The 55279-nt window shown below is 61.8% G+C and carries 53 protein-coding genes and 11 pseudogenes (1 of these 64 cut by a window edge); 28 read left to right on the top strand and 36 right to left on the bottom strand.

Annotated features, from left to right (window positions below; all coding sequences use genetic code 11):
• From RHIZ70P_RS20380 to RHIZ70P_RS20335, 9 genes and pseudogenes are all read left to right on the top strand, one after another.
• Positions 1-741: the 3' portion of a multicopper oxidase family protein gene (locus tag RHIZ70P_RS20380; RefSeq protein WP_115672290.1), read on the top strand. The gene continues 618 nt to the left of window position 1, outside the view; 741 of the gene's 1359 nt are visible here — the last part of the coding sequence; the start codon falls outside the window, past its left edge; its stop codon occupies positions 739-741.
• A 31-nt stretch (positions 742-772) separates the two neighbouring features.
• Complete coding sequence (locus tag RHIZ70P_RS20375; RefSeq protein WP_115672289.1) at positions 773-1255, top strand: cupredoxin domain-containing protein; 483 nt, start codon at positions 773-775, stop codon at positions 1253-1255.
• A gap of 18 nt (positions 1256-1273) precedes the next feature.
• Positions 1274-1558: a copper-binding protein gene (locus RHIZ70P_RS20370; protein WP_115672288.1), complete on the top strand. Its 285-nt coding sequence runs from the start codon at positions 1274-1276 to the stop codon at positions 1556-1558.
• A gap of 721 nt (positions 1559-2279) precedes the next feature.
• Entirely contained in the window at positions 2280-2573 is a 294-nt protein-coding gene (locus tag RHIZ70P_RS23335) for a PilZ domain-containing protein (protein WP_115672287.1), read from the top strand.
• Positions 2574-2810: 237 nt separating this feature from the next.
• Entirely contained in the window at positions 2811-3509 is a 699-nt protein-coding gene (queC, locus tag RHIZ70P_RS20355; protein ID WP_115672286.1) for a 7-cyano-7-deazaguanine synthase QueC, read from the top strand.
• Positions 3509-3865, top strand: a complete 357-nt coding sequence (gene queD / locus RHIZ70P_RS20350) for a 6-carboxytetrahydropterin synthase QueD (protein WP_115672285.1) — start codon at positions 3509-3511, stop codon at positions 3863-3865. Before queC ends, queD begins: the two co-directional genes overlap by 1 nt.
• Positions 3862-4602: a 7-carboxy-7-deazaguanine synthase QueE gene (gene queE / locus RHIZ70P_RS20345; protein WP_115672284.1), complete on the top strand. Its 741-nt coding sequence runs from the start codon at positions 3862-3864 to the stop codon at positions 4600-4602. The genes queD and queE overlap by 4 nt, the downstream gene beginning before the upstream one ends.
• Before the next feature lie 23 nt (positions 4603-4625).
• Positions 4626-4794, top strand: a pseudogene (locus tag RHIZ70P_RS23330) (NADPH-dependent 7-cyano-7-deazaguanine reductase QueF); the annotation flags it as partial.
• Positions 4795-5173: 379 nt separating this feature from the next.
• Positions 5174-6138, top strand: a pseudogene (locus tag RHIZ70P_RS20335) (hypothetical protein).
• Positions 6139-6305: 167 nt separating this feature from the next.
• On the opposite strand, the gene RHIZ70P_RS20330 reads toward RHIZ70P_RS20335, so the two are convergent.
• Both RHIZ70P_RS20330 and RHIZ70P_RS20325 read right to left on the bottom strand, forming a co-directional pair.
• Entirely contained in the window at positions 6306-6452 is a 147-nt protein-coding gene (locus RHIZ70P_RS20330) for a hypothetical protein (RefSeq protein WP_115672283.1), read from the bottom strand.
• 230 nt (positions 6453-6682) lie between these two features.
• Positions 6683-7666: pseudogene (locus RHIZ70P_RS20325) on the bottom strand (IS5 family transposase); the annotation flags it as partial.
• 175 nt (positions 7667-7841) lie between these two features.
• Here RHIZ70P_RS20325 and RHIZ70P_RS23515 point away from each other — a divergent pair.
• Positions 7842-8087: a hypothetical protein gene (locus tag RHIZ70P_RS23515; protein ID WP_419178320.1), complete on the top strand. Its 246-nt coding sequence runs from the start codon at positions 7842-7844 to the stop codon at positions 8085-8087.
• The gene (locus RHIZ70P_RS20320; protein ID WP_419178319.1) at positions 8006-8692 is read left to right on the top strand and encodes a transposase; all 687 of its coding nucleotides are present in this window, start codon (positions 8006-8008) and stop codon (positions 8690-8692) included. The genes RHIZ70P_RS23515 and RHIZ70P_RS20320 overlap by 82 nt, the downstream gene beginning before the upstream one ends.
• Positions 8693-8836: 144 nt before the next feature.
• Here the strand turns inward: RHIZ70P_RS20320 and phnN are convergent, their stop codons facing one another.
• The 13 genes and pseudogenes from phnN to RHIZ70P_RS23510 form a co-directional block, all read right to left on the bottom strand.
• A complete protein-coding gene (gene phnN / locus RHIZ70P_RS20310) occupies positions 8837-9400 on the bottom strand; it encodes a phosphonate metabolism protein/1,5-bisphosphokinase (PRPP-forming) PhnN (protein WP_115672281.1) in 564 nt (187 codons plus the stop codon).
• Positions 9397-10545 (bottom strand): alpha-D-ribose 1-methylphosphonate 5-triphosphate diphosphatase, encoded by a 1149-nt coding sequence (locus RHIZ70P_RS20305; protein ID WP_115672280.1) that lies wholly within the window; start codon positions 10543-10545, stop codon positions 9397-9399. Before RHIZ70P_RS20305 ends, phnN begins: the two co-directional genes overlap by 4 nt.
• Positions 10542-11246, bottom strand: a complete 705-nt coding sequence (gene phnL / locus RHIZ70P_RS20300) for a phosphonate C-P lyase system protein PhnL (RefSeq protein WP_210209765.1) — start codon at positions 11244-11246, stop codon at positions 10542-10544. Before phnL ends, RHIZ70P_RS20305 begins: the two co-directional genes overlap by 4 nt.
• A gap of 7 nt (positions 11247-11253) precedes the next feature.
• Positions 11254-12084 carry an ATP-binding cassette domain-containing protein gene (locus tag RHIZ70P_RS20295; RefSeq protein WP_115672279.1) on the bottom strand — a complete coding sequence of 277 codons (831 nt, stop codon included), beginning with the start codon at positions 12082-12084 and terminating at the stop codon, positions 11254-11256.
• The gene (locus tag RHIZ70P_RS20290) at positions 12081-12980 is read right to left on the bottom strand and encodes an alpha-D-ribose 1-methylphosphonate 5-phosphate C-P-lyase PhnJ (protein WP_235842291.1); all 900 of its coding nucleotides are present in this window, start codon (positions 12978-12980) and stop codon (positions 12081-12083) included. Before RHIZ70P_RS20290 ends, RHIZ70P_RS20295 begins: the two co-directional genes overlap by 4 nt.
• Complete coding sequence (locus RHIZ70P_RS20285) at positions 12967-14073, bottom strand: carbon-phosphorus lyase complex subunit PhnI (protein ID WP_115672278.1); 1107 nt, start codon at positions 14071-14073, stop codon at positions 12967-12969. The genes RHIZ70P_RS20290 and RHIZ70P_RS20285 overlap by 14 nt, the downstream gene beginning before the upstream one ends.
• 3 nt (positions 14074-14076) lie before the next feature.
• Complete coding sequence (phnH, locus tag RHIZ70P_RS20280) at positions 14077-14634, bottom strand: phosphonate C-P lyase system protein PhnH (protein ID WP_115672277.1); 558 nt, start codon at positions 14632-14634, stop codon at positions 14077-14079.
• Complete coding sequence (gene phnG, locus RHIZ70P_RS20275; protein ID WP_181904084.1) at positions 14631-15080, bottom strand: phosphonate C-P lyase system protein PhnG; 450 nt, start codon at positions 15078-15080, stop codon at positions 14631-14633. The genes phnH and phnG overlap by 4 nt, the downstream gene beginning before the upstream one ends.
• 10 nt (positions 15081-15090) lie before the next feature.
• Complete coding sequence (phnE, locus tag RHIZ70P_RS20270; protein WP_210209764.1) at positions 15091-16125, bottom strand: phosphonate ABC transporter, permease protein PhnE; 1035 nt, start codon at positions 16123-16125, stop codon at positions 15091-15093.
• Positions 16118-16951 carry a phosphonate ABC transporter ATP-binding protein gene (gene phnC, locus RHIZ70P_RS20265; protein ID WP_210209763.1) on the bottom strand — a complete coding sequence of 278 codons (834 nt, stop codon included), beginning with the start codon at positions 16949-16951 and terminating at the stop codon, positions 16118-16120. Before phnC ends, phnE begins: the two co-directional genes overlap by 8 nt.
• Positions 16951-17877 (bottom strand): phosphate/phosphite/phosphonate ABC transporter substrate-binding protein, encoded by a 927-nt coding sequence (locus tag RHIZ70P_RS20260; protein WP_115672275.1) that lies wholly within the window; start codon positions 17875-17877, stop codon positions 16951-16953. Before RHIZ70P_RS20260 ends, phnC begins: the two co-directional genes overlap by 1 nt.
• Positions 17878-17933: 56 nt before the next feature.
• The gene (gene phnF, locus RHIZ70P_RS20255) at positions 17934-18686 is read right to left on the bottom strand and encodes a phosphonate metabolism transcriptional regulator PhnF (RefSeq protein ID WP_181904083.1); all 753 of its coding nucleotides are present in this window, start codon (positions 18684-18686) and stop codon (positions 17934-17936) included.
• 158 nt (positions 18687-18844) lie between these two features.
• Positions 18845-18946, bottom strand: a pseudogene (locus RHIZ70P_RS23510) (integrase); the annotation flags it as partial.
• On the opposite strand from RHIZ70P_RS23510, the pseudogene RHIZ70P_RS23325 reads away from it, so the two are divergent.
• Positions 18945-19073 (top strand): annotated as a pseudogene (locus tag RHIZ70P_RS23325) (IS481 family transposase); the annotation flags it as partial. The pseudogenes RHIZ70P_RS23510 and RHIZ70P_RS23325 overlap by 2 nt on opposite strands.
• Positions 19074-19199: 126 nt before the next feature.
• Here the strand turns inward: RHIZ70P_RS23325 and RHIZ70P_RS20245 are convergent.
• Positions 19200-19682: pseudogene (locus tag RHIZ70P_RS20245) on the bottom strand (transposase); the annotation flags it as partial.
• Between the two features lie 149 nt (positions 19683-19831).
• Between RHIZ70P_RS20245 and RHIZ70P_RS20240 the strand changes: the two are divergent.
• From RHIZ70P_RS20240 to RHIZ70P_RS20225, 5 genes and pseudogenes are all read left to right on the top strand, one after another.
• Complete coding sequence (locus RHIZ70P_RS20240) at positions 19832-20800, top strand: enoyl-CoA hydratase/isomerase family protein (protein ID WP_115672273.1); 969 nt, start codon at positions 19832-19834, stop codon at positions 20798-20800.
• A gap of 61 nt (positions 20801-20861) precedes the next feature.
• Positions 20862-22142, top strand: a pseudogene (locus RHIZ70P_RS20235) (acyl-CoA dehydrogenase family protein); the annotation flags it as partial.
• A 4-nt stretch (positions 22143-22146) separates the two neighbouring features.
• Positions 22147-22623 carry an acyl-CoA dehydrogenase C-terminal domain-containing protein gene (locus RHIZ70P_RS23465; RefSeq protein WP_328588199.1) on the top strand — a complete coding sequence of 159 codons (477 nt, stop codon included), beginning with the start codon at positions 22147-22149 and terminating at the stop codon, positions 22621-22623.
• Between the two features lie 24 nt (positions 22624-22647).
• The gene (locus tag RHIZ70P_RS20230) at positions 22648-24297 is read left to right on the top strand and encodes a long-chain-fatty-acid--CoA ligase (protein WP_115672272.1); all 1650 of its coding nucleotides are present in this window, start codon (positions 22648-22650) and stop codon (positions 24295-24297) included.
• 237 nt (positions 24298-24534) lie between these two features.
• Positions 24535-26073 (top strand): IS3 family transposase, encoded by a 1539-nt coding sequence (locus RHIZ70P_RS20225; protein WP_115672271.1) that lies wholly within the window; start codon positions 24535-24537, stop codon positions 26071-26073.
• Positions 26074-26087: 14 nt separating this feature from the next.
• Here RHIZ70P_RS20225 and RHIZ70P_RS20220 read toward each other — a convergent pair whose 3' ends face one another.
• From RHIZ70P_RS20220 to RHIZ70P_RS20205, 4 genes are read right to left on the bottom strand one after another with little or no spacing between them, the layout of a single operon-like run.
• Positions 26088-26615 (bottom strand): AMP-binding protein, encoded by a 528-nt coding sequence (locus tag RHIZ70P_RS20220; RefSeq protein WP_115672270.1) that lies wholly within the window; start codon positions 26613-26615, stop codon positions 26088-26090.
• Positions 26616-26640: 25 nt separating this feature from the next.
• A complete protein-coding gene (locus RHIZ70P_RS20215) occupies positions 26641-27345 on the bottom strand; it encodes an ABC transporter ATP-binding protein (RefSeq protein ID WP_115672269.1) in 705 nt (234 codons plus the stop codon).
• Positions 27338-28108, bottom strand: a complete 771-nt coding sequence (locus RHIZ70P_RS20210) for an ABC transporter ATP-binding protein (RefSeq protein WP_115672268.1) — start codon at positions 28106-28108, stop codon at positions 27338-27340. Before RHIZ70P_RS20210 ends, RHIZ70P_RS20215 begins: the two co-directional genes overlap by 8 nt.
• Positions 28092-28766 carry a branched-chain amino acid ABC transporter permease gene (locus RHIZ70P_RS20205; RefSeq protein ID WP_181904082.1) on the bottom strand — a complete coding sequence of 225 codons (675 nt, stop codon included), beginning with the start codon at positions 28764-28766 and terminating at the stop codon, positions 28092-28094. The genes RHIZ70P_RS20210 and RHIZ70P_RS20205 overlap by 17 nt, the downstream gene beginning before the upstream one ends.
• A gap of 137 nt (positions 28767-28903) precedes the next feature.
• Here RHIZ70P_RS20205 and RHIZ70P_RS20200 point away from each other — a divergent pair.
• Positions 28904-29527: pseudogene (locus tag RHIZ70P_RS20200) on the top strand (IS110 family transposase); the annotation flags it as partial.
• 292 nt (positions 29528-29819) lie between these two features.
• On the opposite strand, the pseudogene RHIZ70P_RS20195 reads toward RHIZ70P_RS20200, so the two are convergent.
• From RHIZ70P_RS20195 to RHIZ70P_RS20185, 3 genes and pseudogenes are all read right to left on the bottom strand, one after another.
• Positions 29820-30073 (bottom strand): annotated as a pseudogene (locus tag RHIZ70P_RS20195) (Lrp/AsnC ligand binding domain-containing protein); the annotation flags it as partial.
• Between the two features lie 150 nt (positions 30074-30223).
• Positions 30224-30635, bottom strand: a pseudogene (locus RHIZ70P_RS20190) (DDE-type integrase/transposase/recombinase); the annotation flags it as partial.
• 224 nt (positions 30636-30859) lie between these two features.
• Positions 30860-32734: a sigma-54-dependent Fis family transcriptional regulator gene (locus tag RHIZ70P_RS20185; protein ID WP_115672266.1), complete on the bottom strand. Its 1875-nt coding sequence runs from the start codon at positions 32732-32734 to the stop codon at positions 30860-30862.
• A gap of 289 nt (positions 32735-33023) precedes the next feature.
• On the opposite strand from RHIZ70P_RS20185, the gene RHIZ70P_RS20180 reads away from it, so the two are divergent.
• From RHIZ70P_RS20180 to RHIZ70P_RS20155, 6 genes are all read left to right on the top strand, one after another.
• A complete protein-coding gene (locus tag RHIZ70P_RS20180) occupies positions 33024-34067 on the top strand; it encodes an NAD(P)-dependent alcohol dehydrogenase (RefSeq protein ID WP_115672265.1) in 1044 nt (347 codons plus the stop codon).
• Positions 34068-34117: 50 nt separating this feature from the next.
• Positions 34118-35647: an extracellular solute-binding protein gene (locus RHIZ70P_RS20175; protein WP_115672264.1), complete on the top strand. Its 1530-nt coding sequence runs from the start codon at positions 34118-34120 to the stop codon at positions 35645-35647.
• Between the two features lie 123 nt (positions 35648-35770).
• Positions 35771-36646, top strand: coding sequence for a carbohydrate ABC transporter permease (locus RHIZ70P_RS20170; RefSeq protein ID WP_115672263.1), 876 nt, complete (start codon positions 35771-35773; stop codon positions 36644-36646).
• A 3-nt stretch (positions 36647-36649) separates the two neighbouring features.
• Positions 36650-37495, top strand: a complete 846-nt coding sequence (locus RHIZ70P_RS20165; RefSeq protein WP_115672262.1) for a carbohydrate ABC transporter permease — start codon at positions 36650-36652, stop codon at positions 37493-37495.
• An 8-nt stretch (positions 37496-37503) separates the two neighbouring features.
• Entirely contained in the window at positions 37504-38592 is a 1089-nt protein-coding gene (locus RHIZ70P_RS20160) for an ABC transporter ATP-binding protein (RefSeq protein WP_181904081.1), read from the top strand.
• A gap of 4 nt (positions 38593-38596) precedes the next feature.
• A complete protein-coding gene (locus RHIZ70P_RS20155; protein ID WP_115672260.1) occupies positions 38597-39673 on the top strand; it encodes an ABC transporter ATP-binding protein in 1077 nt (358 codons plus the stop codon).
• 189 nt (positions 39674-39862) lie between these two features.
• On the opposite strand, the gene RHIZ70P_RS20145 is transcribed toward RHIZ70P_RS20155, so the two are convergent.
• The gene (locus RHIZ70P_RS20145; protein WP_115672258.1) at positions 39863-40318 is read right to left on the bottom strand and encodes a response regulator; all 456 of its coding nucleotides are present in this window, start codon (positions 40316-40318) and stop codon (positions 39863-39865) included.
• Positions 40319-40498: 180 nt separating this feature from the next.
• Entirely contained in the window at positions 40499-40840 is a 342-nt protein-coding gene (locus RHIZ70P_RS20140) for an ArsR/SmtB family transcription factor (RefSeq protein WP_115672257.1), read from the bottom strand.
• Between the two features lie 327 nt (positions 40841-41167).
• Here RHIZ70P_RS20140 and RHIZ70P_RS20135 point away from each other — a divergent pair, with 327 nt between their 5' ends.
• The gene (locus RHIZ70P_RS20135) at positions 41168-41374 is read left to right on the top strand and encodes a hypothetical protein (protein WP_147294031.1); all 207 of its coding nucleotides are present in this window, start codon (positions 41168-41170) and stop codon (positions 41372-41374) included.
• A gap of 56 nt (positions 41375-41430) precedes the next feature.
• On the opposite strand, the gene RHIZ70P_RS20130 is transcribed toward RHIZ70P_RS20135, so the two are convergent.
• The gene (locus RHIZ70P_RS20130) at positions 41431-41661 is read right to left on the bottom strand and encodes a sensor histidine kinase (RefSeq protein WP_235842296.1); all 231 of its coding nucleotides are present in this window, start codon (positions 41659-41661) and stop codon (positions 41431-41433) included.
• Between the two features lie 3 nt (positions 41662-41664).
• Here RHIZ70P_RS20130 and RHIZ70P_RS23320 point away from each other — a divergent pair.
• A pseudogene (locus RHIZ70P_RS23320) lies at positions 41665-41948 on the top strand (cytochrome d ubiquinol oxidase subunit II); the annotation flags it as partial.
• 195 nt (positions 41949-42143) lie between these two features.
• Here RHIZ70P_RS23320 and RHIZ70P_RS20120 read toward each other — a convergent pair.
• Genes RHIZ70P_RS20120 through dsbD form a run of 5 tightly spaced genes read right to left on the bottom strand, consistent with a single transcriptional unit; the run spans position 42144 to position 46572 of the window.
• Positions 42144-42599, bottom strand: a complete 456-nt coding sequence (locus RHIZ70P_RS20120) for a thioredoxin family protein (RefSeq protein ID WP_115672254.1) — start codon at positions 42597-42599, stop codon at positions 42144-42146.
• Between the two features lie 4 nt (positions 42600-42603).
• Positions 42604-43215 (bottom strand): DsbA family protein, encoded by a 612-nt coding sequence (locus RHIZ70P_RS20115; protein WP_115672253.1) that lies wholly within the window; start codon positions 43213-43215, stop codon positions 42604-42606.
• Positions 43215-43922 carry a L,D-transpeptidase gene (locus tag RHIZ70P_RS20110; RefSeq protein WP_235842290.1) on the bottom strand — a complete coding sequence of 236 codons (708 nt, stop codon included), beginning with the start codon at positions 43920-43922 and terminating at the stop codon, positions 43215-43217. The genes RHIZ70P_RS20115 and RHIZ70P_RS20110 overlap by 1 nt, the downstream gene beginning before the upstream one ends.
• Positions 43922-44743, bottom strand: a complete 822-nt coding sequence (locus RHIZ70P_RS20105; protein WP_115672251.1) for a TlpA disulfide reductase family protein — start codon at positions 44741-44743, stop codon at positions 43922-43924. Before RHIZ70P_RS20105 ends, RHIZ70P_RS20110 begins: the two co-directional genes overlap by 1 nt.
• Positions 44740-46572: a protein-disulfide reductase DsbD gene (gene dsbD, locus RHIZ70P_RS20100; RefSeq protein ID WP_115672250.1), complete on the bottom strand. Its 1833-nt coding sequence runs from the start codon at positions 46570-46572 to the stop codon at positions 44740-44742. Before dsbD ends, RHIZ70P_RS20105 begins: the two co-directional genes overlap by 4 nt.
• Before the next feature lie 110 nt (positions 46573-46682).
• On the opposite strand from dsbD, the gene RHIZ70P_RS20095 reads away from it, so the two are divergent.
• Together RHIZ70P_RS20095 and RHIZ70P_RS20090 are read left to right on the top strand one after the other, a co-directional pair.
• Positions 46683-47342 carry a response regulator transcription factor gene (locus RHIZ70P_RS20095; RefSeq protein WP_115672249.1) on the top strand — a complete coding sequence of 220 codons (660 nt, stop codon included), beginning with the start codon at positions 46683-46685 and terminating at the stop codon, positions 47340-47342.
• Complete coding sequence (locus RHIZ70P_RS20090) at positions 47339-48700, top strand: ATP-binding protein (protein ID WP_235842289.1); 1362 nt, start codon at positions 47339-47341, stop codon at positions 48698-48700. The genes RHIZ70P_RS20095 and RHIZ70P_RS20090 overlap by 4 nt, the downstream gene beginning before the upstream one ends.
• A gap of 17 nt (positions 48701-48717) precedes the next feature.
• Here RHIZ70P_RS20090 and RHIZ70P_RS20085 read toward each other — a convergent pair whose 3' ends face one another.
• The 5 genes from RHIZ70P_RS20085 to RHIZ70P_RS20065 are packed head-to-tail and all read right to left on the bottom strand — an operon-like array spanning position 48718 to position 55222.
• Entirely contained in the window at positions 48718-50796 is a 2079-nt protein-coding gene (locus RHIZ70P_RS20085; RefSeq protein WP_115672247.1) for a heavy metal translocating P-type ATPase, read from the bottom strand.
• 2 nt (positions 50797-50798) lie between these two features.
• On the bottom strand, positions 50799-51845 hold the full coding sequence (locus RHIZ70P_RS23315; RefSeq protein ID WP_181904080.1) for a c-type cytochrome: 1047 nt from the start codon (positions 51843-51845) through the stop codon (positions 50799-50801).
• On the bottom strand, positions 51832-53076 hold the full coding sequence (locus tag RHIZ70P_RS20075; RefSeq protein WP_115672245.1) for a c-type cytochrome: 1245 nt from the start codon (positions 53074-53076) through the stop codon (positions 51832-51834). Before RHIZ70P_RS20075 ends, RHIZ70P_RS23315 begins: the two co-directional genes overlap by 14 nt.
• Entirely contained in the window at positions 53073-53696 is a 624-nt protein-coding gene (locus RHIZ70P_RS20070) for a cbb3-type cytochrome c oxidase subunit II (protein WP_115672244.1), read from the bottom strand. Before RHIZ70P_RS20070 ends, RHIZ70P_RS20075 begins: the two co-directional genes overlap by 4 nt.
• Positions 53693-55222: a cbb3-type cytochrome c oxidase subunit I gene (locus RHIZ70P_RS20065; RefSeq protein ID WP_115672243.1), complete on the bottom strand. Its 1530-nt coding sequence runs from the start codon at positions 55220-55222 to the stop codon at positions 53693-53695. The genes RHIZ70P_RS20070 and RHIZ70P_RS20065 overlap by 4 nt, the downstream gene beginning before the upstream one ends.
• Positions 55223-55279 lie beyond the last annotated feature (57 nt).

Genomic DNA, 55279 nt, shown 5'->3' with positions numbered 1-55279 from the left:
TTCCTACTAAGCGGCTACGACATCGATCCCGGCACCTACGTCCCGCGAGTCATGGAAATGACGGATTTCAATCTGTGGACATGGAACAGCCGGATTTTCCCCGGGATCGATCCGCTCGTCGTATCCAAGGACGATCGCGTACGTGTCCGGGTGGGCAATCTGACCATGACGAACCACCCGATCCACATGCACGGCTATGACTTCGAGGTCACCTGCACCGATGGCGGCTGGGTGCGCCCGGAAGCGCGATGGCCGGAGGTCAGCATCGACATCCCGGTCGGGGCGATGCGCGCCTACGAGTTCGACGCCAAATATCTCGGCGACTGGGCGATCCACTGCCACAAGTCGCACCACACGATGAACGCGATGGGCCATGACGTCCCAACTTTCATCGGCGTCGACAAGAAATCCGTTACTGAGAAGATCCGCAAAATTCAGCCCGAATATATGCCGATGGGCACCGCAGGCATGGCCGACATGGGCGAGATGGAGATGGAAATTCCCGAAAACACGGTGCCCATGATGACGGGATGGGGTCCACACGGGCCCATCGAGATGGGCGGCATGTTCTCGGTTGTGAAGGTCCGCGAAGGCATATCCGCGGGCGATTACGCAGATCCGGGCTGGTACGAGAACCCGCCCGGTACTCAGGCCTGGGAATGGACGGGTGAGCTTCCCGACACGACCAAGGCCAAGGACGCAAAGACCAAGATCACCGGCGATCATTCGAAGCAAGGATGATCGAAAACCTCCCCCAACGAAGGACGACCGCATGAAAACTCTACTGACAGCAATGCTGATCGCAGCAGCCCTTTCCACTACCGCGCTTGCCGCCGGTTCACATGAAGGTGGTCATGGCGAAGCCATGGCCGTCGGCGAGCCCGGCAACAAGGCGAAGGCGACGCAAACGATCCGGGTTACGATGAAGGAGACGGACGACGGCAAGATGATCTTCACGCCGAACACCTTCACGGTCCGCAAGGGTCAGACGATCGTGTTCGCCATCAAGAACGCCGGCGAACTCGACCACGAATTTGTCCTCGATCAGGAAGACAAGGTGATGGAGCACAAGGCCCTCATGGAAAAGTTCCCGGAAATGGAACATGACGACCCGAACGCGATCCGCCTGGCGGCCGGCGAATCCGGCGAGATCATCTGGAAGTTCACCAATGACGGCACGTTCAAGATCGCCTGCCTCGTTCCCGGTCACTACGACGCCGGCATGCACGGCGACGTCACCGTGGCCAAGAAGTAATGTCGAAAGGATCATGACATGAAGACGATCATAAAGCTCGCGCTCGCATCCGTGGTCGCGTTGGGCACTGCTTACGGCGCAATCGCCGCGGAGTTCACCAGGGGTACGGTGAAGAAAATCGATACCAAGGCGAAAAAGGTCACCCTCATCCACGAGGAACTGAAGTCGCTCGACATGCCGGCCATGACCATGGTGTTTCGGGTCGAAGATCCGGCCATCCTCGACAAATTGAAGCCGGGCAGCGATATCGAGTTCGTCGCCGAGAGGGTCAATGGCAAGCTGATGGTAACGCAACTGAAATAGTCGGAAACGGGGCGCGGATCGACCATCTGCGCCCCAACTTCGTGGATCCGCTGGTCTTATAGACTGGCAGCGAATTCAAGATATTGAAGGCGTGCAAACGGCCTTCCAAAGTTCGTACTTTCAGTCCTGAGCACTCTGTTGCACTGTGTCGTCGAACCCGGTTCTTCAACAAGGCATTGGCGCGACTCATCTTCGTCGATGTAACATCGACGAACACGCGACTGACTAAGCGCACCGGATGGTCGAGGAAGGGTGAGCGGTTTGTCGCCTATTCCCCCTTCGGCAAATGGGAGACGCAGATATTCATCGCCGGACTGCGGTGCCATGGCCTGACGGCCCCCTTCATCGTCGACGCGCCGATGAACAGCGGACAACTGGCTCGTAAACCGTCTCTTCAAGTCCTACGAGGATATCGTCAACCACCGCTGCTACGCGTGGAGAACACTGCAGGAGCGCCCATGGAAAATCATGTCAATCGGCCGACGCCAATGGGCCAAAGGGTTCTGATCAATGACGGTTGGTATCAGGTCAAGCGCTACCAACGGTCGACTATTGCGCCGCCACGTGGTCGGTTTTTTAGCCGCCGTTGACTTTCGCGCGCAATTCCGCGCTGGGCCTGATCCGCCAATGATGTCTGGATCAATAGCTGACATGTCCGGCGAAATGGCAGCTTTCCGGCGACGTAAATAAATCGCCAAGCATTGGATGCTAATTTGAAAGAATGGAAGACACAGTTGTACCTAAACCTCCTCGGGCTCATCGGCCACGCGTTCTGAAGCGTGCGACCATCATTGTAAGCGCTACCAATTCAGAGATCACCTGCACGGTGCGAAACATGCACGCCGAAGGCGCCGAGCTAAAAATTGACGAATATGCGGCATTGCCTGGTTCTTTTCTTCTCTATGTGCCGACGGACGGTACTGCCTATTCATGTGAACTCCGTTGGCGCCAGCGACAAAGAGTAGGCGTTCGGTTTCATGGAACCTTGCCTAAACCCAAGTGGCATTACGGGTGATTTGCGCCGGGCCGATACCCCATCTACGGAGGGGGTGATCGATCGGATTTCGGTAGCGGAGAGGATGAGCTGTCGAGCGAAACGAAGCGCATAGTTGACGAGCAATGGCATCGCAGACCGCTCGAACATGACCAAATCTTTGCAGGTTGTCTATTCACAAAGTCGGCCATATGGCGTAGTTGGGGTGCAGAGAAATCTCCGGTCGCAGCCTACCCGGTTAAAACAAGGACTCCAATTATGAAATGTTTCGTCATCTGCTCCGGCGGATTGGATTCGGTTTCGCTTGCCCACAGGGTGGCGGCCGAGTACGACATCGCTGGCCTTATCTCCTTCGACTATGGCCAGCGCCATCGGAAAGAACTGGACTTTGCCACTGCTTGTGCCGAGCGCCTCAAAGTTCCCCATGACATCGTCGATATCCGCACCGTTGGCCGCAACCTGTCCGACTCGGCGCTTACCGACGACGTGGATGTTCCTGACGGTCACTATGCCGAGGAGAGCATGAGGATCACAGTCGTGCCGAACCGCAACGCCATCATGCTAGCGATCGCCTTCGGCATTGCGGCCGCCCGCAAGGTGGATGCCGTGGCGACAGCCGTTCATGGCGGCGATCACTTTATCTATCCTGATTGCCGGCCGGGCTTCATCGACGCGTTCCAGCGCATGCAGGACCACGCGCTTGAAGGTTATGCGAACATTCGCCTCTATGCCCCCTATGTGACCGTGCCGAAGGCAGAGATTGTCAAGGACGGCGCGCGCCACGGCACACCCTTCGCGCTCACATGGTCCTGTTACAAAGGCGGAGAACACCATTGCGGGCGATGCGGCACATGCGTCGAACGGCGCGAGGCCTTCCACCTCGCGGGCGTCCCGGATCCCACGGACTACGAGGACGCCGGTTTCTGGTGTGAAGCGGTCGCACGGGGAGCGCTGTGATGTTCCGCATAACCAAGGAATTCCACTTCTCAGCCTCGCACCAGTTGAAGAGCCTGCCCGACGACCACCCCTGCGCCCGCCTACACGGGCACAACTATGTCGTGGAGGTGGAGCTCGCGGCCGAAATGCTCGATGAGCGCGGCTTCGTGCGCGACTACCACGACCTTGCTGTCTTGAAACGGTATCTCGATGAGACGTTCGACCATCGCCACCTGAACGACGTGCTCGGACACGGCACGATCACGGCGGAATGGCTAGCCCGACACCTTTTCGACTGGTGCCGGATGAATTTTCCGGAAACCGCAGCTGTACGCGTGAGCGAAACGCCGAAGACTTGGGCTGAGTACCGTCCATGAAGTCGACCGCAGTGGGGGAGGTGCTTCGCATTGCCGAAATCTTCGGCCCGACAATCCAGGGCGAGGGTCCCCTCATCGGTCAGCCAACCGTTTTCGTCAGGACGGGCGGCTGCGACTATCGCTGCATGTGGTGCGACAGCCTGCACGCGGTTGATCCGCATTATCGCCACGACTGGACGGCCATGTCGGCGGAAGCCGTGCTGGAGCGGATCAATATGCTTTCAGGCGATGTACCCTTGCTTGTCTCGCTTTCCGGCGGCAATCCAGCGATCCAGGATTTTGCCGGACTAATCCGAATCGGCCACACGGCCGGCCATCGCTTCGCGCTCGAAACGCAGGGCTCTATTTGCCGTGATTGGTTCGCCGCGCTTAACAACCTTGTGCTGAGCCCGAAGCCACCGTCGAGTGGCATGCAGACCGATTGGGCGGCGCTCGAGGACTGTCTTCGCGCGGCCGGCGACGGGCCCGAGATCGCACTCAAGATCGTCGTCTTCAACGAGGACGACTATGCCTATGCGCGAGGTGTCGGAGCGCGCTATCCACACATCTCCCTCTATCTCCAGCCCGGCAACCACACGCCGCCACCTCCGGAGGCTGAGGATGCGCCAATCGACGTTGAGGGCGTGATGGAGCGCATGCGCTGGCTCGTAAACAAGTTGGCGGAGGACCGTTGGTTCACCCCGCGCGTGTTGCCGCAGCTCCACGTCCTGCTCTGGGGCAATAAGCGAGGTGTATGATCCCATGAAAGAAGGTAGCCTTGATCGAGAAGACGGACATTTATGCCAGTCACACGCAGTTGGGCAGCGCGACTGCGTTGCCGGCAGGTACCCACACAGCGTTGTTGGGGAAGGTGGAGAACCCGCAGGCCGGAACTCACTTCGCTCTGCCCCATCACCGGCCTGCCGGACTTCGCCCATCTGGTCGCAGACTAGGCCAAGGACCTATTAAATTAGGGCCTTCCCAATTCGGCGGCGTTTTGATTCTCGCTTATGGCAGGAGGACCCGTCATGAGTGATCTGTATTTGCTGGCACCATCGCAGTTGGGCCGGATCAGACCGTATTTCCCGCTGGCTATTGCATCCGCACCGCCGAATGCAGACGGGCTTCGTTTATCCACGTCCGGCACAGGTATCTGCCATCTTGCATCAGCAACTTAAATTCCCCAATCAGCTCAGTGGCTTGCTACCTAAAGAGGGTACGGGAAGCGCCATGTTGCGTTGCATCAGGGGGTAAAACCGCGTAGCCTTCCGGCGGGCTGTGGAATGAAAGGCGTCGTGGGACACGACGCCTTTCGCACAAGGAGATCAGATGCTTGATACGCCTCCATCCAAGCCCAATGACCTCGAAGCCATTGCCCGCACGGGCGGGCCTCTCCGTCGCATGGCAGCGCGCCTGCCCACCTATCTGACGGACCTGCGGGAAAACCCGGCTGGCTGCCGATGTTCGTGCTGGCCCGGACAATGCCTTTCCGCCGGGCGCACTGGCTGACCGCCATGCGCGTTTCGCCCTCTGCCACGGCGGCCGAATCAATGTTCGGGGCGATCAGGGCGACGGACGTCGCTTCGGAACTGAGGAAAACAGGCATCTTCACCGGCCTGACATTGCCTGCGCCGATCCACGGGGAGATCGCCCGCTTCGCGCGCGAGACGCCGTGCTTCGGCAATTTCGACCGCAAACTGGAGTTCCTCGCCGGAGAGCACGCAGAGGCCGAACGGCGCTTCGGGCGCGCTATACTGAGCGGCCATCATTTCGAGCGGGTCCTGCAATGCGAGGCGGCCGTTGCCGTTCAGAAGGACCCGCTGCTCCTCGATGTCGCGCGGCATTATCTCGGCGGCGAGGCGAAATTGATCACCACGCGCACCTGGTGGAGCTTTCCGACGAAGAATGCCTCGGACGCCGAACTCAGCCGGGCGTCGTTCAAGTTCCATTTCGATCTCGACGACTGGCGGATGCTGAAGTTCTTCTTCTACCTGTCCGATGTCGATGCGGATGCGGGTCCCCATGTCTATGTCCGCGGCAGCCACATACGTCGGCGCATCAAGCACCAGCTGACGCTGCTCGTGGGTCACCCGGCGCAGGACGTTCTGGGCTATTACGGTGAAGACAGCGCGACCACGCTGACGGGAAAGGCCGGGACCGGCTTTGTCGAGGATCCCTTCGGCTTCCACATGGGAACACTGGCGAAGACTGCGCCGCGTCTCATGATGGAAGTCGGCTTCGGCGTCTCCAGGCCGTCCAGGCGCCGGTATCATGGCGAGCCGGTGATCCGGTAGCCGATAGCCGATCTCAGACCGTCTCCTCGATGGCCCGGCATCTGCCAGCGTGGGCTATCTCTGGCGCAAGGCCTGCCGGAGCGGCAGGTCCTGCGTCGGCATCGCCGCCCTCCGGACTCCAACTCCGCCTTAGCGGCAAACACGGATAGTCATCCGTCCACGCGGACCTAGGCGATGTTGCGGGCGAGCCAGCAGCCGATCGTCAGTCCGCTGATCGTGCCATCACCGTGGCGGCTGATCTGTATCGTCCACTCGCCGGGCGCTGGCGCATCCATCGAGCGACGGCATGGCAGTGCCCTGATATCCTCGGCCACCGGATAAAGGGTAAACCGGACCGTGTTTGCCGGAGGCCGTTTGGTTTAAGTTATGCTGCCATGGCTGGTTCGTCCAGCAGGCCAAGCATTGTAACTCAGCAGCGAAGGTTGACCTCTTAACTTTTCTGAGTACGCGATTGATTTACATATACAAAATTGGTGTCCACTGGGTTCACCATCGGCTCCAATCGTGACCCCACCCAGGCTGCAATGTCATGCACTCGTTGCCTTTAGGCGGGGGGTCTTGGCAGTCTGACGAGGTTATATGCTGCGATTGCGAATCCGAAGGCGGCGGCTACTTTCGGTCTGCCCTGGACTTCGACTTTGGCGAAACCGGTCTGCGCCTTGATCCAGCCGAACACCTCCTCGATGCGCTTGCGGCAGCGCAGGCTGATGCCGTAGCCGGGATGGTGCGTCGTGCGCTTGTCGATGGCAGTTTTGCGGACCTTGCCGGTCTTGGAAACACTGCCGTTGATGGCGATATGCGGCCTGACCTTGCGGGCGCGCAAGCTCCCGACAAAGTCTTCGACATCATAGGCCTTGTCGGCGGCAAGCGTGATGCGCTGGCTTTTTGCGCTTCGCCGGTCGAGCATGGCAAGGGTCGCCTCGCGCTCGGCCAGCCCGGTCGCCAGCGTCAGTTCGGCATCGACGACAAGCCCGTTGCGGTTCTCCATCAGTGCGTGGCCCATGTAGCACAGCCGGCTTTCTCGACCATTGGCCTTGCGATACAGCCGCGCACCGGGATCGGTTGTCGAGGCGTGCGTGTCGTTTGAGCGTTTCTCGCCGTGAAAGTCCCGCTCGCCATTGCGTCCCGGCTGAGGCGGATCGCCCGAACCGTCCTTGGGACGAAAACTCTTCATACTTGCCCAGGCGTCGATCAGCGTGCCGTCCACCGAAAAATGCTCGCTCGACATCAACCGCTTGACCTTGAGCAGCGACATCAGCGCGGACAGGAAATCCCGTGCCACGTCCGCTTCGAGCAGGCGGTCGCGATTGTGCGTGAAGCCGGTTGGATGCCAGACATCGGCATCCATCGAAAGCCCGACAAACCAGCGAAACAGCAGATTGTAGTTTATCTGCTCCATCAGCATCCGCTCGGAGCGGATCGAGAAGAAGGCCTGCAAAAGCGTTGCCCGAAGCAGCATCTCGGGCGGGATCGAAGGCCGGCCGACGCGCGCATAAAGCACCTCGAGCCGACCGGTGAGCGACGCTAGCACCTTGCATATTCAAACGGCATCGATTGTTGGATGATTGATGTGCTCTCCGGCGGATGGCCATCCGCCGGAGAGCAGACGGTCGGGACCGCGCGCCCCTTGGCTTGAACCGGGATGAGATTGGTCCGGCCGTCCTCGCGTTTGTCCTGAACAGATTATGGGGAGCAAGTCCCGCATGCAAGGCAAGGTTTCGTTCGAAGAAAACGCGATGCCGGCAGTCTACGTCGGCGTGGACATGTGTAAAGAGTGGCTCGACATTCATCTCCATCCGCTCGGCGAAAGCCGGCGGTTTGGCAATGACACGACCGGCATCCGCCAGTTGAAGCGGATGCTGGCCAGGTGCCGGCCGGAAAGCATCGTGATGGAGGCGACCGGCTCGACGCCCGGCTGCTGGCGCTTCTGGCGGCAAGTCTCAAGCTAGGCGCGGATACGCCGCCAGGCCCGCACATCGAGGCCCTGCAGGAACTGGTCAATGCGCGCTCGGCGGCAAAGGGCGAGATCACCGCGCTCGAGAGCCGTGCCAAGACGGCCGCAACCGCCTTCCTGCGCGGTGAGCTTTCGCGCCGCCTCAAGAACCTGGAGAGGCATGTGCAGCGCCTCGACGCAGAGATCCAACGGTGCATCGGCGAGGATCCGGAACTGGGCCGAAAGGTCGAGATCCTCACCTCCATTCCCGGCATCGGCCGCATCACGGCCTGGGCGCTGATGGCGGGTATGGACGAACTGGGCAGGTGTTCGGGCAAGCAGGCCGCCATGCTTGCCGGTCTCGCGCCGATCGCAAACGACAGCGGCGCCCGCACCGACCGCCGCTCCATCCGGGCCGGCAGGCCCGCACCACGGCGCGCCCTCTACATGGCCGCCCTGTCGGCCCGGCGCTACAATCCGGCGCTCACCTGCTTCGCCAAAAATCTCGAAGCCGCCGGAAAGCCACCCAAAGTCATCCTCGTCGCCGTCATGCGCAAACTGCTCGTCCTGGCAAACTGCCTGCTCGCTCAGGATCGCCTCTGGACTCCAAATCCGCCTTGACACCAAACACAGATACTCATCCGTCAGCGTCCGGATCGCCCGCAACGGAAAGTCCGCCGAAACACGTTCCTCAAGTCGCACGAAACTGAAAAGCTCATCCCCGTGATCCGATCGACCGCGCATCGCCGCCTGTGCCAAGGAAGGTCAGGCGCATCGCGCGGCCCCATGCCGGATCGTGACGAGAAATGCGGCAACAGCTTGGTCCGGCGCGCCATCGTTCGCGATGGTCAGATCGACCGACATGGGCGGCAACCCGCGGGTTCGGGCCAGACGCGCGGCGATGTCCCCGGCACTTTCGCGACCCCGTGCGGCAAGGCGGACGGCCAGCGTCTCGGGCCGGGCGGTAATTTCCGTGGCAACGAGCGCCGCGCCAAACGCGGCCCGCGCGGCAGGCAGCGCCGCGCGCGAGCCGTTCGCGATGATCGTCATGCCTGCGGCGAGCCAGGCGCGGACCTCGACCCCGACGCCATAGCTCAGCCCGTGGCTGTCCCAGTCCAGCGCAAAGGCCCCCGCCACGCGAAGCCGCACGAAGGCGGCGGGCGTGACAGGAATGTGTTGCTCAACCCCGCCGGGGTGCAGGGGCCGAGTGATGATGCGGCGGGCAAGGATCACATCATCGGCTGGAGAGAGCCGGGCCGTCACGCCCGCGATCACCGTGTCCTTGCCCGCGCCCGAGGGCCCGACGATAAGGAACAGCCGCCCGCTCATGCCGCTGCGGTCCTCGCCCCGAAGCCATAGACCTGCGCCCCCGCGACCCATGTCGCGGCCACCGACAACGCGCCGCCCACATCCCGGACGCGGATCAGATCGGCGCGTTTGTCCCGCGCGATCACACCCCGATCGCCAAGCCCCGTCGCGCGAGCCGGGGCACCGGCCACGAGGTCCAGCGCTTGCGGCCAGTCAAGGCCCATCTTGCCGGTCAGAACCCCGATCGCGGGCAGCATGGCCTGCGGCGCGTAATCGGAACAGAGCGCTCCTGCCACACCTGCCAAGATGGCGTCACGCGCTGACAGCGCACCCGACTGGCTGCATCCGCGCAACACGTTCGGCGCACCAAAGAGCGTGACCAGCTCTGCCGCACGACCTGCGCGCGCGGTGTCCAAATCCAGAGGAAACTCACTGATCGTGGCGCCCATCCGCGCCATGAAGGCCACACGGTCCGCCCCTTCGTCGTCATGGCTCGCCAAAGCCACACCATGCGGGCGGGCGTGCTGCGCCAGCCGTTCGACACGGGCCACGATATTGCCCGCCTCGGCCTGTTTCGCGGTGATCCGGTCAAGGATTTCGCCCTCATCCTTGGCGTAGACGCGCGACAGATAGGCCCCATAGGCGGCGACGTCCCTAAATTGGCCCTGCCCCGGCGTGTGATCCATGAACGACAGCAGCGACGCCACGCCCTCATCAATCAGCCGCGTCACGCGCGTCTCGGAGGCCGCATCGGTGAGCTCATAGCGGATATGGACGTGGTGATCGACCGCGCCCGAAAATTCATGTAGTGCGCGGGCGAGTGTCTCGGCAAACGCCACGTCGCGCACGCCCAGTTCGCCCTCAGCGAAGCTGATCCCGTGAAACGCCGTGGTGACCCCCGCCGCCGCCATGCGCCGGTCGATGGTGTTGAGTGCCACGGGCAGCGGGAAAAAGGCGTTGGGGCGGGGTTCCACCTCTTTCTCGATGGCGTCGCCGTGCAGGTCGATCAGGCCGGGCAAGAGCAGATCGCCGCCAAGGTTGATGCGCGTAGCCCCTTTGGGCGCGTCCTGCCCAAGCGCTGCGATGCGCCCGTCCTCGATCGTCAGGCTGCCGTGATGCACGCCCTCGGGCGTGACGATGCGGGCGTTTTCCAGATGCTGACTCATGCTGCATCCTCGAACGCCTTGCGTCCCACCGAGATTTTCAGATCGGCCAGCCGGTCCGCCAGCGCCATGTCGTGAAAGATACCGACCATCGCAGCCCCTTCGGCCTTGGCGGCCTCGATCATCGCGCAGACGTTTTCCCGCGCGACCGGGTCGAGGCTGGCCGTGGGCTCATCCAGCAGCATCAGACGGCCCCCTTGCGTAAAGCTGCGGGCGATGTTCACCCGCTGCCGCTCGCCACCCGAGAAGGTCGCGGGCGTGGCGTCCCAAAGCTGCTCGGGGATCGCCAGCGCCGCCAGCATCCGTGCCGCCTTCTCATGCGCGGCGTCACGCGCGACGCCCTGTTGCAAGAGCGGCCGGGCCACTACGTCAAGCGTGGAAAGACGCGGCAGGCAGTGCAGGAACTGTGTCACAAAGCCGATCTCGGCCCGGCGCAGATCGGTGATCTGCGTCTCGGGCGCAGAGGCCAGATCGATCAGATCGCCCACGGCGGTGCGATAGATCACCTGCCCCGAGGACGGCACATAGGTGCGATAGATCGCTTTCAGAAGCGAGGATTTCCCTGCCCCCGAGGGGCCCACCAAGGCGGTGAGTTGCCCTGGCTTCAGATCGAAACTGATGCCCATCGCGGCGGGCACATGTTTTGCGCGGTCATGGATATAGAACCCCTTGCCCAGATCGCGCACGGAAAGAATGGTGTCCATCAGGCCCTCACAATGCGCTGGAGACAAGTTGCTGGGTGTAGGCCGCCTGCGGATCCTCAAGGATCTGGTCGGTCAGCCCGGCTTCGATGATGCGCCCGTATTTCATCACGATCGTGCGGGTGGTCAGGTGGCGCACCACGCCCAGATCATGCGTGACCACAAGCATCGACACGCCCGTGACCTCCTGCAACTCCATGATCAGGTCGAGAATGCGCGCCTGCACCGAGAGGTCGAGCCCCGTCGTCACCTCGTCGAGGAACAGAAGCGGCGCGCCGGTCGAGAGCGCGCGGGCGATCTGCACGCGCTGCTGCATCCCGCCCGAGAAGTTGCGCGGAAGCTCGTCCATCCGCGCCGGCGGCACCTCGGTCCGGGCCAGAAGGGCGGTGGCCTTCTCGCGGATCACCCGGTAGTTGAGTTCGTCCGACATTAGCAGCCGCTCGGCGATGTTGCCCCCGGCCGAAATGTCGAAATTCAGTCCCAGCGACGGGTTCTGGTAGACCATCCCCATCCGAGTGTCGCGCAGGCGTAACTGCTGCGCCTCGTTCAGGGTGAAGAGGTCATGCGCCGTGCCCTCGTCGTAAAAACTCGTGCGGCCAGCGGTGGGCCTGTCATCAAAATAAAGCATCTTCACGAGGCTGGACTTGCCCGAGCCGGACTCGCCCATGATGCCCAGCACCTCGCCCTTGTGCAGGCGGAACGAGGCCCCGGCGACGGCCACCACCGACCCGCAGTGGCAGCAGATGTTGGTGTCATGCTCCGGCCCGGTCTCGTCCAGACAAGCGGGACAGCCGGGACCGTGGATACGGGTCAGGTTGTCAACATCGAGGATCGGTTTCATTCTGCGGCCTCCAGCCGTTCAAGGCGCATGTCGCAATGCGCGGCGTCCGAGCATTGGAAAACGCGGGCACCATCGTCATTGAGAAATTCGTCGAGGAAGCTGTCATCAGCCCCGCAGCGGCGGCAGACATGGCGTTTGCCGATCTTGCGGTCGGTGAAATCCTCGACCCGGAAGGGCACATCGTTGAAGGTGATGGGCACGGCATCCGTATGCGGCGGCACGGCGTAAATGCGCTTTTCCCGCCCCGCGCCGAAGAGATAAAGGCACTCAGCCTGATGCAGCTTCGGCACGTCCCAGCGGGGGATCGGCGAGGGGTCGATGATGTAATGCCCGTTGATCCGTGTCGGGTAGCGGTGCGAGATGGTGATCTCGTCAAAGGCCACCATATCTTCGTAAAGCTTGACCCAGAGCCGTGCGTAATCCGCCCGCCCGTGCATCCGCCGCCGCGTGGCGGCGTTGGGTTCAACCACGACCAGCGGGTCTGGGTAAGGCACCTGAAAGACGAGGATCTGATTGGCGCGCAGGGGCAGTTCGGGAATGCGGTGGCGGGTCTGGATGACGGACGCCTCTTCGGTGCGCAGGGTGCCGGTCACGCCCGGACAAGTCAGCGCGAAGAAGTTGCGGATATTGGCCGCATTCACGCTGTCGTCGGCACCCTGGTCGATGACCTTCACGCAGTCCTGCGGCCCCAGCAACGCCAGTGTCAGCTGCATCCCCCCGGTGCCGAAACCGCGCGCGATGGGCATTTCGCGGCTGGCATAGGGCACCTGGTGGCCGGGAATGCAGACTGCCTTGAAGATCGAACGGCGCAGCTCGCGCTTGGCGTCCTCGTCGAGGAAGGCAAAGCCGTATTCCGCGCCCTTACGGCTCTGGCCCATGGTATCAGCGGGGTGCATCGGTGGCCTCCTCGGCTTTGCCTTGCGCGGCGCGCAGGCGATCCATGTCGGACTGGAAGGTAACGTAATGGGGCATTTTGTAATGGGTGCAGAACCCCATGCTCTCGATCCCGTCCACATGTAGCAGCACGAATTCGGGGTCTTCGGACGGATTGGCGACGCGGCCCTTTTCCTTGGCGACGCTGATTGCGCGGTCCAGCACCGCCATGGCGATGGCCTTGACTTCGTTATGACCAAAGCAGACCCCGTAACCCAGGGTGAAGACCGGCGCGCCGTCGTCGGATTTCTCGAACATTGCGACGATCTCGCATTCGGTGACCAAAACCTCGCCTGATTCCATCGGCTTGCCCGTCACCGGGTGCGGCATCATCACCGGCACATAGCCCACGCGCAATTCGCCGACCGTGGGATGCACATCGCCATAGCCGCGCATGTTGGAATAGGCGAGCGCCAGCAGACCGCCCGTCTCGCCGCGTGCCATGGTGGCCAGTTGCGCCGAACGCGGCACGGGGAAAATCAGCGGCGCGCGGGTGATGTCGAAGGGGGGCTCGTCGCTCTGGGCCAGCGGGGCGAGTAGGCCCTCGTCGCGCAGGCTGTCGAGCACCTTGGGGAAGGTCAGAGGCGTGTCGCCCACGGGCCGGTTGCCGAGCCAGTCGCGCGCGATCTCGTCAAACCGCTCCGCGCCCTCGTCCATCAGTTCGAAACGAAACAGCCGGTGCAGGTAATCGGGCGTCGCGCCCAGCATCTGCCCGCCGGGAATGTCCTTGAACGCCGCCGAGATGCGGCGGATCACGCGCATGTTCCGTATGTCATGCGGCGCGGTCTCGCCCAGGCGCGGCTTGGTCGAGCGATAGGCACGCAGGAAGAACGCGGCCTCCAGACTGTCGCCCAGCGATTGCTTCAGCGCCAGCGAAGCAAGGCGCGGGTGATAGAGGCTGCCCTCGGAGAGCACCTTGGAATGCAGAAGCGGCATCTGACGTTCGATCTGGTCGAGCTCCAGCGGTGCGGTATCGCCCATGGCGCGCAGCGCGTCCATCAGGCGGGCTGAGCCCTTGATCGCGTCAGCCCCGCCGCGAATGGCAACATAGGCCATGGCTCAGGCTCCTTTGACTTTGGTTGTGCGGGGCAGGACAGAAAGGCGCGCAGCATCGGCCAGCACCATGTCCGCCCCCATGGGAAAATCGGCGCACCAGCGTGCGCGGGCAACCACCCAGCCGGGCGCAAGACCCTGCGGCGCAAGCCGCATCTCAGACCGGATGCCCGGCCCGGCAAGCGTCAGCGGCGCGCCACCCGTGAGGCTTTTGACCATGACCAGGATCGTGGAACCCGCTTCAGGCGCATCGAGCGAGCCAAGGCGCGGGGTGAACCCCGGTGTCTCCGTGCCATTGGCCAGGATGAACCCGGCACGCTCTGCCGTGTCAGTTCCCACGTCGAGAAAGGCAAGGTCGGTGTCCGTCAACGTTCCCGTCAGGTCTGCCAGCGTCTGCGTATTGTCGCAGAAGGTCGCGAGTGCGGCCAGTGCTGCGGGCCGACCGTCCAGCAGGTCTGACAAGTCCGCGATTTGGCCGGGACGCGCGGCCACGTCAAGGATGCGGCGGAACAGCGCCTGATGTGTTTCGGGCCGCCAGAGGCGGGGCAGGTCCAGCACGCTCATGCCTCATCCTCCGACAAAAGCTGGAAATCGACGCGGGTGCGGTCGAGCGCCAGTGCGCGCCGCGCTTGCACCTCGGTGCGCGCCGCCATGCCCGCAGCCAGCAGCGCCTCGATTTCCGGTGCCTCGGGCAGGTCGGCCATCAAGGCCGCGTCCAGAATGGCCAACCGCGTGACGAGCGCCAGATCGTCGCTCATCAGCGCGGCCCCGCCCTCGGCCGCCCCCTCGGGCACGGTCAGGCGCAGATGGACGCGGGCCATCGGAATCTCGCCCAGATGGAACGCCGCCCCGGCCACGCTGTCGCGCAGTTGCATCAACATCAGCCCTTCGCGGGGCGGGACGAGAGGCTCCACCTCGGCGCGGGCGCGTATGCGGTCAGCCAGGGCGGCGACCTTGCCGTTGTCAGCAGCGGACAATGCCGCCGCCCAGTTTTCTCTTTCTGGTCTCATCATCTGTTCCTTATCCAATCAGCCGGGCGCGCAGCCGTGCCGAAACCTGATCCAGCACGAAGACGGTGAGAAAAATCACCAGCAGGATCGTGCCGACATGGCCATATTCAAACGTGTCGTAGCGGCCCTTGAGCTCTTGCCCGATACCACCCGCGCCTACCAATCCGATGACAGCCGCCATGCGCACGTTCCGGTCGAGGATGTAGAGCGTGTAGGCTACATAGGATGGCGCCACCTGAGGCAGCACGGCCGCGCGCAGCACGCGCAGCTTGCCCGCGCCAAGGGCGGTCAGCGCCTCTTGCGGCTTGCGGTCGGCGGCCTCGATGTCTTCGGCGTAGAACTTGCCGAGGAAGCCTGCCCCGTGCAGGCCGAGCGCGAGATAACCCGCGATGGCGCCAAAGCCAAAGCCCAGCACAAGGAACATCGCTATGATCAGCTCGGGCATTGCGCGCAGGAAACTGACCGCGCCTCGGCTGGCCGAATAGGCAAAACGGTTCGGCGTATAGTTGCGCGCGCCGAAAATGGCGAACGGGATCGACAGCAGCACCGAGATGATCGTGGCCCAGATGGCGATCTCGAAGGTCTCTACCATCTTGGCGAGCACCTTGGTCAGGTAACCGAACGGACGGACGAGATATTCCTTCACCTCGACCCGCGGCTCGGCCTGCAGGGTCTCGCTGTTCATGTGGAAGGTCGTGACCTCGACGGCCTCGATCCGAGTGAACATCGGCAGCGCGTCGCGGTCGATGTCCGTGAGCCGCGCCAGTTCTTGCCGGTCTTCGATGACAAAGGGAAAGAGCGCGCCCAGCATCCGGCCAAGGCCCCGGCCGACCTGGCTGGTCTCCTGAAGTCCCACGGCGGACAGGACAGCCTCGCCGGTCAGGCCGAGCATCCTGTCGACCTCCATCCGGTTGCCCGACCAGATCAGTGCCAGCGCAACCAGCAGCACCGCCAGCGCCGCGCGCCAGTCATATGGAGCCGGCAGATGCCAGTCTTTCGCCGGGCGGGAATGATGCATCCCGATTGCAAGTTCCGCATCACGCATAAACTTGCTCCCTTGTTGCGGGTCGATCCGCAGGCGCGGTCAAACCTTCATAGAGTTTTCCCTCGGCCGCGCTGTCGAACTGGTGCGGTGGGCCGTCAAAGACCACGCGGCCCTTGCGCATCCCGATGATGCGATCTCCAAATTCGCGGGCGAGATCGGTCTGGTGCAGGCTGCAAAGCACTGTCGCCCCCTGTTCGCGGGCGGCTTCGCGCAAAAGCCCCAGCACTTCGCGGCTGATTGCGGGATCGAGGCTCGCCACCGGCTCGTCGGCAAGGATCACTTCGGGCTTGAGCAGCAGGGCCCGTGCAATGCCGACGCGCTGCTGTTGCCCGCCCGACAGCGCCGAAGCACGACGGGTAAGGTGGATTTCATCAAGCCCCACGCGGGCGACCACTTCGCAGGCACGGTCACGTAGATGATCGGGATACCAGCCCAGAAGCGCGCGCCAGGACGGAACTTCGGCCACCGCACCGGACAGCACATTCGAGGCGACACTTGCACGTTCCACCAGATTGAACTGCTGATGCACCATCGCCACCCGGCGACGGATACCGCGCAGGGTTTTCGGCGACAGAATGGTATCACCCAGCGTCGTCATACCGGAGGTCAGGTCCGTCAGCCCGTTGACCACCCGCAGGAGCGTGGATTTCCCGGATCCGGAAGGCCCAAGCACAACGCAGAATTCGCCCCTGCCAATATCGGCCGACACGCCGTCAAGCGCGGCGACCCCGTCGGCATAGACCTTGCGCAGGTCGCAGAAGGAGAGGTGCGATTGCGCCCCTCCCCCGATCATCTGCGCAGCGGAAAGGATCGCCGCGGCCGACATCAGTTGCCCGCCTTCTCGAGGATCGAGGCACGGAGGTCGCCGGACACGCCCGACAGCGTGACCAGTGCGGGTGCAAGCATGGCGTCGGTGACGGTCGCATCGTAACGGTCCACCTGCTTGCCGCCGTAGCCACGGATCATCTCGGGCGAGACGCCGGGCGCTTCGTGCACGGTGTTGAAGGCGCCGCGCAACGCGTCCTTCACCTCTTGCGGCAGCTTGGTGGACATCGCCAGCGGCGGGTTCGGGATCGGGTCCGACTTGCCGACAACGACGAAATCCTCGGCGCTGATGGTGCCCTGGTTGATTGCTTTTTCAAAGCTGTCGAACGAGGCAGCAGCCGCATCGACCTGGCCCTCCGCAAGGGCCTTGAGGCTGTTGGCATGGCTGCCGGTCATGCGGATCGCGGTCAGATCCGTCGCCGGATCAAGTCCCGCCGCGACGATCATCGCCACCGGGTAGACGAAGCTCGACGTCGAGTTCGCGTCGCCGAACGCCATCGAACGGCCCTTGAGATCGGTCACGGCAGCGATGCCGCTGTCCTTGCGGGCGTAGATGCCGGAGTAATAGGTCGACGTGCCGTGATTGACGTCCACCGCGAGCAGTTCGGCGCAGCCGCGCTGCTGGGCCGGAAGGTAGGAGGCAGCACCGAACCAAGCGATTTCCACTACATCCGAGCAGATCGCCTCGATCACCGTCGCGTAGGTCTGACCCACCTTAATATCGAAATGGATGCCGGTGGTCTGGGTCACGGCATCGAACACCGGCTTGAAGTCCGCCTTGGTGCCGTCCTCGGTGCCGCCATCGGCGGGCACGAGCATGACGCGATAGGGATTGCCCGCCGTGCCGCCAGCTTGTTGCGCGGCGGCGCCGGTGATAGTGATGAGAGTTGCGGCTGCAGCCGCAACAAAGGTCTTGAGGAGGGGCATGGTTCTTCCTTTAGGTTTGCGTTGATTGACTGGGGAGTCAGGGTTGCAGCCGCACCTCAGTCCGACCGCGGGTCTTCGGTAGGCCAGCCGGGCTCGGCCACCGAAAGCTGAATGCGATCGCCGCGAAACTGGCTGATTGCATATTCCTGCACCACGCCGCGTTCACGGCAGGCGTTCACGCCCTTGATGCGCAGCACCGGCTGCGTGCGCGGCATCCGCAGCGCCAATGCATCCTCGGGCAGCGGAAGTCGGGCGGTGATGAGGCTTTCGACCCGGTCGAGCGCGATGCCCGCGCTCTCGCGCAGATGCCGCGTCAGCGATCCGCCGGAATAGCTGCGCGCAGCCTCGGCCGCCTCGCCGGCCAGGAAATGCAGCGTCAGTGCATAGGGCAGCCCCCTCTCGCCGCGGAGCGTGCGCAGACGCAACACCGGCGCGCCCTCGGCCACCCGTAGGTGCCGCGCCACGCCGCCGTCGGCCGCGATCTCGTCGCTGTCAAGCAAGGTTACCTGCGCCGTCCGCCCGCTGGCCGCCAGCCGTTCGGTGAACCTGGTATCACGCCCAATGCCGTAGACCAGCCCGCGCGCCAGCACCCGCGTGCCGCGCCCGTGGACACGCTCCACCAGCCCTTCGGCGATCAGCTCTTCCACCGCGCGGCGCAGGGTGTGTCGGTTGACCCCGAAGCGCGCGGCCAGTTCCGACTCGGCCGGAAGCCAGTCGTCCTCGTCGAGACCGTGCCCGATCTCGGCCCGCAAGGCCGCTGCAATCTGCGCCCAGACGGCGATCCCGGACTGTCTGACAAGCTGTGGCAAAGTGCGTCTCCCGAATTCGGATATTGAGATGTCTAGACGTGTTGAATGACGTGCGTATGACAGATGGGCATTCAGCTACTCTGCAGCGCCTCGTCGGGGCGACCGAAAGACACTCCTCCACGTCCATGCGCGGTGTGACCTGATCAGGCCGGAGGGCAAGGCCACGATGGCCCTGTCGACACCAGATACCCCTGAAATGCACGCACATCCTTCAGCCCAAGCCGGTCGGGCGTTCGTCCGTCATAGCGCGAGAACTTCGGCTGGGAATACGTCCATGTCTGCATCGACGACGCCTCTCGCGTCGCTTTCACCGACATCTTTGCGAACGAAAAGGCCGAAAGCGCCGTCGCGTTTCTGAGCGCGGCCGTGGGTTATCACACCAGCCTAGCAGGCTGCTGCAAAACGGTTTCATTGGTTGTTTTGGTGGCGCATTCGGTTGCGTATTGCGTTTGATGCAGTTGCTGACATTCGTTGCTGATGTCGGCTCTGGGTCTTTGGTGGCTGGGCGGCGGCCTATGTGGTGGCTCCGGCGATCAGTCTTGGCAGTCTGACGAGGTTATAGGCTGCGATTGCGAATCCGAAGGCGGCGGCTACTTTCGGTCTGCCCTGGACTTCGACTTTGGCGAAACCGGTCTGCGCCTTGATCCAGCCGAACACCTCCTCGATGCGCTTGCGGCAGCGCAGGCTGATGCCGTAGCCGGGATGGTGCGTCGTGCGCTTGTCGATGGCAGTTTTGCGGACCTTGCCGGTCTTGGAAACACTGCCGTTGATGGCGATATGCGGCCTGACCTTGCGGGCGCGCAAGCTCCCGACAAAGTCTTCGACATCATAGGCCTTGTCGGCGGCAAGCGTGATGCGCTGGCTTTTTGCGCTTCGCCGGTCGAGCATGGCAAGGGTCGCCTCGCGCTCGGCCAGCCCGGTCGCCAGCGTCAGTTCGGCATCGACGACAAGCCCGTTGCGGTTCTCCATCAGTGCGTGGCCCATGTAGCACAGTCGGGGTACGCACGGACATTACCGATCTCAAGCGAGCGGAACTCACCATCAAGGAACAGGCAGAGCGCGATTCGCTCACCGGTCTCTACAATCGCTCTGTGCTTACCGACAGCCTACAGCGCGCCTGCACCCGTGCCCGACGCGGCGGTCACATGGGCGCGCTGGTCTCCGATTACGGACCCGCCGCTCTCTGGGATCTCGGTGACGGCGTCGCCTGCCTGGAATTCCGCACCAAGATGAACACCTTCTCCAAGGAGCTTCTGGACGCGATCGGCCAAGCGATCGCCGATGTCGGCAAGGGCTTCAAGGCCCTGGTGATCGGTTCCGACTCGCCGGTCTACAGCGCCGGCGCCGACCTGCGCGTCTTCCTCGACACCGTCGAGAAGGGTGGCGCCGAGGCGCTGGGTGCCTTCATCGATCACGGCCACCGCACGTTCAAGGCGCTGAAATACGCGCCCTTCCCGGTGGTCGGCGCCCCGTCCGGCCTGGCGTTCGGCGGCGGCTGCGAGATCCTGCTCCACTGCGACGCCATCCAGGCCCACGCCGAGCTGACGATCGGGCTGGTCGAGACCCGCATCGGCGTGATCCCCGGCTGGGGCGGCTGCAAGGAGATGCTGGTACGCAGCTATGCGGCCAAGGCCGAAATCCGCGGACCGGTCGCCCCGGCGATCGCCGCCTTCAACCTCATCGCTCCGGCCAGGTTTTCGGGGAGCGCCTTCGAGGCGCGCAAGCTCGGCTTCCTACGCGCAACCGACGGCATCACCAAGAACCGCGAACGCCTGCTCGCCGATGCCAAGGCGAAGGCCCTGTCGCTGTGCGAAGGCTATGTGCCGCCGGAACTGCTGGTCGTCGCCCTGCCCGGTCCTTCAGGCGAAGCCGCCATCCTCAACATCTTAGAAGGCGAAGCGCTGGCCGGCCGTGCCACTGCCCACGATCTCGTGGTCGGCAAGGCGCTGGCCACCGTCCTCACCGGCGGTCCGTCGGCCGATCCGCTCCGCCCGCTGAGCGAGGACGACATCATCGCCCTCGAACGCCAGGCTTTCATTTCCCTCTTTGCGGAACCTGCCACCATCGGCCGAGTGCAGCACTTGCTGGCGACCGGCAAGCCGCTGTGCAACTGAGATCGTCGACTGGCCCGCGTCTGCGGGCCAATCCTGCGACCGTAACCAAGGACAGACCCAGATGGCATCCTACACTCCCCCGATCGACGACATCGCCTTCCTGCTCAACGACGTGCTCGACTTCGACAACCTGATGCAGGCCCTGCCCGGCCATGAAGAAGTCAATGCCGAGCTCGCCGTTTCGGTGCTTGAGGAAGGCGGCAAGTTCTGCGCCGGTGTTCTCGAGCCGATCAACCGCTCCGGCGACGAGGAAGGCTGCAGGCTCGACAACGGCCTAGTGACCACGCCCAAGGGCATCGCCGACGCCTACAAGGCCTTCGTCGAAGCCGGCTGGGGCGGCCTGTCCGGTGCGGTGGAATTCGGCGGCCAGGGTTTGCCGCGGGTGATGCAGATCCTGCTCGACGAAATGCTGTCCTCCGCCAACCTCTCCTTCGGCCTGTTCCCGGGTCTCACCCGCGGCGCCGTCGAGGCGATCGAGCACCACGCCAGCGCAGAGCTGAAGGCGACCTATCTGCCGAAGATGATCTCGGGCGAATGGACGGGCGCCATGGCGCTGACCGAATCCTCGGCCGGTACCGATCTCGGCCTGCTGACGACCCGCGCCGAGCCCGTCGGCGACGGCAGCTACAAGATCAAGGGCAATAAGATCTTCATCTCGTCGGGCGATCACGATTTCGGCGGCAACGTCGTTCATCTCGTTCTGGCCCGCCTTCCGGACGCGCCGAAGGGCGTCAAGGGCATCAGCCTTTTCCTGGTGCCGAAGTTCCTGGTCAATGCCGGCGGCAGCCTCGGCGCCCGCAACGGCATGTCGGTCGGATCGCTCGAGCACAAGATGGGCATCCATGCCCAGCCGACCTGCGTCATGAATTATGACGGCGCCATCGGCTGGCTGGTCGGTGAGCCCGGCCGCGGGCTGAACGCCATGTTCACGATGATGAATGCCGAACGCCTGTTCGTCGGCATCCAGGGTCTCGGCATTGCCGAGGCGGCCAACCAGAAGGCCGTCACTTATGCCCGCGAGCGCCTACAGGGCCGTTCGGTTGACGGCACCCGCGGCCCGGTGGCGATCATCGAGCATCCTGACGTGCGCAAGATGCTCCTGACCGGCCGAGCCTTCATCGACGGCGCTCGCGCGCTTGCAATCTGGGCTGCCATGCAGATGGACATCGCCAGCCGTCATCCGGATGCCGAAGAGCGCCGCAAGGCGGACGGGTTCGTCGCCCTGCTGACCCCGGTCATCAAGGCCGCCTTCACCGATTTCGGTTTCGAGACCGCCGTCATGTCCCAGCAGGTCTTCGGCGGCCACGGCTATATCCGCGAATGGGGCATGGAACAGTTCGTGCGCGATGCCCGCATCACGCAGATCTATGAAGGCACCAACGGCGTCCAGGCCATGGACCTGGTCGGACGCAAGCTGGCCATGGAAGACGGCGCGCTGGCCAAGCGCTTCTTCGATCTCGTACGCGCCGATCTCGACGCGGCGGCGGCAAAGGCGCCCGGCATTGCCACCGCCACGCGCGACGCGCGACGCGCTGCTGCGGCTCGAAGAGGCCTCGCAGGCCCTTCTCGATGCCCGTTCGGACCTTGCGGCCGCCGGTTCGGCAGCCACCGACTATATGCGCCTGTTTGCCCTCGTCGGCTTCGGCTGGATGTGGAGCCGCATGGCGGCCGCGGCAGCCGGCAAGGGCAGCCCGCTTGCCCGCCGCAAGCAGGTGATGGCCCAGTATTTCGCTGACAGGATGCTTCCGCAGACGATCGGACTTGCGGCATCCATTGCCGGCGGCAGCAATGCGATCATGGCGCTCGAAGCCGATCTGTTCTGACAACTGTTTCACGGGAGGTATGACATGCTTGGTATGATGATGAACACGCCGCTTCTGATCTCGACGATCCTGCGGCATGCCGAAACCTATCACGGCACCACGGAAGTCGTGTCGAAGTCAGTCGAGGGGCCGATCCATCGCTACACCTATGCGGATATGGCGCGGCGCAGCCGCCAGCTCGCCAACGCGCTTGCCCGCCTCGGCCTCGAGTTCGGCGATCGCGTCGGAACGCTAGCTTGGAACGGCTATCGCCATATGGAACTCTATTATGGCGTTTCGGGCTCGGGCCTGGTGTGCCATACGATCAATCCGCGTCTGTTCCGCGAGCAGATCGCCTTCATCATCGAACATGCCGCCGACAAGGTCATCTTCGCCGATCTCACCTTCGTGCCGATCCTCGAGGCGCTTGCCGATCACCTGAAGGGCATGGAGGCCGTCGTCATCATGACCGACGAGGCCCACATGCCGAAATCGGACATCCTGCCCGGCCTCGTCTGCTACGAAACCCTGATCGCGGCGGAATCCGACGCGTTCGAATGGCCGGAGTTCGACGAAAACACGGCCTCGGGCCTTTGCTACACCTCCGGCACCACCGGCGACCCGAAGGGCGTCCTCTACTCTCACCGGTCGAGCGTTCTTCACGGCATGTCCATCTCCATGCCGGACGTGCTTTGCGTCTCGGCGGCGGATGCGGTCGTCCCCGTGGTGCCGATGTTCCACGTCAATGCCTGGGGCATTCCCTTCGCCGCACCGATGACCGGCGCCAAGCTCGTCATGCCCGGCCCCAATCTCGACGGCGCCAGCCTGCACGCGCTGTTCGAAAGCGAGGGTGTCACCTTCACCGCCGGTGTGCCCACCGTCTGGCTCGGCCTGCTCGACTGGATGGACGCCCATGGCAAGACCTTCTCCACGCTGAACCGCGTCGCCATCGGCGGCTCGGCTTCGCCGCCGATCATGATCAACCGCTTCAACCGCCTGGGCGTCAAGGTCCGCCATGCCTGGAGCATGACCGAAACCAGCCCGGTCGGTCTGGCCGCCACGCTCCTGCCCAAGCACGAAGCCCTGTCGACGGAAGACAAGCTGATGCTGGAAGCCAAGCAGGGCCGTCCGGTCTTCGGCATGGAGTTCCTGATCGAAGGGGCCGACGGCAAACCGGTCGCGCGCGACGGCAAGGCCTTCGGAGCCATGATGGTGCGCGGTCCCTGGGTCGCCGCCGGCTACTACAACATGGCCGAGAGCGCTGCCCATGACAAACCCGGCTGGTTCAACACCGGCGACGTGGTGACCATGGACGCCGACAGTTTCGTGCAAATCGTCGACCGCACCAAGGACGTCGTCAAATCCGGCGGCGAATGGATCTCGTCGATCGAGCTGGAAAACATTGCCCAGGCCCATCCGGCGGTCAAGGAGGCAGCGGTCGTCGCCAAGCCCGACCCGCGCTGGAGCGAACGGCCGGTTCTCGTCGTGGTGCTGAAGCCGGGTAACAGCTTCACCCGGCATGACATGGTCGATCTCTACTCCGGCAAGATCGCCAAATGGAGCATACCGGACGACGTCATCGTCGTCGATGAACTGCCCCATACGGCCACCGGCAAGCTGCTGAAGACGGCGATCCGCCAGATTGTGCTGGACGAATATGCCCGCACCTCGCCCGACGACAACATGGCCGGCTGAGACGGTGGTCATGACCGTCACGCCATGGCCGAAGGGCCGCCTGTATCTCGAGGATCAGGCGATCGGCCAGCGCTTCGAGAGCCGGGAACACCGGGTCGCGCTCGACGAGGTCAAGGAATTTGCGGGTCGCTACGACCCGCAGTTTTTCCACATCGATGAGGAAAGCGCTGTTGATTTCCACGCGGAACTGAGCCGGTGGGGATGCGGACGAAAACTTGGACCACCAGGAGGTAGTTCATGTATTCCCACGCTGATAGAATTCGCGCGGTCGAGCTGTATATCAAGCTCGGCAAGCGGGTTAAGGCGACGATCCGCCAATTGGGTTATCCGACCAAGAATGCGCTGAGGAACTGGTACCGCGAATACCAGCAGCATCGAGACCTGCGCGTTCGTTGTGTGGCTCGCACGCCGAAGTTTTCGGAGGCCCAGAAGCAGGCGGCGCTTGAGCACTACCGCACTCACGATCGCTGTATCTCTGCGACGATGAGGGCGTTGGGTTATCCAGGTCGTGGGACTTTGACAGCATGGGTTCGAGAGGCGTTTCCGGAGACGAGGACTTCGATGGTCGGTCGATCCTGGCGTCCGGCCTATCCCGAGGCGTTGAAGCAAGTCGCGGTCCTTGATCTTTGCAGTGGAGAGGAAAGTGCCCAGCAAGTAGCCGACCGGCTAGGTGTATGCCGGCCGACGTTGTACAGCTGGAGGAATGAGTTACTCGGTCATGAGGCTGCCTCATCCATGAAACGCCGCAACACCTCTGCGCCAGCGCCCGAGCGCGAAGAACTCGAGCGACAGCTTGAAGCCCTCCAGCGCGATGTCCGCCAATTGCAGCTCGAACATGATCTGCTGAAGAAGGCCAATGAACTGCTAAAAAAAGGCCTGGGCGTCGATCTGCAACTCCTGAGTAATCGGGAGAAGACACAGCTGGTTGACGCCCTCAAAGATACCTATCGATTGCCAGAACTGCTTGTGCAGTTGGGGATAGCGCGAAGCTCGTACTTCTACCACCGCACCCGAGTGAACTTGGAAGACAAGTATGTCACCATCCGTCGCAACCTGACGGAAATCTTCGAAAGCAACCATCGCTGCTACGGCTATCGTAGACTGCAGGCGTCGCTGGTCAGGCAGAGTGTGACAATCTCGGAAAAGGTTGTGCAGCGATTGATGAAACAGGAGCGTTTGGTCGTCGCCAGACCGCGGCGACGGCGTTTTGGCTCGTACTTGGGAGAAATCAGTCCTGCGCCTGAGAACCTGATCAACCGCGACTTCTATGCGAAAACACCGAACGAGAAATGGCTCACGGACATCACCGAATTCCAAATTCCAGCCGGCAAGGTGTATCTGTCGCCCATCATAGATTGCTTCGATGGCATGGTGATCAGTTGGTCGATTGGAACGCAACCAGATGCGGGGCTAGTCAATACGATGCTGGACGCCGCCATCGAAACAGTTACCGACGGCGAAGGCGGGACAATCGTCCATTCGGATCGTGGAGCCCATTATCGCTGGCCTGGCTGGCTTACTCGGATTAGCGATGCGAAGCTGGTACGTTCTATGTCCCGCAAGGGCTGTTCACAGGATAACGCCGCGTGCGAAGGCTTCTTCGGTCGGTTGAAAACTGAACTCTTCTATCCCCGAGACTGGAAGACCATCACAATCGAACAGTTTGTCCACGAGGTTGATGCCTACATCCGATGGCATAATGAAAAGCGCATCAAATTATCACTGGGGTCGCTCAGCCCGATCGAGTATCGAAGAAGTCTCGGCCTTAACGTATAAATCCGTCCAAGTTTTTATCCGCATCCCCAGGCCTCACCCATCTCGAACGGATCGTCGACCGCTTCGTCGCGAACCGCGACAACATGAACGAGCGAAGGCACATCGCGTTTCAGGTTTTCGCCCATCGCCGCATAGTGGAAATTGCGGAACGTGCGCGGCACGAAGAAGACCTTTGCCCCAGCATCCTCCAGAATGAAACGGAGTTCCGCCTCGCGATAGATCGGCACGATCGGCAGGCAGACGAGCCCCAGCAATGAGGCGGCGAGTGCAATCACCGCCGTCTCGTGCCAATTGGGCAACTGGAAGGCGACCACATCGCCGTGGGCGAGGCCGCTGCGGTCGAACCATCCCGCCAGCTTACGAGCCTTGCGGTCGATCTCTTCGACCGTGTAACGGCCGGCGTCGTCGACGAGGCACACCCAATCCGGCCGGTCAGCCAGAAGGGCGGCGAGCCCGTCCGCAATCATAAGGTCGCGCCACAGCCCTTTCCGGCGATAGCGTCCAGCCTCTTCCGGCAGGTGGCGATTGGGCCATGTCCTCATTTCTCGTCCTCTCTCCCCGTAGTACTCACAGCGACAGATGGCGCTCGCGGATTTCCGGGTTGCCGTCGAACTCCGCCCAGCTTCCCGAAAAGACGATCCGGCCGACGTCCAGCACAACGAGGTGATCGGTGCAGTGGCGGGCGAAGTCGACGTTCTGCTCGGCGAGCAGCAGACCCATCTTCTCCCGATGGCGGATGGCGCGAATTTCCTCGCCCATGCTGTCGACGATCAGCGGCGCTAGCCCCTCTGTCGGTTCGTCGAGAAGCAGAAAGCTCGGACTCGGAAGCACGGCACGGGCGACGGCCGCCAATTGCTGCTCACCGCCGGAGAGCTGGAAGCCCTTTCGCAGCGCGAGCTTCTTCAGAAGCGGAAAGAAATCCAGAATCTCCTCGACGCTGTAGGGCTTGCCGGTCTCGCTCTTGGCGTGGCCGGCAAGGGCGATGTTCTCGGCGACCGTGAGATGCGGGTAGATGCGTCGGTCCTCCGGCACCAGCGAAATGCCCATGCGGCAGCGCTTGAACGGCGCAAGGGCGCTTAGTTCCCGGCCGTCGAGCCGGATCGTGCCCTTCACACGCGGGCCTGCTCCCATCACGCTCTTGAGCAGGGTCGACTTGCCCATGCCGTTTCGCCCGACAATCGCCACGCCCGCACCATCGGCAAGGCTGAGCGAAATGTCATGCAGGATGTGGCTTGTCTCGTAGTAGGCCTGCAGGTTGGCGATCTCAAGCATAAGCGGCTACCTTGCCGAAATAGATCCTCCTGACGGTGGGGTCGCGGCGAACCTCCTCCGGATCACCGCTGGCGATGATCTCGCCATGGTTCAAGACGGTCAGGCGCGTGGCAAGGCCGAAGACGACCTCCATGTCGTGCTCGGTCAAAAGCAGGGTCAGGCCTTCCGACTGGCGCAGGCGATTGATCGTCTCGATCGCTGCACGCCGGTCCTCCGGTGCCATGCCGGCGGTCGGTTTGTCAAGCATGATCAGCTTGGGCCGCAGGGCCAGCGTCAGGAGCAGTTCCAGCCGCTTCTTGTCACCGTGGGACAGATTGGCGGCAAGGTCGTCCACCCGCTTAAGGAGCCCATATTCGGCAAGCCGCACGTGCGCTTCTTCCACGATCTCCTTCGCCGGCGACAGCCTCCACCAGCAGCCATGGGCAGTTTTCTTGATCCGCTCGCGGCTCTCGAGCGCCATGATCACATTGTCGAGGACAGTCTGCTCGACGAACAGCCGCGCCATCTGGAATGTGCGGCCGATGCCGCGATGGACGCGCTGCCAGGCATCAAGCGCTGACACGTCCTGCCCCTCGTAAAAGACCTGGCCACCCTTGGCGAACATCTCGCCGCTCAGCACCTTGAACAGAGTCGTCTTGCCAGCGCCGTTCGGTCCGATGATCACGTGGCTCTCGCCTTCCTTGATCGTCAGATTGATGTCGGTCAGCACCTTCAGGCTCGGATAGGCGAAGTTGACGCCGCGCACCTCAAGCAGATTGCTCATTGAGCCGCTCCTTTCCGTTCTTCGTCAGTTTGCGAGCAAGCAAGCTGAGCGTGCCGACGATCCCGCCCGGCATCGCCAGCACGACCACCAGCAGCGCACCGCCGACGATCAGTTCGCTCACGCCGACCATGGTGCGGGTAGCGTATTCCAGACCGGCGAAGACGATCGCACCGACCGCCGGCCCCCAGAAGCGCGAGGCGCCGCCGAGCAGGCAGAACAGGATCGGCAGCGCCGAATAACTCCAGTGGGCAATTGCGGGCGTGATGATCTGGCTCCAAGGCGCGACCAGCGCACCGGCAAGGGCAGTCACGCCACCGCTGATGATAACGGCGATCTCACGATAGCGCCGGACGTTGACGCCGAAGAAGCGGATACGTTCGGCATCCTGGCGCAGTGCGGCCAGCAGCCGGCCGAGTTGGCCGTGCCAAACCCACCAGAGGAGACCGAGCAGGATCCCGCAGGCGACCAGGAGGAAATAGTAGTACCGGTCGCCGATCGACAGATCGAGCGTACCGACGAAGAGGTCGATGACCGGTCTCTTGATGCCGACCAGACCGTCTTCGCGCCCGAGAGCATCGGATTTGCCGATGAGCGTGTAGACCAACTGGTCGAGCGCCAGCGTCAGGATCGCGAAATAGATGCCGCTGGCACGGCGCAAGGCCACCACATGGGGTAATCGCGGGAGCGTTGCACCCCTGGAGCCGATCATAGCCTTGGAGGGTGGCTGTTCCCCGATATGATGGAATACGGGCTCTCGACTGGACGCCGGGCCCAAACGCCCAAGGGAGAACAGCCATGACAGAATATATCGGTCTCGACGTGTCGATGAAAGAGACGGCGGTTTCGATCCGCCGGGAAGGCGAACGGGTCTGGCGCGGGAAGTGCGCCTCCGATCCCAACACTATTGCTCAGTTAATCCGCAAACGAGCGCCAGCAGTAAAGCGCGTGGTGTTCGAAACAGGCCCCCTCTCTGTATGGTTTTATCATGCGCTACGCGCCGAAGGGTTGCCAGCGATTTGCATCGATGCCCGGCATGCCAAGGCCGCGCTGGATATGGCGGCGAACAAGACGGATGCGAATGACGCAGATGGCTTGGCGCATCTTGCAGAGGTCGGGTTCTTTCGGGAAGTGCGAGTGAAAGGATTCGACAGCATGTTGAGCCGGACACTCGTGGCGGCCCGCACGCGGATGGTTCGGATCACTACGGAGCTTTCCAATCAAATTCGCGGGATCATGAAAACCTTCGGGCTTGTCGTTCCACCAGGCAAAGGAACCACGTTCGAGAAGAATGTTCGGTGCCTACTTATCGATCATGAGGACCTTGCTCATATCGTGCTGCCGATGTTGGAGGCCTGGCGCGGCATCCGCACTCGCGCTGCCGAGCTTGGTCGCCAACTGGCCGCAGATGCCCGTCAGAGCGCAAACTTGCTGTGATCATGCACACGATGCTCAAAACAGGCGAGCTATTCAACCCAAACCCGGGAGCCGCAATGTAGATCCGGATGGCGTTCAAACCCTGAACGCCTGAAGCGTCCCTGCCGGGACGTGAGCCGAGCCATTCCGTTGATGGGGTTGCATCGCTGTCTCAGCTAAGTGCGTCAACCACATTGAAGGCTCGTCCCGCGAAGCTCCATCATACGGCGCCTGATGTCGACCGCGAAGACAACCATGCACCTGGCAGCGCCGTTCCGGAAAACTCAGGCTTGACGCCTCAACTGCGATTAGACAACCCCATCAGCTCCGGATCTTCGACGAGCCGCTTCGTCTTCGCTCGTGTCGCCAGCACGTTGCGAATCGCGAAACTTGAATGGATGCGCGCGATGCCCGGCATCGCCGGAAGGATATCCTTGTGGATGCGCTCGAATTCGCCGGCATTAGCGACATCGACGCGCAGGAGATAGTCGGAGCCGCCCGTCATTAGGATGCACTCGCGATTTTCGGGTGCTTGCGCACCGCCGCCTCGAAGCACTGGATTAATCCATTTCGCCGCCATCGTGATCTGGATACGTTGAGTGTCGATTGATCCTAGCGTTCCCTCGCCTCACGGCCGGCGCGGCGCACGGGCGTGTCGCAATTTCTATCAGATTTCAGAAAATGCCGTTAAGGAACCGATTTTCAGGCTTTGTTAACCTTTTTACATCCGAAGAGGCGCGCAAGCAGATCGTCCTGGTCGTTGACGGTCCAGCCGCCCGAAATGCCGAAGCCCTTCTTCAGCCACAGTATCACCTGGAAACCCGCGAGGGTTCGTCGCGCCGTGTTGAAGGATCTAAAACCGTTGATTTTCGGGCGGGCCTTCTTCACTCGGGAATGATCACTTTCGATACCTTGTTGGAGGTGCTTTGTAACATAATACGCGGCGCTCAGCACGGAGCAGCCCTTCCTTCATCGGGCTTCGATGGTCGTGGGGGTGGTTACTCGCGCCATCCGTGTCGATCTATTGCGGAAACAACAGGGGCCCGTCTTTCTGCATCTCGCGGAAGAACCGCTTAGCGGCCTCGATATCGCGCTTTGCAGTCAACGGAAAATCGAATAGATGCCGTATTTGTCGATGGCTTATGGCCTCAGCGCACTCAAGACGAACCTTCTGATAAGGTTCCACGGTGTAGATCCCCCAAACCCTCCCCGCAGCTCGCAGAGAGCATATAGGTGGACGGCCGTTCGCCGCCCGCAGCCGGACTATCCCGCCGCTACCGTGGTCTATTTTCCACAGCCGTACTCAACCGGGGGTGCCGTGCTGATTTCACCCTGCCCTTATGGGTTTCTGGCGTATTTGTAGATGGTGTTGCGAGAGACGCCGAGTGTCCGTGCCGTAAGGCTGATATTGTTGCCGTTGCTGCGCAGCATCTCGGTGACTTCCCGGCCGATTTTGGTGCGCAGGGAATGGGTCTGGCGGCCGACGCCTTCTACTGGGTGACCGAGCAGGTCGAGCACATCGGATGGCCCAATGCGCGCACCATCGGCAGCCATCACCAGCTGAAGCAGCGCCGATCGCAGCTCGCGCATGTTGCCGCGCCAGCCGAATGCCGCCATCAGCGTTGCGGCGGCGGGATCGATCCGCGATTCTGGCGAAATCTCGGTCAGCATACTGTCGAGCACGGCGCCGAAATCGGTCCGTTCGCGCAGCGGCGGCAGCTCCAGCCGTATGACGCCGAGGCGATAGAACAGGTCCTCTCGGAAGCGCCTGGCGGCGATCGCCTCCTCGAGGTCGACATTGGTTGCGGCGACGATCTGGGTGTCGACTATTCTGACCTGACGACCGCCGACCGGGCGAACCTCGGAACTGTCGAGGAAGCGCAACAGCGCGACCTGGCTCGACAGTGGCATGTCGCCGATCTCGTCGAGGAACAGCGTGCCGCGATCGGCGGCCACGGCAAGCCCCTCCGAGCCCGCGCGCTGGGCTCCGGTGAAAGCGCCGCCGACATAGCCGAAGAGTTCGGCTTCGAGGAGATTTTCCGGCAAGGCGCCGCAATTGACCGCGACAAAGGCACCTTGCCGGCGGCTGGCCTTGTGAATGTGTCGGGCCAGCATTTCCTTGCCAGTGCCGCTTTCACCATGGATCAGGAAAGGCGGCTTGAAGCGGACGGCGCGGGCGATCTTGTCCAGTTGCTGGCGCACGACCGGATCATTTGCGACAAAATCCGGTCGCGCCAACGGCGGCATCGTACCGCCGCTGCCCTCGGTCCCGGCCGATTTTCCGGCTTGCGGCGCGCGCTTTTCGAAACTGTGGCGATTGCGCCAGTGGACGGCGTAGCGGCTGCCGAGATTGTCGCGCAGCGTCGGCTGCCGGCTGTTCGACATTTCCGCCAGCGCCAGGTCGAACGGGGTGTCGAAGATCGAGTCGAATTCCGTGCCGGGGCGCAGCGAGATGCCGCGCAGAATTTCCCGTGCGCGCTTGTTGATCGCCACCAGTTGTCCGCTGGTGTCGAAGGAAACAAGCCCGCCGCTTACGGAATTCAAGAGTTCCCAGCGCGAGTGGAATAGCACCACGATGTGCTTTTCCTGCTGGGCGAGAAACAATGAATTCTCGATATGGGTCGCGGCCATGCGCATAAGTGCAAGCGTATGCGTGTGGCGGGCGCTGCAATCGGAAGAGGCGTCGAGAACACCCGCGAGTTCGCCGTCGGAATGCAGGATCGGCGCGGCGAAACAGCTGACGTCGGAATAGGCGGCGAAAAAATGCTCCGCCCCGTGGACGATCAGCGGCTGGCGGCCAGCCGCGCAGGTTCCGAGCGCATTGGTGCCACGCAGGTTTTCCTTCCAGACGGCGCCCGGCACGATCCCCCGACCCGGTCTGCTGGACTGGAAGTCGCCATCGGCGATGGTGTCGAGCACCGTTCCCTCGGCATTGCCGAAGGCGATCAGGAAATTGCTCCCGGCTATCTGCTGATAGAGCGAATGCATTTCGGCCACGGCGAAGCGATGGGTCAGCTCATCGCGCTCGCGCAACTGCTTGAGCTCCCGCGTGCCAATCTGGATCGGTGGCGGCGTCACCCGTGGATCGAGCCCGGATTCGATGCAGCGCTGCCAGCTCTCGGCGATCTGCGGATTGACCAGATTGCCGTCGACCTGGCCACCCTGCATCAACGTGATCCTGAGCCTCTTCAGGCGCTCGGTACGTGAAAGCATCTGTCTGTTTCCCCCCGGACAGCGCCTCTCCTCAGGCTTTTCAAGGGTTTTCCCTGCTTGTCCGGATCTCAGTGGACCAATTTTCGCTCTTTCTGGCAAGTGTTCATGATTTGAACAGGTCGGCCCCGACGCCTGTTGACGGCCTGAACATCATGCGCTGCCCTGACCGCGATGCAGTAAAACTACATGCCACTGAATTCATTATATTATCTTCGCCGACCGGGCAGTTGGCACGGCAACTGCAATGAAAAAGGCGGAATGACAATGTGCCGAGTGAGGAGGCTCTGGAATGAAGGCAGCAGTTTTGCACGAATATGACGAAAAGCTCGAGAAGAGCGAATTCGTAATCTACGAGGATGTTCCCGATCCCCGTATCGAAGGACCGAACGACGTGATCGTGCGGATCGGCGGCGCGGGTGTCTGCCGTACTGACCTGCACGTCATCGAAGGTCTGTGGCGCAACAATTCCGACGTCCAGCTGCCCTATATCATGGGACACGAGAACGCCGGATGGGTCGAGGAAGTCGGGCCGGGCGTCACCCATTTCAAGCCGGGCGACGCGGTGATCTGCCATCCGCTGGTCACGTCGGGCCATTGCCTCGCCTGCCGGCGCGGCAACGACATGCATGCCGAGGAAAGCTCCTTCCCCGGCATCAATGCCAATGGCGGCTATGCCGAGTATCTGCGGACCGGTGCACGCTCGCTGATCAAGCTGCCGAAAACGCTCGCGCCGAAAGATGTGGCGCCCTACACCGACGCCGGGCTCACCGCCTACCGCGCCTGCAAGAAGGCCGCCCAGCATCTGCTGCCGGGACAATATGCCGTGGTGATCGGCGTCGGCGGCCTCGGCCATATTGGCGTCCAGGTGCTGAAATCGCTCTGTGCGGCAAAAGTGATCGCCGTCGACCGATCGAAGGAAGCGCTGGAGCTTGCCGCCAAGTGCGGCGCCGACGAACTGGTGCTCGCCAATGGCGAACAGGTCGACAAGGTGTTGGCGCTCACTGGCGGCTGGGGCGCGGAGGCGGTTATCGACTTCGTCGGCGAGGGCAGCGCCATTACCGAAGGTCTGGAAATGACGCGAAGTGACGGCGCCTACTACATCGTCGGCTATGGCGGAAAGCTCGAAATTCCCACCATCGACATGATCACTTCGGAAAAGCGCATCATCGGCAATCTCGTCGGCACCTATCCCGAACTGGTCGAACTCATGGCGCTTGCCGATCAGGGCAAGGTCCATCTTGCGACGGCGGAATACCGGCTGGCCGATGCCAACCGCGCTCTGCTCGACCTTCACCACGGCAAGATTCACGGCCGCGCGGTGCTTATTCCTTGAGGAGGAGCCGGCTTTCGCCGGCAAGGATTTTAAACCTGGGAGAGAGAAAAATGACATTGAAGACATTGCTTCTGACCGCCAGCACGCTTGCGCTGGCGGCCGCCGCGGCACCCGCCATGGCGGCGGACTACAGCCGCTTCGGCATTCCGGCCGACCTGCCGGGAACCTGCTCCTACGAGGCGATCGACGCCAAGGACTATTCCGGCCGCACGCTCAACATCATCACCCATGCCATTCCGGTGATCGGCGAGCCGACAGCGCTCCACGCCAAGCAGTTCGAGGAACTGACCGGCGCCAAGGTGAGCGTCGTGCACGTGCCGTTCGGCGACCTGTTCCAGCGCATCCTGATCCCGTTCCAGACAGGGCAGAATGCCTATGACGTGCTGTTCTACGGCTCGCTGTGGATCGGCGACCTCAACCCCTTCCTCGCCCCGGTTCCGGATGCCTATCGCGATTCGACCGGCATGAAGGACGTGACCCGCAACTATACCGACGTCGCCAAGTGGGGCGACCAGATGGTGCAATATCCGATCGATGGTGACCGGCACTATCTGAAATACCGCGCCGACATGTTCGAGAATCCGGAGATGCAGGCGAAGTTCAAGGAAGCGACCGGCCGCGACCTGACCGTGCCCGCCACCTGGGAAGAATACAACGAAGTCGCCAAGGTCTTCTCCGGCTGGGACTGGGACGGCGACGGCAATCCCAATTTCGGCTCGGCGGAAGTCGCCAAGCGCGACGACCTGATGTTCTCGGCCTTCATCAGCCGCGCGGCGCCCTATGCCAAGAACCCGAACGTCAAGGGCGGCTTCTTCTTCGACCTCGAGACCATGGAACCGCTGATCAATTCGCCCGGCTTCGTGCGAGGCCTCGAACTGTTCGTCGCAGCTTCGAAGGACTGGGCACCGGGCGGCGCCAATTTCGGCCTCGGCGACGAGATCTTCGCCTTCGGCGGTGGCCAATCGCTGATGAGCTATTCCTGGGACGACGCTTTCGTCCAGGCACAGCAGGCCGACAGCCCGATCCGCAACAAGGTGGCCGCGGCGCCTCTGCCGGGCGCCCGCGAGGTGTGGAATCGCACAACCAAGCAGTGGGACAAGTTCGAGGAGCCGAACCGCGCGCCCTATATCACCTGGGGCTGGACCTCGGCAGTGTCGGCCAAATCGAACAACCAGGACATGGCGTTCGACTACCTGTGCTTCTTCTCCAACGAAGCCAACACCCTGTCCGACCTGCAGGTCGGCCGCTTCGGCGTCAATCCGTACCGCACCAGCCATTTCGATCCGGCGCTGTGGACCGACAAGCTCGGCTGGGACGCCGATCTTGCCAAGAGCTACGTCGAAACACTGTCGGGCATGGACACCAGCCAGAACCGCGTCTTCGACCTGCGCGTTCCGGGCGTCAACCAGTTCATGACGTCGATGGCGACGGGCGTCGCCTCCGCGATCGCCGGTCAGGCGACACCGCAGGCAGCCCTCGACCAGGTGGCCAAGGAGTGGAAGGACATCGTCGACCGGATCGGCGTCGACAAGGTGCGCGAGGCATATGCCCGCGTCGTCGCGCTGGAAGACAACCAGTAACTCCTAGACCGTCGAAAGGGGCGCATCGGAAGCGGTGCGCCCCTTCTCTTGGAAAGGACATTCCGTCGCCCCGTGTCCGCCGACCGGGGGCGGATGTCGCCGTGAACCGAAGGAACGAACCGCGTGTATGGGCTGTCGCGCTACAAACTCTTCTTCCTGCTGCCGGGACTTCTCACCCTGCTGGCGATCATCCTGTTTCCGCTCATCTTCACCATCCGGGTGAGCTTTTCGGGATGGGACGCCGCAAGCCCGGGCCTAAACTTCATTGGCGGCGGCAATTACGGGCGCATCTTCAGCGATGCCCGCTTCTGGGAATCCCTCGTCCGGCTCGGCTTCATCGCCACGGCCTGCGTGCTGTTCGAATATGTCATCGCGTTTGCGCTCGCCCTGCTCGTCTGGCACCAGGTGCGATTGAGGCGTCTCACACGCGTCCTGTTTCTCATTCCGATGATGACGACGCCGGTAGTCATGGCGGTGATCTGGCGTACCATCTTCCACGAATCCCTCGGTCCGGCCAATGACCTGATGCAGTTTCTCGGCATCGGTAATATCGCCTGGCTGACAAGCGCCGGATGGGCGACGGTGGTCGTCATCCTGGTGGATGTCTGGCAATGGACGCCCTTCATGTTCCTGCTGCTGATGACCGGTCTGCTATCCCTGCCGAAGGAGCCGTTCCTGGCAGCGGCGATCGATGGCGCCGGTCCCATCCGCACCTTCTTCAACGTGACCTTTCCAGCCATGGCGCCAATTTCGGCGGGGGCGGTGATCATCCGCCTGATCGAAGCCTCGAAGATCATGGAAACGATCTACGTCGTCACCTCCGGTGGACCTGGCACGGCCACCGAAACCTCGAGCTACTACATCTTCATCCGGGGTCTGCGCGACTTCCAGATCGGCTATGCGGCGGCGCTGTCGATCACCTATCTGGTGATCATGATCGTGCTTCTGACGATCATCGCCAAGCTTCTCGCCAGATACCTCGTCAAGTCGGGAGCCTGACCCATGCCGCGCCTTTTTCGCATCTTCAAGACGGCGGCGATCCTCGGATGGAGTGCCTTCGTCATCGCACCCTTCCTCTGGGCGCTGACGACGTCGTTCAAGACCGCCAACGGGGTTACCGCCGGCCCGACCTATCTGCCCTATGTCGACTACGAGCCGTCGCTCACCGCCTGGAAGGGCCTGTTCGGATCGGGCGCCGGCAGCATCGACATCGTCGAGCCGTTCGCCGCCAGCATGATCGTCACGCTATCGGCCAGCGTCATCAGCCTGATCCTCGGAACGCTCGCCGCCTATGGCCTGTCGCGCTTCGTCTACAAGGCGGGGCCGATAGGCAACAACGACCTCACCTTCTTCTTCGTCTCGCAGCGGATCATGCCGCCGGTGGTGCTGGCCATCCCGTTCTTCCTGATGCTCGGTTTCTTCGGCCTGCTCGACACGACCCTCGGCCTGGTGATCGTCTATATCGCCCTGCTTCTGCCGATCGCCGTCTGGGTCATGGTCGACTTCTTCAACAATATTCCGCGCGAGCTAGACGAGACGGCAATGATCGACGGCTGCACGCCGATCGAGACCTTCTGGCGGGTGATCCTGCCGAATTCGCTGCCCGGCCTCGTGGTCGCCGGCATCTTCTGCATCGTCTTCGGCTGGAACGACTTCTTCTTCGCCTTCACGCTGACCTTCACCGAGACGCAGTTGCTGCCGGTGGCAATCGTCTCCCTCAATTCCTCAGTGACGCCATGGTGGAGCCTTTCCGCCTCAGCACTGGTTTCGGTGGCGCCCTTGATCGTGGTGGCCTTCCTGGTGGAGCGCTACCTCGAAAAAGGCAGCCTCGCCGGCGCACGCAAATAGGAGGCATGATGACCTACGCAATCCGCAATCTGACCGTGGCCGAGGGCAATGACATCCATCTCGACGGGCTTGACGTTGAGTTGCCGGCCTCCGGCGTCGTCACCGTGATCGGCCGCACGCTCTCCGGCAAGACCACCTTTCTCAAGGTCCTGGCCGGTCTGCAGGCGGTACGTTCCGGCAGTCTCGTGCGCGACGGAGCCGATCTCCTGAAGGTCCCGGCGTGGAAACGCCGGGTCGGCATGGTCTACCAGCAGTTCGTCAACTATCCGCACCTGAACGTGCGCGACAATATCGTCTTTCCGCTGAAGCGGGCCGGCTGCAAGTCGTCAGAAATCGAGGCGAAACTCACCTATGTGAGCGACCTGCTTGGCCTTCGCCCCTGTCTCGACCGGCGCCCGGCAGAGCTTTCCGGCGGCCAGCAGCAGCGCGTGGCGCTTGCCCGGGCGCTGGTGAAGGATACGGATTTCCTGCTGCTCGACGAGCCGCTGGTCAACCTCGACTACAAGCTGCGCGAACAATTGCGCGACGAGTTTCGCCGTATCTTCCGCGATAGCAACGACCGCCTGGTCGTCTATGCGACGACCGAGCCGGCCGAGGCGATGATCTTGCAGGGGCATGTCATCATCCTGCACGAAGGCAAAGTGATCCAGACGGGCGACTATCGTGACGTCTTCCACTATCCCGACAACACGATCGCAGCACAGGTTTTCAACGATCCGCCGATGAACCTGCTTGAAGGCGAGATCGCAGGCGGCCGCCTGATCCTCGGGCCATCGTTCAAGATGCCGCTGCCGGAGCATTTTTCCACGCTTGCACCGGGTCGCTACACATTCGGCCTCAGGGCGACGGACTTGGCACTCGGCGGCGACTTTTCGGCGACCGTGGCGCTTGCCGAGGTCAACGGCTCGCTGACGGTGCTGCATCTCGATCTCGACGGGCGCAATCTCGTACTGGAGGAGGAGGGCGTACATCTCTTTCAGCCCGGAGACAGGATCGGTTTCACCCCGGACAGCGCGCGCTTCTACGCGTTCGATGCGGTGACGGGCACGCTGGTCTCCGCCCCGCCGCGCCGAAGCGTCTCCGGCCAGAAGGACTGATTGCATGGCAAAGATCGAACTCAGGGGCCTCGCTCATGCCTACAACACCGTCGACGGCACGCCGAACTACGCGCTCCATCCGCTGGATCTCACCTGGGAGGACGGCGGCACCTATGCCCTGCTCGGTCCGTCCGGCTGCGGCAAGAGCACGATGCTGAACATCGTCTCCGGGCTGCTGACGCCGAGCGAAGGTAGGGTGCTGATCAACGGCGTCGACATGACTTCGGTTGGCGCGGTGAAGCGCAACATAGCCCAGGTCTTCCAGTTTCCGGTGGTCTATCCGTCGAAAACCGTGTTCGAAAACCTCGCTTTTCCGCTGCGCTGCCGCAACAAGCCGAAGGCGGACATTGACCGGCGGGTCAACGAGGTGGCGGGCCTGCTGAATCTCGACGGTCTGTTGCAGAAGTCGGCGCGGAAACTCACGCCCGATCTCAAACAGCTGATTTCGCTCGGTCGTGGGCTGGTGCGAGACGACGTGGCCGTCATCCTGATGGACGAGCCGCTGACGGTGATCGATCCGCAGCTGAAGTTCAGCCTCAGGCGCAAGCTGCGCGACATCAGCGCCCGGCACGGGCACACGCTCGTTTATGTCACCCATGACCAGAACGAGGCGATGACGCTGGCCGAACAGGTCGTGGTTATGGACCACGGCCGCGTCGTCCAAATGGGGAGCCCCCAGGCACTGTTCGAGGAACCGGTGCACCGTCACGTCGGCTACTTCATCGGTTCGCCGGCGATGAACTTCCTCGAGGGCGCCGTCGACAGGGGCACGGTGTCGGTCTTCGGACGCGATGTCGGAACGCTGCGTTCTGCCGAAGGCCGTTCCCTCAGTCAGGTCGTGGTCGGCATTCGCCCGGAATTCGTCACGCTGGCCGACGGTCCGGAGGCGGGGACACTGCCCGCGACGATAACGGATGTGCAGGACATGGGCTGCTTTGCGATCGTCAGCGCCGACCTCGGCAACAGCACCATAGTGAAACTCCGCACGCCCGATCGCGTTCCGGCCATCGGCGCCCCAACCTATCTTGTTTTCGAGCGCGACAAGGTGCGCTTCTACAAGGACAATTGGCTGGTGAGCTAGCTGTGAGTTCTCAGGAGGTTGTTCACTTCGGAGAATGGAGTTCGGCCTTTGAGTGCCGAGTGAGGATACAACGTCCCGATCGCCCTGCATAATCCCGGTGGCGCCACCAGCCCGCCATCGTGATCAGAGCCGGAAAACTCCAGTTTCCGGCGGTCCAAGGTTTGGTCCCAGAGCAACTCTGACAATCTCTCATTGATCGTCACGCGAAGTGTCAATCGCCCGCCGCAAAGCTTCCGCAAGCTGACGTCGCGTATAGGGCTTTGAAAGTGGCTGGAATCGCGACGCGGCGCCGATGCATTCGATATCTGCATAACCAGTCGTCAAGACGACGGGGAGGTTCGGATACTGCACCACGATTTTGCTTGCCATAGCGCGGCCGTCAATTGGGCCGGGCATCACCACATCCGAGAAAACCAAATCGAACGGACCATCCGTTTTCAGTATCTGCAACGCTTCCGTTGCGTCGGCCGCACATGTTACGGAGTAGCCGAGAGAAATGAGTGTTGCGGCGGCGAATTCACGGACTATAGGATCATCCTCGACGACCAGAACGCACTCACTGCCACCATCCAACACCCCGTTCGAGAAAGTCTCAGCAGGAATTTCCGTGAACGCCAGTCGGGGAAAATACAGGCGGCTGTTCATTAATCGCTGCTTCGGCTGTTTGGAGTGGTGCGAGAGCAGCACCGGATCCCAAAGTCAACATGGCTTTTAAAAAGCCGCGGCGCTCCTCTATCAGTTGTCGTTCGATGTCCGTATCCATCATCCTGCTCCGAATATAGTATCAACTATATTGAGGCTGGAGCGATCGCGGAATGATTCAGATCAAGGCGGAGTGAGACTCCGTTCGGCCACCGAGAGGCGCGAGTATGCCAAGGACGATTGGTCCGAGGCGCGAAACAGCGGATAGAGCGTTTCCAGCACAGACGTGGCGTCTTCCGTCAAAGAGTAAAATACGATTTGACCGTCACGCCGGGTATTTACCAGCCGAGCCCAACGCAGACGAGCAAGCTGCTGGGAGACAGCAGCTTGCGGTCTGTTTAGCAAGCATTCCAGTTCGGATACGCACTTTTCCCCATCTGTGAGAAGACAAAGGATCATCAGGCGACTCTCGTGAGATAGCATTCTAAAAGTGCTGCTGGCGTTGCGTACGTTAATGAGTAACATTTTTTCAACCTCCCGACCAACCGATCACTGTATCTTGTTCGCTTGAAATGCAGTGGGGAGTCCTTGCTGCAGATCAAACAGGGAGGAATTCAGAGTGTTATAGGCGTACCCGGCTAGCGTTCGCACCAGGCGGCTACCACGTTTACCGTCTCGATAATTGCCGTGAAGTCGCGCCTCTGAACCACCTTCTCGGCCAGACGCAGCTTCATCGCGTCGGTTTTTGTCGAAGAAGATTTCGCGAATGCTCCCGCGGTCAACTGACGGATCTGCTGCAGCGGTTGCTCTCACGGCATGGGGGATCAAGACGCATAGGCGGCCGGGCCGCCCGTGAGGCGGATGATCAGGGCGGGTGCGGCGCTGATCGAAGTGCAGCAGCCCCGGGTAGACGACGCTGGCTTCTCTGAAACTGCCCTGCGCGCCCGCTGTCAGAAAGAAGCATTGATGGCGCATCTCGATCGCCTCGTGGCGTTTGGCGGCCCTACTTTTCTTGAGCAAGCCGATCCTCAAAGCTTGCTCGACGAGCGGGCTGAATGATAGCTTTCCCGTCACGGCGGAGCGGGTGGCTGGGCGGTGTCGATAGCGGAGCACAGTTAAAGACGTAGGTTGGCGCTTAACCCTCTCCTGGGCGGTTGTTTTAAGGACAGGCTCCCACCGAGCCGCTTTGACGCGAGGTCGGCAATCGCGAGTCCCAGACTGCTTCCCATGGCGGTCTTGTTCCGACCGCGGTAAAACCTTTCGCAAACCTTGGTTAGTTCGTCTTCCGGTATTCCAGGCCCGCTGTCGTCGATTTTCACCGCGACACCATCGCTTTCAAATCTCATTCCTGCGCTTTTGCGCTTTGGCATGGGCTCACCCACGACAGGCACCTGCAGCACTTCCTTGCTGCGCTCTCGGTCTCTTCCTGCTGAGCTTCCTAGGCCTCGGGATCAGCTTCTATCTCTACATGTCCCCGGCGTCCTTACGGTCAATAAGGCCGCGGCACCGGAAAGCTCGCTGACGTTCCTGCTCGTCGGCGCAGTTGTGCTCGTGCCGATGATCCTCGCCAACACCGCGTACGCCTAACTGGGTCTTCCGCAGGAAGATCGATCCCGAAGAAGGGTACCACTAATGACCACTATCCGCAAAATAGCGTGGTTCATTGGATTGTGGTCCGCAGGCGTCGGCACCGTGACCATCATAGGTCTCGCCGTTCGTGCGTCTTAAGACAGAATCTGCCCCTCAGCGGGTCCATTCGTTCGTTGTTCGAAAGCCGCCTTGGTCACACGCCCCCGCGTCGCGCGCCTGGATCTAGTTGGGCGAAAGATCAGCGCACACTCTCCAACCGAGCAACAAGGTTATCCACGTCGAAGGCACCGAGCGAGCGTGTCCCCTGCACTTCCGCGCCGCTCTCGGTATTAGCTATGAACACCGTCGGTGGGCCGCCTACGTTCAGGTGCCTGAGCAGTTCAATGTTCTCGGCCGTCCAGCCGGTGACGTCAATCCTGAGCAGGGCGAAACCTGCCATCCGGGATTGGACACGTGGATGAACGAGGATCTTCCCGTCGATGGTCTTGCAGAACGCGCACCAGTCAGCGGCGACATCAACAAGGGCATGACGGTTGCGCATCCGTGCAAAGGTCAGAGCGTTGATGTAGTCGCGCAGCGATCGGATCGGGCCGACCACGGTCGAGGCGGCGTCCGCCTCACCTGCTGGAACGAGCATAACGGCCAGGCTCCCGACGAGAAACGCTCGCCGGGATTTCATGGAAACGTCGCGCATCAGCTTAGCTCTGTCGCGCCTTCGCGATGGCGTCAATCAGCCGCTTCTCGTCAAGCACGCCGGGATAGAGGCTCGAACCGATCACGAAGGCCGGGGTGCCCGCGAAATTGAAGGCCGTCGCCTGGGCGTAGTTACGGTCGAGCAGGCCCGATATCTTGGCGGTGTGCTTGTTAACGGCGCTTGCGAGTTCGGTCATCGAAAGACCCGCACCGATCAGCGTGCTTTCGACGTCCTCGTGCGTCAGTTTGCCCTTCGTCTTCATGAGTGCCTCGAACGTCACCTCGTATTTCCCGATCTGCGCCGCACCCAGAACGGCCTGCGCCGCAAAGATGGACGCGTCCCCGAAGATCGGCCAGTCCTTCATCAGCAGTTTGACGTTTCCGTCCTTCTCAATCACTTTCTTGACGGTCGGATGCGACGACTTGCAATAGGGGCACTGGTAGTCGAAGAATTCGACGACCGTCACGTCACCCTTCGGGTTCCCTAGGACCGGCGCATCCTTGTCGTTGAATACTTCTTCTTGCGTCAGTTGCTGCCCGAGCGCGACACGGTTTCCCAGTAGGGCGAATGTGCCAAGGGCGAGGCTTGAGGTCAGTACGGTACGGCGTGTCAGCATCAGAATTCTCCTTTTCCGGATTCTTCGGCAGTGAGGACAACCATCTTCGATCCCTCCGGAACGCGGCTGTGAAGGTCGATGATGTCCTGATTGAGCAGGCGAATGCAGCCAGACGACACCGACTTGCCGATCGACCACGCCTCATTGGTTCCGTGAACGCGATAGAGAGTATCCTTGCCGTCCTTGTAGAGATAGAGCGCGCGGGCGCCGAGCGGGTTGTCGATGCCGCCTTCCATGCCTTGCGCCAGAGGCCCATAGCGATCAGGTTCCCGTTCGATCATACTGGGCGTCGGCACCCAGCCTGGCCAACGCGCCTTGCGCTTGATGTCACCTTCGCCCTGGAATTCGAGACCCGCCTTGGCGACGCCGACGCCATAGCGCATCGCCTTGTCACCCTCCATGACCAGGTAGAGAAAGCGGGCATAAGGATCGACGACGATCGTTCCGGGCGGATAGGACGTACGATAGTTGACGAGCTGGCGGACATTGCGCGGATCCATCTTGGAAACATCGACCGCCGGGATGGTCTCGTCTCCATCCTGCACCGTGCCGTACATGGCCTGAAGCGTGGGATCGACCGCCGGCGCAGATGGCCGCGTGGCGACATCCGTAGTCTGCGCGCATGCGGCCAGCGTGATTGTGAGGCCACCGACCAGGCATATCTTCCGCAAGATGCCGATCTCCATGTTGCGAGTGGGGTATTTCATCAATCATCGTCCTTCTCTGTCGGAAGCGTCCGGGCGATGGCGGCGTTCAATGCGTCGCGCGAGATCTCTCCGAAGTGTGTTGTCGCGACGGTTCCGTCGGGTCTGAGGAAAAGAGTGGCCGGCAGTCCGGGCGCACCATAGTGCCTGGCGAGGGAGCGCATCGGATCGAGGAGGACATTTTCGATCTCTAGGCTCTCGCCCTCCAGATAGGTCCGGATCTTCACCGGCCCTTCACCCTGGTTGGCGAAGATGAAGTCCACGTCCTGGCGAGCCAGTGCGGTTTCCGCAAGAAGCGGCATCTCCCGGCGGCACGGAGGACACCAGGTCGCCCAGAGATTGACGACGGCCGGACGCCCGTTTCGCTCATCGAGCGCGACCAATTGCGTGCCGTCAAGATTGGCAAGGGCGAAGCGCGGCGGGGGCGGCCCTTCGGCCGCCTGCCAGAGGGTCGTCAGCATGAACCAGACAAAAGCGCCGGATGCCAGGCTGACCGCAGCCAGTGGCAGAGCTCGCAATGCCTCTCGCGCCAAAAACACCAGAGTGAGGGCAACGCCGATCGCCCCGCCGATCCAGGAAAAGCCGCCTTGCCACACGTAGAAGACCCGCCATGGTTCATCCATGAAGCTGTCGATGTGGACCAGGACGTGGAACGCCCGCGCAGCGATCAATCCCACCACCACCGCGGCCGTTGTCCATAGCCCCAGCCGCCCGTCATGGCGGCGCGCGAGCCAGGAGCCGACGCTGACGAACACCATGATTCCCAGTATCGCTGCCAGCCTGTCGGTCGCAAAGGCGAGCGGTCCCAAGGTCACCGCATTCATGGTTGCGAGCTTTTCGCTATCAGAGCGGAGGCCGCAAGATTGTCAACGGTCACCTCGCCCACCAACCGCGTCCCCGCCACTTCCTGCGCGTTCCGGTCGAAGAAGATCATCGTCGGTGGTCCGACCGCATTAAGCGAGGACAAGAGCTGCTGCATCGCAAGGGTTGTCGACGTCATGTCGATCGTCAACAGGCGAACGCCTGCCAACGCTGCGGAGACGCTATTTTCCGGCAATACCGATCGCTCGATCCCGCGGCAGGTGACGCACCAGTCGGCGGTGACATAGACGAGGCTCGGTTTGTCTTGGGCCTCGGCAAATGCCGACCTCAGCTCGTCGGTAGAGGCAACATGCCGGAAATCGGATTTGCTTATTTCCGTCATGTTGCCGCTACCGATACCGGAGGCGGCACGCAGCGGTTCGAGTGGCGCCAACGGATCGTTCGCGCCAAGCCCGACACCGACCAGAAGCAGCGCCCCCCAGGCGATCGAGAGGACTGCCGCCGATCGCGAAACGATCATGGCTCCAGCCGCCGTCCTCTCATTGCGGAGTTGCGCCAGGAAAATGCCAAATGTGACCGCCAGGCACGCCCATGCCAGAAGGACGATGCCCTCCGGCAGCAGCGGACTGACCATCCAGACCGCAGTCGCGATGAAGCCGAAGCCGAATCCCGATCGAATGCTCGCCATCCAGACGCCGGCGCGCGGAAGCGCCTTGCCGCCAATCGTCGCCATGGCGATCAGGGGAATGCCCTTGCCGATGCCGAGCGCGAAGAGGGCGGCGGCACCGACGACCATGTCGCCGGTGCGCGCTATGTAGAGAAGCGCCCCGGCCAGTGGCGCCGTCACGCACGGACCGATAAGGAATGCCGATGTGAACCCTAATGTCGCGGCACCGCCCAGCGAGCCGCCCCGGCGGCCGCCCGCCGACAAGCGGTTGCTGAGGGCGGCAGGCAACTGGATCTCGAAGAGACCGAAGTTGGAGAGGGCGAGCCCGAGAAAGAGGACGGCGATCACGATCGTCGCGGCGGAGGATTGCAGGGCGAACTGCAAATTCTGGCCGGACCATGCCGCCACCACGCCGAACAGGCCGAAGGCGAGTGCCAGCGCGCCGACATAGATGCTGGAAAGGACCAGTCCGCGTTTAGGAGACAGAGCCTCGCCTTCCCGCGACAGCATGGCAGCCACGATTGGATACATCGGAAAGACGCACGGGGTGAAGGCGAGCAGCATGCCAAATCCGACGAAGCCGAGCAGTAGCAATGACAGGCCACCGCGCGACAGCAGGGTGTCCACGCCCGTTGTCGTGGCTTCCTGCGCCAGCGAAAATCCGGCTGATCCGCCCGAAGGTGTGGTCCACGGGCTCGGCGAAATGGCGTCTCCCGACGAAGACCCTGAAAGCGAAGTGAGGGGGTCGGAGCCGCTGATCTGCAGCAGGGACGTGTCAATGGTTTTCGTGACCGGCGGATAGCAGAGCCCACCATCCTGACAACCCTGATAGGTAAGCTCGATTGTCTTTGCCTCGCCGGACAGTGTTGCCACGGCAGTGTCGTAATAGACCTCCGTCGAGCCGAAACCCGGGTCTTCCTTGAGCGTGCCAGGAGGCGTCTCCAGGGTAATTGGACTGCCGTCACCGCTTTTTGCAGCCAGATATTTCCTGTAGAGGTAATAGCCGGGCTCGATCTGCCAATTTATCGCAATCTCGTTTGGAGAGAGCCTTGATAAAGAGGGTCGGAAGGCTTCATCCATCTGGAGCGGTACATCCTGAGCCATAGCGAGGCCGGCAAAAAACAGACAGGATAGAAAGATCGCCAGGCGCCTCAAAAACCGCATTCGTTGTTTCCTTCATTATTTCGGACGGCTGTTCAATTCCGCACCCACCTTAAGGCAGCCTTAAGCTTGCTGGTCGAAGGCAACGAAGAACAATCTCTCACGGAGCTGTGATGCGAATTCTAGTGATAGAGGATGATGCGGTCTTGCTGGACGGGCTGAAGGTCGGCCTCGGACTGGCGGGATTTGCCATCGATACCGTGGCTACCCTTTCGGATGCCTCAGCGGCGCTTGCCAGCGATTGCTTCGACGCGATCGTGCTCGACCGGATGCTGCCCGACGGATCTGGGCTCGATCTATTGCGATCGATCCGGCGCTCCGGTGATCGAAGCCCTGTTCTTCTTCTGACGTCCAAGGATCAGGTGACGGATCGGATCGACGGACTGGACGCCGGCGCCGACGATTATCTTGGCAAGCCCTTCGATCTCGACGAACTAGCCGCCCGGCTGCGCGCCATCGGCCGAAGGGCGGAGGGTCGGGCAAAGTCTGAATTGACATGGGGTGGCATATCGCTCGATCCCGCCAGCATGACTGTCACTCGGAGTGGCACCACCATCAGCCTGTCCAGACGCGAATTCGCCATCCTCCTCACGCTGTTGGAAAATCCGACGGCCCTTCACTCGAAGCAGGCGCTCGAAGAGCGCCTCTATGGCTGGCAAGAGGAAATTGAAAGCAACACGATTGAGGTGCATATCCACAAGCTGCGCGCAAAGCTCGGCGCCTCCCTCATTGTAACGGTGCGCGGCGTCGGCTACCGCATGGGGCAGCCATGATGCGCTCGATCCGGCTCAGACTTTTTGCCATTTTGCTTGCCGCGACCGGCGCCGTCTGGTTGCTTGCCGTGCTGTGGACCTATCTCAGCACGCAGCACGAGGTCGAACGCGTCCTGGATGCGCGGCTCACGGAAGCGGCGCGAATGGTGAGTTCGCTGATTACCGACCACCATATCGATGTGGCGGCTGCGGTCGATGCCGCCAGAGCCAGCGATCTTGCGGCTAACTTCGACACGACCGCCGGGGACTACAATCGCCAGCTCTCCTGCCAGATCTGGTCGCTTCAGGGCGATCTCGTCAGCCGCTCCGAGAGTGCCCCGACCGCCTCCCTGTCGCAACACGACGTGGGCTTTGCCGAACAGATCGTAAATGGAGAGCGCTGGCGCGTCTACGCCGTAATCAATCCGGAACTCGGTGTCCGGGTACTGGTCGGTGACAGCATCGAGATCCGGGATGGACTGGTCGGCGACGTAATCAAGGGACAGTTGGTACCCGCCCTGGCAATCCTGCCCATCCTGGCGGGCCTGATCTGGCTCAGCGTCGGGCGTGGCCTCTCCCCCCTCAGTGCGATCGCCGAAGCCCTCTCCAGTCGGTCAGCAGAGGAGTTGCACGCGCTTAACGACAGCGGCGCACCGCGCGAGGTGCGTCCCCTGCTTCAATCGCTCAATGCGCTGTTTCAACGGGTGCGGGAGGCCCGCGATCGGGAAAAGACATTCATCGCCTACGCCGCGCATGAATTGAAGACGCCGCTTGCCGGCCTGAAGACGCAGGCGCAGGTCGCGCTGCGCAGCGACAGCGACGATGTGCGCGATCGTGCCCTGTTACAGATCTCGACCAGCGTCGATCGGACCAGTCGCCTGGTCCGGCAGTTGATCGATCTGGCGGTGGTCGATTCCGCCGAAGGCCGTTTGGTGCTAGAGATGCTCGACATGAGCGCCATGGTGGAGGATCTGGTTGGCGAGATGGCGGCGCTGCGAACGGCAAGAGAGATCACGGTCAACGCGGAGATCGCCCCAGATACAGCGATCCAGGTTGCCAGCAAGGCCCTCCTGCGGCTGGCTCTGCGCAACATCCTGGAGAACGCCTTCCAATACGCCCCGCCCGGCTCCCTTGTCAGGATCGCCGCTTCGTTCGGCGACGGGATCGCAAGAATTGACATCGCCGACCAGGGGTCGGGCATCGACGAGAAGGACCAGCTCCGGGTCATGGCACGCTTCCAGCGTGGCACCAGCGCAAACACGCTTGGAAGCGGTCTGGGCTTGTCAATCGTCGAAATGGCTATTTCCAAACTTGGCGGCCGTCTGTCGTTCCTGCGAAAAGACGGTTTTTGTGTTCGGGTAGAAATTCCGCCGTCGTGACATCGGCAGGCGGCGAGTCAACGCAGCCGCAAAGCGTTGGCGCAGACGGACGCGGAGCTCGCGGCCATTGCGAAGGCCGCGGTACCTGGTCCGATCGAGCCGGAAATCGCGGCGGGTATCAGGAAAGCATTATAGCCCACAGACAACAACAGGTTCTGCGTGGTGATCCTTGAGGCGACCCGAGATAGATGGATCAACGCAGGAAGACGTTCGATACCGCCTTGTTCTATGGCGACATCCGCTGTCTGTCGCGCGGCGGCATGGGCGCCTGCCACGGATATTCCGCAAGCACTGACGGCAAAGGCCAGCGCGTCATTGACACCGTCGCCGACCACCACAGTCGGGACACCCAAGTGCTGCACGAGCCTCGCTTTGTCACGTGGAGACAACTGCGCTTTGACGCGCTGGGCGGGCAACGCCAACGCCGCGCCAATTCTCGCGGTCGGCCCGTGCGCATCGCCAGAGGCGAGATGAACCTCCAGATGCATGTCTTGAAGCTGACGAACGATCCGTGGCGCCTGCGGAAGAAGATCATCTTCCATTACGATCGTGCCGATCACAGAACCGTCGCGATACACACTAACCGCTGTCCGCCCATCACTGCGCTCGCTTGCGGTCGTCACTTGGATAATCTCTCCGTCCAGGGCCCTATATTCAGCGGAACGCGTGCCACGGCGTCCACCTGAGCCGACTTCTCCGGTCAAGCCGACAATTGCCATTGCAATCGGATGGCGGATTCCGGTTTCGGCCTTCGCGGCGGCCATCAGAACCTCTTGTGCTTCGATCCCTTCGGCAGGCTCTACCGCAACGACACGAAGTTCGGGGCTCGTCACGGTGCCGGTCTTGTCCAGTACGATGATGGGTGCAGACGGTAAGGCCTCGAAAGCCCTCGGTTCGCGGATCCGAAAACCCTGGGCTGCGCCGATGACAGATAGCCTCAGGCGGACGAGTGGGACAGCGATCGCTAGGGCACATGGACAAAGACCGGCCAACAGCGTGAGCGCTGTCAACAGCGCAAGTCCCAGATCTTGCTGCCTCAGGAAAACAACCAGACCCGACGCCATAGCCACGATTGGGATCACATAAAGCAGGACCGCAGCCCAGCGTTCCGCAGGTTCTTGCTCGGCGCCTCCGGCTGCGATCTCGGAAGCAATCGCCCCTCCCAAGCGATCGACCTCCCGGTCCCCATAGGGGCAGTCGACCGTTACGAGGATCCGCTCCATCAGATTGATGCATCCGGCTTCGATCCGATTGCCCGGCCCTACGGCAATTGGCCTTGTCTCTCCCGTCAGGATGCTGCGGTCGGCGAGGCTGGTCCCGGAGATGACGGTTCCGTCGACAGACACAGCCTCACCTGCATCGATTTGGACAAGCATGCCTTTAGTGACATCCTTCGCAAGTACACGCCGTGTCACTCCGCTTTCGAATAAGGTCACCGTCTCCGGGGTCGCCTCTTCCATAGCGATCAGCGCTCTCATAGCGGCGCGACGTGTCACCGCATCTAGGAGGCGCGCCAAAAGCAGCGCGGTGACCAACATGGTTGCGGCATCGAACCACACGGCGCTTTCGTGCCGCCACAACGCGACTGCAGAGAGGGCGACCGCACCAAGTGTCGCCGTTGCAAAGAGGAGATCGGTAGACGGGTCCCTCAGCCGAAGTGATTTGGCCGCCATGCCAAACATCGGGAGGGCCGAGAACAGCAAGACCGGAAAAGAAAAGAGGGCAGAAACAACTGCGAACAGCCAAGCAGTCCGAGCCGGGAGCGCGACCGAATACTGGACAAGCGCTAATCCCATCACCCACATGCCGAAGAAAATTGCTATCGCCAGCCTTACCGACAAGGATTGCACCTGCCGGCCCAATTCCTCCTCAAGTTGGACCGGGCTATGCCGCTCGATGAGTCGGTAGCCAGAATCTCGGACAGTCCTGCCGATCGCCTGTAGATCGAGCTGGGCTTCATTCCAATCGAGCAGAACGGATGAGGTCAGGTAGTGCACCTTTGCCAAACTGATCCCCGGCATGCGGGCAAGTCGTCTCTCCATCCCTCGCGCGCACGAAGGGCAAGCCAGCCCTTCGATCGCAAACAGGCGACGCATGCTTATTGTCCTGCCGCCGGCGGTGTAAGATCCGGCACCTGCGCAACCCCGACGCCAACGCCGATCAGCTTTCCGTCGATGATCTGCCCGTAAAGCGTTTCATCTCCATCATGATTTGCCTTGCGGTTGTCCTCAACGCTGCCTTTTTGCCGCGGATCCTTCGGTCGCTCATGTGAATCGAGAAACGCCGCAACATCCCAGGCATCCTGATCAGAAAGCTTGCCCGGCTGCGACAATGGCATGTTATGTTTTATGAAGGCCGCGGCGGTATCGATCCGTGCCATCCCCGCTCCCCAGTTATAGCTGTCGCCACCCCAGAGCGGCGGGAACGTGTAGCGGCCGTTTATGTCCTTTTGACCCTGCCCATCCGGCCCATGGCAGACGGCACAGTTTTCAGCAAAAACCTGCCCTCCTCTCACCAGATCGTAACCACCAGCAGGCTTCTTGACGGATCCGAACCCCACGCCCTCGACCTTTGTGTTTGTCGGGGCGCCCGTTGCCAACCAGTAGAAATAGCTCTCGAGATCGCGGTAGATGTCGTCGCCATGGGGAGGTGCCTTGCCACTGGTCGAGGCTGGCGCGTTCATCGAGTAGTTGAAGCAACCCATCACACGGTCTTCCATCGTGTTGATCTGCTTGTTTTTCGAGCGGTACTTCGGATAAGTCACCCAGGCAGCCCACATCGGAGCGGAAAGCGGCTGACGCCCGGCATTGAGGTGGCAGTTGGAGCAGGAAAGCCCGTTGCCGACATGGGCGGCGGCCGCGGTCCCGGTATTGGTGAAGATCTCGCGCCCTCGCCTGACTGCCGCCCCGAATTCGTCATTCGGTATGTCATCGTCGCTGGGCGGCCGAAAGTTTTCGTTCTTCCCGTCCTCTGCCGCCGTTTCGATCACCCGCTCGCCCACCAGCCAGGCCGGAAGCAGGCCCAACTCGTAAGTGACCGTGCCCAAGGCAGCAAGCGCGATTCCTCCGCCGGCGGCTATAATGATCTTGCGGGCCATGCCGCCGCGCGCTGCATGTGTCGGCCCAGATCGATCATCGCTCTGCATTCGAAGTCTCCTGCCTTGATACATTGAATTCGATAGCTGGTACCGGTGCCAGCGTTGCCAGATAGTCAGAGACCGCGCGGCGATCCGCCGCGCTCAGCGCCTTCGAAATCTGCTCCATCAGCCCGAGCGGCGAGTTCTCGCGGCGCCCGCCAGCCCATGCTGCAAGCTGCGTTGCGGTGTAGGGCGCCTGCTGTGCGGCAAGGCTTGGAAATCCGGGCGCCACGCCAAAACCAGCAGCGCCATGACAGGTAAAACACGCGGGCACCCCCAGCGACCAGTCGCCTTTAAGCGCAAGCGTCTCGCCTCGCTTGAGTTCGCCTCCAAGGCTCGGTCGGGCGGTCGACGCCACACGCAATCCCGACATATATTCCGAGATCCGCTCGATATCCGCGTCCGTTAAACTTTCGGCAACGAGCTTCATCGTCTCATCTGCACGATTCCCGGTTTGAAAATCGTGCAGTTGCTTTTCGATGTACTGTGCCGGCAATCCGGCAAGCCGCGGAGTGCTTTCCTTGCCTTGCGCTAGGTACCCATGACAGGTCGCGCATGCCCACACATTCCCTCCTTCCTCAAACATCAACTGAGCAACAGTCGGGTCAATGGAAGGTACGGATCGTGTTGCGGAATATGGCGGTTGTGCCGGTAGCCCCGGCACAACCCGCGAAATATCCTGGCCACCGGCAAAACTTCGTTCGTCCATCGCTTGCGAACGAAAGCTCGCGACTGCGGTTTTCTCGACGCCCTGCTTGTCTGGACCCCAGCGATTTGCCACGAACGAGGCGACGGCTGCGACTTCAGCGTCACTGAGCGCACTTGCGAAGCTCGGCATATGAGCGTCGTACTCGGCGTTTCTCACGCGAAGCGGACCGTCTATCCCTCGCAGCATGATTGCAGCCACGGTTCTGGCACCGGTCGCTACAAATTCAGATCCGGCCAAAGGCGGCACTGCGCCCTTCACCCCCTGGCCATCGGATTGGTGACAGGTGGCGCAGTTAGCTTCGAAAAGACGGGCTCCCGGTTCAACCAACCCCTTTCCTTCCTCTGCCAGCGTCTCCTCGCGTTCCTCCTGAGCGAGGATATTGGAACGACTGCTTTGGTACAGAGCGAGCGCCCCCCATATCGCCAAAGCGATGGCAATCCAAAGGACTGGCATCGGAATCCCGCGATGTTCTTCGTAGGGTTCGAAGTCCTCCGAAGGCGGTGATGGTTTGAGCGGGTGACGCGATCTCATTTTGTTTCGGCCTCTACTGTGCTGTAGCCGTCATCTCGGAGAGAGTCTGTGGGTGCCGGATAGGTCCGGTCTAGAGATTTCAGATAGGCGACGAGGCTAATCGCATCCGCCTTTGCGACAACGACTCCAGAACCCGGGGCATATTCAACGGGTAGATCGACAATCTTGTCACCCTTTGAAGGGCTATCCTTGACCTCGAACAGGAACGGATAGGACGGCATGATTGACCAAGCGAAGATTGATCTCGGCTGATACAGATGCCTGAGATGCCAAGCCTCGGATGGCAACCTCGCTCCGACATTCTGTAGATCCGGTCCAGTGCGCATCGTTCCGAGCTGGTGCGGCGCGTCATAGGCGTAGTCGCCCGCAACCGCGGCTCTGCCCCAGCCCCGTTCGCCGTCTGGTGCCTGGTCAGGCGAACGGGGTTGCTGGCTATGACAGTAAACACATCCGAGTGACACGTAGATTTCGCGGCCCCGCAGCTCCTGTTCCGAGTACGGATGCAGGTCAGCCGGAACCGGTTGAGCAGCAATCTCCATTCCGGGAGCGATCACGAGGAGGAGCGTCGCGAATGCGAGGATGGCCAGCGATAGGATGGCAAGTGGCAGATATCTGTTCATTCGGCAGGTACCCTTGAGGGGGCGAGACTCTCGCTGGTGAACATTCGCAACAAATTGTATGCGAATACGAAGTGTCCGAGCGTCATTAGCGCACCACCAATGCTGCGTGCCTGGAGATAGGGCAGGACCACAGTGACGCTGTCAGCAAAGGGTCTCGTAGCATCCAGCATCGCCAAGCCCTGAAGGACACCACCGATGGAAAGGGCGAAAAAGTATATCGCAAACCCGACGACGACGAGCCAGAAGTGCAAGCTAATCATCACCGGCGAGCCAAAACCTCTTCCTGTCGCACGAGGAAGCAAGTGGTAGGCGGCCCCGAAGAATATCAGGGAGACGAAAGCATAGGCCCCCAGATGAGCATGACCGACGGTATATTGCGTGAAATGGGTTACCGTATTTACCGACCGTAATGCCTCAATGGAGCCTTGGAACGACGCGAAGGTGTACATCAATGCACCGAAAGAGATGAAGCGGAGCGGCAAAGAAGCCTTCAATGCCCATAGATTTTGGGCAACGGTGACATGTTGATTGATCGCGACTGCAATCACGGGAATGAACATCATGACGGAGTGAACGACTGAGAGGGTGACCACCCACGTCGGAACCGGCCCACCGATCAGGTGATGGATACCAACCTGACTGTAGAAGAGTGCAAGTCCCCAGAAACCGAGCAAAGAAACTGCGTAGCTATAGATCGGTTTACCAATGATCTTTGGAATGAAGTAGTACGCTGACCCGACGCCAAGCGGCGTGAGCCAGAGCCCAAGGACATTGTGGGCAAACCACCAGTTGACTGTCGCCTCTTCCGCACCGGAATGGAGACCAGGAATATTGGCGATCACGAAGAGGACCGGAAACCACAGCACCGCTGCCAGGAAATACCAGCCGGATACGTAGATGTGGTGAACTTGGCGTGCTCTTGCGGTAGCGATGACGGGCACGATGAAAAGAGCGCCCGCGACGGCCAGGACCATATCGATCTGCCAAGGAATCTCGAGCCACTCCTCGCCATCCGTCTGGCCATAGGCCAATGCCGTTGCGCCCAGGACAATGGCGATATTCCAGAGAATGCCGCCATAGAGGGCGAGCGATGAGTAGCGAAGCTTGGTACGAAAGATGCGGGGTATGATCCAGAGCACGCAGGCGATGCCCGCTTGCGAGAGCCAACCGTAAATCACGAGGTTGAGATGGACTGTACGGACACGGCCGAACGTAAGCGCTGCGGCGTGATCAAGCCAATCCGGCCAGTGCAGCTTTAGGGATGCAATGAGCCCGAAGCTCGACCCGATCAGTAGCCAGAGTGTCGCGGCGCTAAACAGGAGGACTACCGGTCGCGCGGAGGATTGGTCGATCCCGAGACGCGCAACGTCGAAATGATGAGCCTTCCAACCATCGTCCTGACCTGCACCGTTGTTGTCCAGATGGCCAACTTCGCCAGGGGCGAAAATCGTTGCTGCTGTTGTTTTGCACTGAGAACTGACCCGGGATTGCGGGAAATTATCACTGAGATTTGACCCATGTTTCAATCATCCCTCGCGAGGTTTCAGCGGGGGCTCTGGAGTGATCGACATGGCGTTACTGAG

Origin of the sequence: Paenirhizobium selenitireducens ATCC BAA-1503, from assembly GCF_900492185.1 — a bacterium.
GTDB lineage: Bacteria > Pseudomonadota > Alphaproteobacteria > Rhizobiales > Rhizobiaceae > Allorhizobium > Allorhizobium selenitireducens_A.
The sequence above is the reverse complement of the archived record's forward strand: the minus strand, read 5'-3'. Positions and strand labels throughout refer to the sequence as shown.

Coding starts and splice junctions, on each gene's coding strand:
- RHIZ70P_RS20375 (WP_115672289.1), top strand. CDS start 773: ATGAAAACTCTACTGACAGCAATGCTGATCGCAGCAGCCCTTTCCACT.
- RHIZ70P_RS20370 (WP_115672288.1), top strand. CDS start 1,274: ATGAAGACGATCATAAAGCTCGCGCTCGCATCCGTGGTCGCGTTGGGC.
- RHIZ70P_RS23335 (WP_115672287.1), top strand. CDS start 2,280: ATGGAAGACACAGTTGTACCTAAACCTCCTCGGGCTCATCGGCCACGC.
- queC (WP_115672286.1), top strand. CDS start 2,811: ATGAAATGTTTCGTCATCTGCTCCGGCGGATTGGATTCGGTTTCGCTT.
- queD (WP_115672285.1), top strand. CDS start 3,509: ATGTTCCGCATAACCAAGGAATTCCACTTCTCAGCCTCGCACCAGTTG.
- queE (WP_115672284.1), top strand. CDS start 3,862: ATGAAGTCGACCGCAGTGGGGGAGGTGCTTCGCATTGCCGAAATCTTC.
- RHIZ70P_RS23515 (WP_419178320.1), top strand. CDS start 7,842: ATGCAAGGCAAGGTTTCGTTCGAAGAAAACGCGATGCCGGCAGTCTAC.
- phnN (WP_115672281.1), bottom strand. CDS start 9,400: ATGAGCGGGCGGCTGTTCCTTATCGTCGGGCCCTCGGGCGCGGGCAAG.
- RHIZ70P_RS20305 (WP_115672280.1), bottom strand. CDS start 10,545: ATGAGTCAGCATCTGGAAAACGCCCGCATCGTCACGCCCGAGGGCGTG.
- phnL (WP_210209765.1), bottom strand. CDS start 11,246: ATGGACACCATTCTTTCCGTGCGCGATCTGGGCAAGGGGTTCTATATC.
- RHIZ70P_RS20295 (WP_115672279.1), bottom strand. CDS start 12,084: ATGAAACCGATCCTCGATGTTGACAACCTGACCCGTATCCACGGTCCC.
- RHIZ70P_RS20290 (WP_235842291.1), bottom strand. CDS start 12,980: ATGCACCCCGCTGATACCATGGGCCAGAGCCGTAAGGGCGCGGAATAC.
- RHIZ70P_RS20285 (WP_115672278.1), bottom strand. CDS start 14,073: ATGGCCTATGTTGCCATTCGCGGCGGGGCTGACGCGATCAAGGGCTCA.
- phnH (WP_115672277.1), bottom strand. CDS start 14,634: ATGAGCGTGCTGGACCTGCCCCGCCTCTGGCGGCCCGAAACACATCAG.
- phnG (WP_181904084.1), bottom strand. CDS start 15,080: ATGAGACCAGAAAGAGAAAACTGGGCGGCGGCATTGTCCGCTGCTGAC.
- phnE (WP_210209764.1), bottom strand. CDS start 16,125: ATGCGTGATGCGGAACTTGCAATCGGGATGCATCATTCCCGCCCGGCG.
- phnC (WP_210209763.1), bottom strand. CDS start 16,951: ATGTCGGCCGCGGCGATCCTTTCCGCTGCGCAGATGATCGGGGGAGGG.
- RHIZ70P_RS20260 (WP_115672275.1), bottom strand. CDS start 17,877: ATGCCCCTCCTCAAGACCTTTGTTGCGGCTGCAGCCGCAACTCTCATC.
- RHIZ70P_RS20240 (WP_115672273.1), top strand. CDS start 19,832: ATGGGCGCGCTGGTCTCCGATTACGGACCCGCCGCTCTCTGGGATCTC.
- RHIZ70P_RS23465 (WP_328588199.1), top strand. CDS start 22,147: ATGCCCGCATCACGCAGATCTATGAAGGCACCAACGGCGTCCAGGCCA.
- RHIZ70P_RS20230 (WP_115672272.1), top strand. CDS start 22,648: ATGCTTGGTATGATGATGAACACGCCGCTTCTGATCTCGACGATCCTG.
- RHIZ70P_RS20225 (WP_115672271.1), top strand. CDS start 24,535: ATGTATTCCCACGCTGATAGAATTCGCGCGGTCGAGCTGTATATCAAG.
- RHIZ70P_RS20220 (WP_115672270.1), bottom strand. CDS start 26,615: ATGAGGACATGGCCCAATCGCCACCTGCCGGAAGAGGCTGGACGCTAT.
- RHIZ70P_RS20215 (WP_115672269.1), bottom strand. CDS start 27,345: ATGCTTGAGATCGCCAACCTGCAGGCCTACTACGAGACAAGCCACATC.
- RHIZ70P_RS20210 (WP_115672268.1), bottom strand. CDS start 28,108: ATGAGCAATCTGCTTGAGGTGCGCGGCGTCAACTTCGCCTATCCGAGC.
- RHIZ70P_RS20185 (WP_115672266.1), bottom strand. CDS start 32,734: ATGCTTTCACGTACCGAGCGCCTGAAGAGGCTCAGGATCACGTTGATG.
- RHIZ70P_RS20180 (WP_115672265.1), top strand. CDS start 33,024: ATGAAGGCAGCAGTTTTGCACGAATATGACGAAAAGCTCGAGAAGAGC.
- RHIZ70P_RS20175 (WP_115672264.1), top strand. CDS start 34,118: ATGACATTGAAGACATTGCTTCTGACCGCCAGCACGCTTGCGCTGGCG.
- RHIZ70P_RS20165 (WP_115672262.1), top strand. CDS start 36,650: ATGCCGCGCCTTTTTCGCATCTTCAAGACGGCGGCGATCCTCGGATGG.
- RHIZ70P_RS20160 (WP_181904081.1), top strand. CDS start 37,504: ATGACCTACGCAATCCGCAATCTGACCGTGGCCGAGGGCAATGACATC.
- RHIZ70P_RS20155 (WP_115672260.1), top strand. CDS start 38,597: ATGGCAAAGATCGAACTCAGGGGCCTCGCTCATGCCTACAACACCGTC.
- RHIZ70P_RS20145 (WP_115672258.1), bottom strand. CDS start 40,318: ATGAACAGCCGCCTGTATTTTCCCCGACTGGCGTTCACGGAAATTCCT.
- RHIZ70P_RS20140 (WP_115672257.1), bottom strand. CDS start 40,840: ATGTTACTCATTAACGTACGCAACGCCAGCAGCACTTTTAGAATGCTA.
- RHIZ70P_RS20130 (WP_235842296.1), bottom strand. CDS start 41,661: ATGAGATTTGAAAGCGATGGTGTCGCGGTGAAAATCGACGACAGCGGG.
- RHIZ70P_RS20120 (WP_115672254.1), bottom strand. CDS start 42,599: ATGCGCGACGTTTCCATGAAATCCCGGCGAGCGTTTCTCGTCGGGAGC.
- RHIZ70P_RS20115 (WP_115672253.1), bottom strand. CDS start 43,215: ATGCTGACACGCCGTACCGTACTGACCTCAAGCCTCGCCCTTGGCACA.
- RHIZ70P_RS20110 (WP_235842290.1), bottom strand. CDS start 43,922: ATGAAATACCCCACTCGCAACATGGAGATCGGCATCTTGCGGAAGATA.
- RHIZ70P_RS20105 (WP_115672251.1), bottom strand. CDS start 44,743: ATGAATGCGGTGACCTTGGGACCGCTCGCCTTTGCGACCGACAGGCTG.
- dsbD (WP_115672250.1), bottom strand. CDS start 46,572: ATGCGGTTTTTGAGGCGCCTGGCGATCTTTCTATCCTGTCTGTTTTTT.
- RHIZ70P_RS20095 (WP_115672249.1), top strand. CDS start 46,683: ATGCGAATTCTAGTGATAGAGGATGATGCGGTCTTGCTGGACGGGCTG.
- RHIZ70P_RS20090 (WP_235842289.1), top strand. CDS start 47,339: ATGATGCGCTCGATCCGGCTCAGACTTTTTGCCATTTTGCTTGCCGCG.
- RHIZ70P_RS20085 (WP_115672247.1), bottom strand. CDS start 50,796: ATGCGTCGCCTGTTTGCGATCGAAGGGCTGGCTTGCCCTTCGTGCGCG.
- RHIZ70P_RS23315 (WP_181904080.1), bottom strand. CDS start 51,845: ATGCAGAGCGATGATCGATCTGGGCCGACACATGCAGCGCGCGGCGGC.
- RHIZ70P_RS20075 (WP_115672245.1), bottom strand. CDS start 53,076: ATGAGATCGCGTCACCCGCTCAAACCATCACCGCCTTCGGAGGACTTC.
- RHIZ70P_RS20070 (WP_115672244.1), bottom strand. CDS start 53,696: ATGAACAGATATCTGCCACTTGCCATCCTATCGCTGGCCATCCTCGCA.